Genomic DNA, 57671 nt, shown 5'->3' on the forward strand with positions numbered 1-57671 from the left:
AAATGGCCGGCCAGATCGCCGAACTCGCGCACCGCACCCTGGCCGGCGCGTTCCGGCGGATCGACCCTCGCGATGCCCGAGTGATCCTGGTCGACGGCGCGCCCGCGGTGCTGCCGGTGTACGGCGGCAAGCTCAGCCGCAAGGCCGCCGAGCGACTCGAGAAGCTCGGAGTGGAGATCCAGCTGAATGCGATGGTGACCAACGTCGACGTGAACGGGTTGGTCGTCAAGACCCAGGACGGTAGCCAGACGCGGATCGATGCACAGTGCAAGGTGTGGTCTGCCGGTGTGCAGGCGAGCCCTCTGGGCCGGCAGTTGGGTGAGCAGACGGGCGCGGAGGTCGACCGGGCCGGTCGCGTACACGTCAATCCGGACCTGACGTTGCCGGGCTATCCGAACGTGTTCGTGATCGGCGACATGATGTCGCTCGACAAACTGCCGGGGCTCGCGCAGGTCGCGATGCAGGGCGGGAAGTACGCGGCGAAGGAGATCCGCGCGGGCCTCGACGGCGCGCAGCCGGAAGATCGTCAGCCGTTCAAGTACTTCGACAAGGGCTCGATGGCGACGATCTCCCGACACAGCGCCGTCGCCAAGGTGGGCAAACTCGAAATCAGCGGCTTCATCGGCTGGATCATGTGGCTGGTGATCCATCTGATGTACCTGATCGGGTTCCGCAGCCGGTTGTCGACAGTGATCTCGTGGACGGTCAGCTTCCTCGGCCGTGGCCGAGCCCAGATGGCCTCGACGGAGCAGCAGGTGTTCGCGCGCAACGCGATCGACGTCCTGCAGGAGCAGAGCCGATCGCGCCACGCGGCCGATTCACGCGACGTGGGCTGAGCCCACCCCCCGTCACTTGTTGCCGAGCGCCGACGTCTCGGTGATGTTCTGCAGACGGACCTGTCCGCGCGCGGTGAGCCGGTCCTGATCGTCGGTGATGGTGACCACCCACAGTTGCTGAGTGCGGCCGCGGTGAATCGGCGTGGCCTCGGCGTGAAGGACGCCCTCGCGCGAGGCGCGCAGGAAGTCGGTGTTGTTGTTCACGCCGACCACGTGCCCCCGATCGCCGAGCCAGAGGCTCGCGGCGATGCTGGCGACGGATTCGATGACCGCGCAGTGCACACCGCCGTGCATGATCCCCCACGGCTGGTACAACGCCGGGGTCACCTTCCACTGGGCGCGGACCCAGTCCGCGGTCAGTTCGGTGAACTCGAGCCCGAGGGCCTCACCGAACCCCTTGTTGAGGAAGGCGTTGACCTCGGCGGGGTCCGCCCCGTCTTCCAGTGTCAGTGCCCGCTCTGCATCGCTCGCCATGACCTGCTCCATCGCTTCTCTCGGACGTCCGACACCGGGTGTGGATGTCGGCCTCCGACCGAATATGTACCTCGTCATAGTGATCCACGCCTTCCCGCGGCGCACGCTCGACCCACCGACACCAGGGAATCCCGCGTGGCGAACGGGCGTCCGAGAAAAAGAACCGGCGGGTTCCGCGCATCTGCGCGGAACCCGCCGTGGAAGGGACCGGGAGTCACTGCAGCCCTCAGGACTCCGGCACGGCCCAGCGTTTGGATGAGATAACTATAGGAAAGGCTGCCCTAATTTGGCAACCCCTTCAGCACGCCAGTGCCAGCGCCGTTCGCGTGCGGACCGGAACACCGACGGTCTCGAAGGCGTCGAGCAGACCCTGACCGCGGCGCGCGGCCACCCCCGCCGACATCCCGGTCGACAACGGGATGCGCGTCACCGCGCTCAGCACGGCGTCGGCGACCAGCATCGCGAACCGCGCCGGGTCGACCGGGGCGCACAGGTCGAGCGCGCGACGTACCGCGCCCAGCGAGGTGACACACCGGTGGGCGGTCCACACGTGCAGGGCGCGCTCGCACGGGAGTGTCACGACCCCTCGCCCGTAGGCGAGTTCGTCCTCGGGCAGAACGCGCAGCGTCGTGTCGACGACTCCCGCCCAGTCGATGCCGTTGTCGCTGTCCATGTGGATCCAGAGGTTGTCCACGCCGGGATCCCAGGCTCTCGCCTCCGTGACGACCAGGGCGGCGACCCGGCCCACGATCGCGTGCACGAGCGCGGCGGCCACCTGCATGACGGCAGCGTTCGGCGAGTGCAGATCCTCGAGCACTCGCGCGTACATCCGATCCACCCGGTCCGCGGGCATCTCGTCGGAATCCGCGGCGCACGCCGCGACCGGCCACCACCGCCGCTTACCCTGATGCGCCATCGTCGCGACCGCGTAGACGCGGGGGTAGTCCGGGGAGATCTCCCGCAAGCGACAACAGGAGGCGTCGAGAGCTGTCGTCTCGGAACTGAACTGGATATGCGCAGTCGCGGCCATCGTGCCTCCATCGAGAGTTCGGGTAGATCAGCAGAAGCGTAGGCTACCCTTACTTCGAATGCGACCGAGGGTCCCCGCGTGCCGTTGAGCGGATACCGCCCTCGCGCGTTCGGTTAGGCTTCCGTAACCTGACGCTCGATAGCGTTACCTCTCATAGGAGCACCCTCCACGTGTCGACGACCCGCCTCCCGGATGTGACTCCGGATGCGTCGAAGCCCCGTGTGCCGAGCGCATACGGCAAGGAAGTGATTCCGGATGCGTCGAAGCCCCGTGTGCCGAGCGCATACGGCAAGGAAGTGATTCCGGAAGGCCCCGCGCCCCGACCCCGACGGGCGCTGGCCGAGCTGCTCGACCTCGGCATCGTCGCGATCCCCGTCGTCATCGGCTGGTACCTCGTCGATTCCCTGGCCGACGCCAAGGGCGGCGGGCAGGCCGACCGCGTCGTGTTCGGCGGCGCCGCGCTGCTGATCGCCGTGGCCCTGCTCGTGTGGAATCGCGGATTCCGCGAAGGCAACGCCGGCACCACCGTCGGCAAGGGCTGGTGCGGTCTGGTCACCCGCGACGCGAGCACCGGCGCGCCGATCGGTGTGCGGCGCGCGCTACGCCGGGTGCCGTGGCGCCCGTCGGGCGTCGAGGTGGTCCACGAGGCAACCGCGCGGGCCGACGGCTTCACCCCGATCGTGCCCGACTCCTCACTCGCCGCGGTCCGCCGTCGCCGACTCCTCGGTCTGGCGGTGCTCGCGGCCCTGCTCGTGCTCGTGCTGTTCGCGAGCGTCGCCATCGGAGCCCGTCCCCTGTCGTTCGCCGAGGTGTTCCACGCGTTGTTCTCGTCGACGGGCAGCGAGACCGACATCATCGTGCACACTCTGCGCATTCCGCGGACCCTGCTCGGGCTCGTCGTCGGTATCGCGCTCGGCGTCGCCGGCGCCCTCATCCAGGGACACACCCGCAACCCGCTCGCGGACGCCGGACTGCTCGGCCTCAACGCCGGCGCGGCCTTCCTCGTGGTCATCGCGATCTACGCGCTGGGCCTGACCGCGCCGAGCCAGTACCTGTGGTTCGCGTTCGCAGGATCGGCGCTCGCGTCGATCACCGTGTTCGGACTGTCGTCGATCGGCAACGGCAAGGCCAGCCCGCTCAGCCTCGCGCTCGCCGGCGCCGCCGTCGCGTTCTTCCTGCAGGCCATGACGAACGCGGTGGTCATCCTCGACCAGACCACCCTCGACGGCTACCGGTTCTGGGTGGTCGGGTCGGTCGCCGGACGCGGCTTCGACATCTTCTGGCAGGTGCTGCCGTTCCTGGTCGTCGGTCTCGTCATCGCGATCGCCAGCACGCCCAGCCTCAACGTGATCAGCCTCGGCGAGGACGTAGCCCGATCGCTGGGCACCAACATCGCGATGTCCCGCACGATCGGCATCGTCGCGATCACCCTGCTGACCGGCGCCGCGACCGCCGCATGCGGCCCCATCGCGTTCGTCGGCCTGGTCGTCCCGCACGTGGCCCGCGCCATCACCGGCCCCGACTACCGCTGGCTCGTCCCGTACGCGGGGCTGCTGGGCGGCCTGATGCTGGTGATGTCCGACGTGATCGGCCGTGTCGTCGTCCGTCCGGGCGAACTACAGGTCGGCATCGTGCTGGCCGTGGTCGGTGCCCCGTTCTTCATCGCGTTGGTGCGGCGCAGGAAGCTGGCCAGCCTGTGAGCGTCCTCAACTCCCTGCCCGACTCCGCGCCCGACGACGTGGCGAAGGTGCCGTCCCGCCCGGCGCTGCGGATCGGACCGGTGTCGCTGGTGCTGCGGCCGTTCATGATCGTCGTGAACGTGGCACTGCTCGCCCTGCTCTTCCTGCTCGTGTGCGTCGGGATCGGCCGCGGCGACTTCCCGCTGTCGATCGCGGAGGTCACCAACGTCCTGTTCGGCGGTGGCTCCAAGGTGCAGCGGTTCATCGTCATGGACCTGAGGCTCCCCCGCGCCCTGGTCGCGATCCTGATCGGCATCGCACTCGGCATCTCCGGTGCCATCACGCAGTCGATCGCCCGCAACGCACTCGCCAGCCCCGACATCCTCGGTATCACCTCGGGCGCCAGCGCGGCGGCGGTCGCGCTCATCGTGCTCGGCGGCGGCGGCTCGTTCGTGGGCCTGCTCGCGACGCTCGGCATTCCGCTGGCGGCGCTGGCCGGCGGTCTCCTCACGGCCGCGGTGATCTATCTCCTGGCGTGGCGGAACGGTGTCGAGGGCTACCGGCTGATCCTCATCGGCATCGGTATCAACGCGATGCTCATCGCCGTCACCGGGTGGCTGCTCATCTCCGCCGACATCAACGACGTCTCCCGCGCCAAGGTGTGGCTCAACGGCTCCATCAACGGCGCCGGGTGGGGCCAGGTGTGGCCGGTCGCGATCGCGCTCGTGCTCATCGGCGGCTGGGCGATCATCGCGACGTTCACGCTCGGTGCGCTGCGCCTGGGCGACGACAACGCCCGCTCCCTCGGTGTGCGGCAGCAGTCCGAGCAGGCCAAGCTGCTGCTCGCGTCGGTGATCCTCGCCGCCGTCGCCACCGCCGCGGCCGGCCCGGTCGGCTTCGTCGCGCTCGCCGCCCCGCAGGTCGCGATGCGCCTCGTCCGGTCCCCCGGCCCGCCGATCATCGCGTCGGCCCTCACCGGTGCCGTGCTGGTCGTCGGCAGCGACATCATCGCCCGCACGATCCTCCCCGTCGAACTGCCCGTCGGCATCGTCACCTCCGCGCTCGGCGGCCCGTTCCTCCTGTACCTGCTCGTCCGCAACAACCGGAAGGTCTCGGCATGACCACCACGGCTCACTCCGCGCCCGCGCCGCGCCTCGTCGCCGAGAACCTCACGCTCGGCTACGGCGACCGCGTGATCGTCGAGGGACTCGACGTCGAGATCCCCACCGGCGTCATCACCACCGTCATCGGCCCCAACGGCTGTGGCAAGTCGACGATGCTGCGGGCGCTCGGCCGTCTCCTCAAGCCGCGCGCAGGCACGGTCCTGCTCGACGGCAAGGCGATCACCACGATGCGCACCAAGGACGTCGCCCGCACCCTCGGCATGCTGCCGCAGGCCCCCGTCGCCCCGGAGGGGCTCACCGTCGCCGACCTCGTCGCGCGCGGACGGCACCCGCACCAGTCGTGGATCCGCCAGTGGTCGTCCGACGACGAGACCGAGGTGGCGCACGCGCTCGCGCTCACCGGCGTCGCGGATCTCGCGGACCGTCCCGTCGACCAGCTGTCCGGCGGTCAGCGGCAGCGCGCCTGGATCTCGATGGCACTCGCGCAGGGCACCGACATCCTGCTGCTCGACGAGCCCACCACCTACCTGGACCTGTCGCACTCGGTGGAGGTGCTCGACCTCGTCGACCGGATGCACGAGGAGATGGGCCGCACCGTGATCATGGTGCTGCACGACCTCAACCTCGCCGTCCGCTACAGCGACCACCTGATCGTCATGTCGGAGGGACGGATCGTCGCGTCCGGCAAGCCGCAGGACGTCATCTCCGCCGAGCTCCTCGCGGACGTCTTCGGGCTCGAGGCGACCGTCATCGACGACCCGGTCTCGGACCGTCCGCTGATCGTCCCCATCGGCACCCGCCACGTGTACGGAGCGGTGGGCGGGCCGACGCGCGGTCGGTGAGCCCCGCTACGGCGTGACGATCGCGAAGTCCGGGTCCGGGGAGTCCAGGTAGCCGATCAGTTCGGTCACCTTGGCGGCGTCGCCGTCGACCCCGATCCGGCCGGCGCCGACCATGCCCGGCACGTCGCCGCCACCGACGACGGCCGCGATGAGGTCCTGGCGGGACAGCGTCAGCCGCACGTCGGGCTCGGACGCCTCGCCATCGAGATCGAAGTGCACGAGCAGTCCGTTCCTCAGGTGGGTGCGGTGGTCGATACCCTCGTCGGTGATGCGCCAGTCGATCGTGATGTCGGCGTCCCATGCGCGGGGCCCGTCGATGCGGAGCGCGATCGCGTCGAACACCTGCTCCACCGACAGCGCCGCGGCGATGTCCGGCGCGTCCGTCTGGGTCGGTGTGCCCACCGGCCCGTTCCTGAGTTCGTAGGCGCCCATGAGGAAGAAGTTCCGCCACGTCCCGTTCTCCGAGCCGAAGCCCAATTGTTCCAGCGTGTCCGCCTGCAGCGTTCGCGCCTCGACATTGTCGGGTTCGGCGAAGATCACGTAGTTGAGTACCTGCGCGACCCAGCGGAAGTCCCCCTCCGCGTACGACTTCCGCGCCTTCGCCACGACCTCGTCGGCCCCGCCCATGAACTCGACGTGACGTTTCGCGGCGTCGACCGGAGGGTGCTCCCACAGCGTGGCCGGGTTGCCGTCGAACCAGCCCATGTAGCGCTGGTAGATGGCCTTGACGTTGTGGCTGACCGATCCGTAGTAGCCGTGCGTGTGCCACGCCCGAGCCACCGCCGGTGGAAGCTCCAGGTTCTCGGCGATCTCGATGCCGGTCGTGCCCTGGTTGAGGGCCCGCAGCGTCTGGTCGTGCAGGTACCCGTACAGGTCGCGCTGCAGCGACAGGAACTCGGTCAGCCGTTCGGTGCCCCACGTCGGCCAGTGGTGCGACGCGAACAGCACGTCCGAGCGCGCGGCGTACCGGTTGATCGACTCGGTGAGGTACTTGGACCACACGTGCGGGTCACGCACCAGCGCGCCGCGCAACGTGAGCAGGTTGTGCAGCGTGTGGGTCGCGTTCTCCGCCATGCACAGTGCCCGACGGTCGGGGAAGTAGAAGTTCATCTCCGACGGCGCCTCGGTCCCGGGCGTCATCTGGAACTCGATGCGGACGCCGTCGATCGTCTCGGTCTGCCCGGTATGGTCGACGTCCACGGTCGGGTTGATGAGCGTGGGCGTCCCGGTCGAGGTGGTCGGGCCGAGACCCGCGCCGACCGCGCCCAGCGGCCCGCGCGGCAACGCCGCCCCGTACATGTACGCCGCCCGTCGCCCCATCGCCGTGCCCGCGTACACGTTCTCGGCCACCGCGTGCTCGACGAACCCGACCGGCGCCAGGATCGGACACCGCCCCGCCGCGACGTCCTCGGCAGTGGTGATGCCCTTGACACCACCGAAGTGGTCGATGTGGGAGTGCGAGAAGATCACACCGGCCACCGGACGGTTCCCGCGGTGCTCGCGGTACAGCGCCAGACCGGCGGCCGCCGTCTCCGCGGAGATCAGCGGATCGATCACGATCACCCCGGTGTCGCCTTCGACCAGCGTCATGTTCGACAGATCGAGGCCCCGGATCTGATAGATCCCGTCGGCGACCTCGTACAGGCCCTGCATGGCGCAGAGCCGCGATTGGCGCCACAGGCTCGGATGGACCGTCTCCGGGCAGTCCTCGTCGAGGAACGCGAACGATCCGCTGTCCCACACGATGTCGCCGTCGCCGTTCTTCACGACGCCCGGTTCCAGCGCGGCGACGAAGCCGCGTCGCGCGTCGGCGAAGTCCTGGTCCTCGTCGAACGGGAGCACCTCCAGGGCCTCCGCGTGCCGGGCCTGCACCGTGGCCGTGGCCTGTGACTGATCGGTCATGGATTCCCTCTCGCCGCATACTGCTGTCCCTGGACGCAGTCGCAGCGTGGCATCTGGCGCGGGGCGGACGCCTCACCCGGCGCGGGTGAACGGGGAGTTCGGGCGCGTGCGGGCGACACGTGCTGCCGGTCGGCAGAATCCAGCTATGACTGCCGCCGTCCGCCTCAGATCCTGATGTGCCGGATCCCGACCGCAGCCCGTCGCATTCGATAGCGGACGGGATGCAAACGCCGATGCTCGAGGGGCAGATCCAGCCGCTCCGCCAGGTACTCGACGATGTCGTCGACGGTTCGGGTGTCGGTGTCGACGTGTTCTGCGAATCGATCGGCGGCGAGTGCGGACACACACCGGTCGATCTGTTGCATGGCCCAGGTTTCGTCTCTCCCGACGGCGCGACCCAGCCAGTACCCGGTGCGGGCCCGAAGCCGACGCCGCAGCGTGTCGGGTGACGCGACCAGCGCGAAGTGTCTGACATCCACCCCTTCGGCGGCGAGACCGTTCATGATCTCGTCGAAGTAGTCGGCGTCGACCAACGTCATCGGGACGATCACCGGACCGTCGTGAGCAGCCACAGCGTCAGCGAGAGTGGCAACGACGGCCGACCGCCACTGGGCGCGGTCCTGGAAGTCGTTGCGCGCGGCCGCAGGCAACATCTTGTGGATCGCGAATCCGATGAGTTCGGGATCGGCCACGTGTGACGACCGGATCCGACGATGCAACTCGAACGCGGTCTGCGTCTTACCCGCGCCGAATGCTCCGTTGATCCACACCAGCATGGGGCCGAGCGTAGCGGTGGAGGCTGGGGTGGCCGTCCCCGCGACGCTGACCGCCGCGGGGGCGGCACCCGACTGTCGGCGATCGATGCGGGACGTGCCGCCCCCGGGATGGTCTGTCTGCGTTCAGTCGACCGGTGACGTCGCTGCCGCGGCGAGGATGCGGGCGAGGTCGCCGGGCCGGCTCCACATGGGCCAATGCCCGGTCGGAAGGTCGACGAGATCGACGTGGTCGAGTCTCGACACCTCGGCGAACATGGGGTGGCCCGCGTCGGCCCACTCCATCACCTGCGCGCTCGGAATCGAGCAGCACACCAGGGTGGTCGGGACCGCGAGACGCGCATCGTTGGTGAGCTTCGCTTGTTGACGAAGCACGGGACCGGGTTCCGGGACGGCCCTCGCGCGAAAGCGCTCGAGTGCCTCTGTGCTCAGGCCGTCGAGGCTGGCCTGCCGGCCGAGCTCGTCGAACGGCGGCAGTGGGAACTCCTCCAGGTCTTCGGGCGTGTCCGGGGCGAAGACAGTGCCATCGGCGACGGGGCCGCTGTCGACCCACACCACGCGTCGAACGAGCTCAGGATGCCGATCGAGGACGACACTCACCGGAGCGTTGGCTCCGCTGTGCGCCACGATGACCACCGGCCGCGCCTCGGAGGCCGCGGCCTGGGCCATGGTCTGCTCGATCGCCGCCGCCTGGTCGTCGAGCGTCCGGGATGCACGCTCGGGATCTCGCTCGTCGAGACCGGGAAGCGTCATCGGGATGGTTCGCCGTCCGTCGGCGGTCAGGTGTTCCAGCACCTCGTCCCATGCCCAGGCCCCCAGCCAATGGCCGGCGATCAGGATGATGGTCGGGCTACTCGCATTGTTCGTCACACCACGATGCTCTCGCGCCTCCAGGACAACGGTATGTCACCATTTCTGGCATGAATTTTCGGCGGGGTGGCTCATGAAGAGGGCGGAGCGGCTACACGCGCTGTCCGAGATGCTGCGGCGCAGCGGACCGCGTGGATGCACTGCCGAGCGACTGGCAACAGAGTTCGGTGTGTCCGTTCGGACGGTCAAGAGAGACCTCACCGCACTCGAGAACAGCGGCGCGCCGATCTGGTCGCGCCCGGGCCCGGGCGGTGGCTACGGCCTGGTCGCCCGAAGCACTCTGCCACCGGTCAGCCTCACCCCTGCGCAGGCAGTGGCGCTACTGACGGCCGTCTCTGCCGCACCCGACGCGCCCTACGCCGATCTCGCGTTGGCGGGCGTTCGGAAGATCATGGACGTACTCGATCCGCAGACCCGAACGAAGGCCGACGAGCTGGCCGGTCGCGTCTGGGTCGACGCGTCTCCCACTCCGCGCACGATCAAGTCAGCGTTGGAGGAAGCGATGTCCGAGCAGCGGGTGGTGCGTATCCGCTACACCTCGGGCGACGGCGACACGACGACCCGGGACGTCGAACCGGTGGTGTTCGCCTCCAGGAACGGGCTCTGGTATCTGATCGGGTGGTGCCGATTGCGCAGTGATATGCGGTGGTTTCTCGTGTCCCGGATCGAGCACGCCAGCGCAACACGAATGCCGTGCAGCGGCCACCGCATCGACGAGATCGGCGCCCCACCGGCGACAGCACGATCCGTGAACGGCCACGGTGCATGAAACGATCGACGTCGTCGGACGGAATTTCGGGAGCCCCGTGGCCGTCATGCGGGCTCGACCACCGCTCAGCTCGGTGGCTGGACGATCCGCACGGTCCGCGGCACCGAGCCGACGGTGAAGCCACAACGGCGCGCGGCGGCGGCGAACGGCTCCGGGGCCTCGTCGACGGCCCAGTCCTCCCGGACGCCGGCGGCGTCGAACAGCGCGGCCGCGTTCGCCGTCGTACCGGTGGTGAACCGGGACTGGTAGCGCAGGCCGTCGCACGACCCGGCGAGCGCGCTCGCCCACTGCTGCGGGATGTCGTACGGGGTGACGGTGCACAGCTCACGGGTGAGTCCGTAGTTCGCGGCCTCCTCCGTGCACGTGTCGGCCAGCGTGCGGCGAGCGGGAATCCGCAGGCGGGACAGCACGCGCTCGTCGGCGAAGTCGTGGGAGATCACCCCGGATCCGGCGAGCACCTCCCCCACCGTCTCCCGAATCGCGGTGCGCTCGTCGAACGCGACGTAGCAGGTGCCGCGCGGTTCGCTGAGATCGAAGCGGCCCCGCCCGGACGAGGCGAACCACCACGGCCCGTTGCCTGCCCTGTGCCCGCGCCACAGCTGCCGGCGGGTGGTCAACGACCAGGTGGGGAAGCCGGCGAGGGAACGATTGTCGGGCGAGCCGAGCGCGACGACCTCTCGGGTCATGCAGCCCACCGCTGCGCGTCGGCGCGGGCGGCGGTGCGGACCGGGTCGATCGTCCCGCCGCCGGTGAGCCAGTCCGCGGCGGTCCGGCCGCCCAATCCCTCCTGGGGGGTGCACAGCCACAGCGCGGCGGTCCACGGATCCGCGGCGGCGCGCAGGATCCGCCACACCTCGACGAGCGCCGGATGCACGGCGCCGCCGTCGGTGAACTGCCATGTCGGGTACACCCACTGGCCGTCGTCGAGTCGGCACGCGATGACCGCGTTGGTGGCGACCTTCTTGCTGACGGCCTGCCGGCTCACCCGCCACCACCGGGTAAGGCCCGCGGTGTCGTAGAACGGCCCGACCATCTGGTCGTACACGTGACTGGTGGGCAACGCCGCCGACATGGCGTCGGCGATGGCCTCGACGTCGGCGAACGTCTCGGCGGGCACGCCGGCCTCGGCGGCCGCTGCGAAGGTGTCGTGCACCCGCCGCTTCAGCAACGCCATCAGCTCGTTCTCCCGCTCGACCAGCGATGCCCGTGTGGTCATGACCCCGTCCTCTCACGCGTCAACCGTGTCAACCAACCCTGCCACCAGTCAGTCAACCACGTCAACCCCGGAACGGTCGCGCGTCAGCGCCGGATCAGCGTCCGCACCAGGCGCACACTCTGCCCGAGCGAGACGTCGGGAAGGTAGGCGCGGCCGATCGCATTGCCGATGCTCGGCAGCGCGACCGGATCGGGGAAACACATGTACATCGGCTCGTACCGGGGCTGGAACTTCGACTTGAACGCCAGCAGCGACCGGAACCCGTACACCGGTTCGAGGGTCTGCCCCAGGACGTCGAGCAGCGAGTCCATCGCCTCCGACAGTCCGGGGCGCACGTCGCTCGGCACGTCCGCCTGTTCACCGTCCTGCACGGTCGCCAGCGGCGCCCCGGACAGGCTCACGAACTCGGCGCCCTCCTGTTCGATCAGCAACGCCGCCGACGCGATCAGGAACTCCATCGCCGGGCGGAAGCCGTGTCCGGCACCGTCGGCGCGCCGGCGCATGAAGTCCAGTGTCCATCCGACCACCCGGCCGTCGCGGTACACCGGCAGCCACGACGTCACCCCGTGCACGGTGCGCTGTTCGTCGACCGCGATGAGGCACCGCACCTCCGGGTCGTCCATCTCCTGCAGACCGCCGAGCGTGAACCCCATCTCGGGCATGCCCTTGTCGGCCACCCACTCCTCGGAGATCGCGGTGATCTGATCGGTGATCGCCAGCGGCGCGGTCGGGAAACTGACCCACTCGGCCGTGATCCCCGACTTCGCCGCCTTGTTCAACGCCGAGCGCACGTCCTGGAACTTCTTGCCGGTGAAGGCGATCGAGCCGAGGTCGAGCACCGTCTCCTCGGCCACCTGCACACCCACCCAGCCCTGCGCCTCGGCCGCATCGCGCACGTCCCCGGTCACCGAGTAGAAGCACGGCACCCACCCGTTCGACGCCGCGAACTCCGCGAACCCGACGACGTCGTCGCGCACCCGGTCGGGTCGGCCCACCGGCCCCCCGGTCGTCAGCGCGACACCGCCGACGACCCGGTAGGCGACGTAGCTGTCACCGGCGGGGCCGAACCAGTACGAGTTGCCGCGCCACGTCGTCATCCAGGCCAGCGCGCTGCCCGTCCCGTGCACGAGGATCTCCCGGGCCCGTTCGGCGGCACCGGTGTCCGCACCCTGCGCGGGCCGCAGGAACGTGGCCGCCACCAGCACACACACCACGACCCAGAACACGACGCCGGTCCACTCGTAGAGCAGCGTCGATGCCCAGTCGTCCGGCAGCAGGCGCGGGTCGAGCATCTGCAGGTACACCGGCGGCACCAGGCGTTCCGGGAAGTCCGCGATCAGCGTCCAGACGGTGGGACGCCGGTCGAACCCGTTGCGCGCCCACAGCCCGCCGAGCACGTACAGCACGCCGAGCCCCGCCGTGAGCACCACGACGCGGGTCGCGAGACGGGTGTAGGTGCGCGGGGGCGCCGCGACGTCGAACAGTTTCCGCGTCGCCAGCAGCAGCACCACCAGTGCGAGCGGCGTCAGGAACGGCGTGAGCGTGCGGTACACGTTGGGGGCGTCGAGCCCGTAGAACAGTGACTCCTCGTCGGCGACGTCGATGTAGCGGACCACGAAGTTCAGCAGCGACAGCACCAGCAGCAGCGCCTGGGCGACGAGCGACGCCACCCACGCGAACCGGCGACCACGGCGCAGACCGTCGCACAGCACCAGCAGGAACACCGATGGCATCAGACTCAACAGGGTCGGCCCCAACCCGGACAGGCGCAGGTCGAGTTCGCCGCGCCGGCAGTCGAGGGAGGACGCGGACTCCGCGCAGATCTCGCGGACCTCGGCGGTGGTCCACGGCACCCCGCGGAACAGGTCGCGCAGCACCGACAGCGGTCCGACGGCGTGCGGAGACAGCGCCGCCAGCATCGTCCCGACCGAGGTGGCGGCCACGACGATCGCGACCAGCACCCGGCCCTCGCGCCGGGTCCCGGAGATCCGCGGACCGCGCGCGGACCGCCCGACGATCCACGGGCCCACACACAACCCCACCACGACGGCGCCGAGCCGGACGACGTCCTGCAACTGTCCGGCGAACAACACCAGGGTGATCGTGAGCGCAAGCAGACCCACCCGGATCCGTCTGCGCCACAGCGTGTCCATCGATGCGCTCGCCACCATCGCCACACCGGCGATCCACGTCGTCGGACCCACCGCTGTCCCGATGTGCAGGCGGAATCCCCAGTCGGCGTCGAGCAGTTTCACCACCGAAGCCACCGCCAGGCCCGCCAACGCGCCCGCCACCTGGGTGATCAGTGCCGAGAGCGCGAATCGACCGGAGCCCATCCGCCTTTCGAGCGGTGCGGCGACGAGGAAGACCAGCACGGTCGCGCCGAGGTAGCCGGCGAGCCCGGGCGCCCACAGTCCCGCACTGAGGCTGGTCCACAACCGCCAGTGTTCGAAGGGGCCGATCCCGACGGCGAGATGTCGGTCGACGAACTGTCCGGGCCCGTGGACGATCGAGTCGGTCGCGAAGCCGAGTACCCAGACGACGGCGAGCAGGGTGATGCTGACCGGCGCGCCGGCCGCCCCGTAGCGGAGCAGTTCGACCACCCGGCGTCCATACCGGCGGAGCGTTGTCACGAGATCAGTCCCATTCTCTCGGCCAGCCAATCCATCTCGTCCCGCAGGCCCGCCGACCACACCGCGAAACTGTGGCTGCCCGGCACCTCCACGTACTGCACGTCCATGCCCGCGTCGCGCGCCGCCGCGAAGACCTTCTGCGCGCCGCCGCGGTAGGCGTCGTCGCGGGTTCCCACGACGATGATCCCCGCGGTGTCCGGATAGCGTCGCGACTTCATCAGATCCAGCGGATTGACCGCGACGAACGCCGCCTCGTCACCGCCGAACGCCTGATCGACCGTCCGTTGCCGATCGCCGAGCGTGGGCTCCTCCTGACCGGACAGGTCGAGGAACGTCGGATACACCTCCGGATGGTTGGTCGCCAGCTGCAGCGAACACGTTCCGCCGTAGGACAGTCCGCCGACCGCCCACGCCCGCGGATCCGGGTCCACCTGTAGGTGCGTCCTGATCCACGCGGGCACGTCGACCGCGAGATAGGTGGCGACCTTCCCGAGTTTCGAGTCCAGGCACAGCGGATTGGCCAACTGCGAACCGGTGCCGTCGGGCACGACGACGATCGGGGCGAGGCCGTGGTGCTCGCGCGCGAACGCGTCCATCGTCATCGCGAGCTTGCCGCCGTTGAGCCAGTCCTCCGGCGACCCGGGCTGGCCGGCGAGCATCACGAGCACCGGCAGCAGCGGCCGCGGATCCGCGAAGTAGGCGGGCGGCAGGTAGACGACGGCGTCGCGCGCCGCGAATCCCGATGCGGGACCGGGCACGGGGGCCGTCGTGTACCGGCCGCTCGCCGGGAGATCGGGCGGGGCCTGCGGCGCCCACGCGTCCTCGAGCGGATTACCGGTGACGACGGGATCCGTCGGCGGCGGCACCTCGGCGAAATCGATCCGATCCGGATCCGGCAGTCCGAGCGCGGTTCCCACCGTCGGATAGGCGTAGAACACCAGATTGATCTGCACGGCGACCGCGAGCACGACGGCCAGCGCCGCGACAACCGTGACCGGCACGGTCCGCTTTCGCGCGGTGAACGCCCGCGGGACCACGAGCAGTACCGCCCACAGCCCGACGCCGATCCACACGTACACCGCCGTCTCGATCGGGTCCGGGAACGGCTTCCACGCCTTCTCCACGACCACCCACAGGATCAGCGTCGCGACAACCGCGCCGACGATCGACCCGGGCAGCGCCCAGCGCAGGAACCACCGACGCCGGCCTGCGAGCAACCAGCCCGCACCGGCGATTCCGCAGACCGCGACGACGACGGGCAATGGCCCCGAGACCAGCGAGAGTCGATCGAGCCACCCGAACATCGGACCTCCGCGCTGACGTTTCCCCCACCGGTATACCGCCCGGCGCGCCGGTGAGACCGATACCACACCGACCCGCCGAAGTTACTACTGGCAGTAGTAACCATTCCGGGAGGGCGGTCCGTAGACTCGGAGCATGGCTGGACTCGGCGAGCTCGAACGTGCGGTGATGGATCATCTGTGGTCGGTGACGGAGCCTCAGACCGTGCGACAGGTGCACGAGGCTCTCGCTACCCGGCGCGAACTCGCGTACACCACGGTGATGACGGTGCTCCAGCGACTTGCGAAGAAGCACCTCGTGATCCAGCAGCGCGACGACCGCGCGCACCGCTACCTGCCGATGCACGGACGCGACGAGCTGGTCGCGAGCCTCATGGTCGACGCGCTGCAGCAGGCCGACGCGTCCGGTGAGCGTGCCGCGGCACTGGTGCACTTCGTGGGCCAGGTCGGCGCCGACGAGGCTGCCGCGCTGCGCGAAGCGCTCGCCGCACTCGAGGCCGCCGAAGCCGCGAAGTCCGAGTCGGTGACGCCGGTCGGGGATCCCGTTCGCCCGACCGGACTGCGTCCCGGCACCGGACGAGCGAGCTGAGGCCCCGCTGCCATGACCTGTAAACGATGAACGCCCCCACGGCGCTGGCCTTCGGGCTGCTCGCGCTCGCGCTGACCGGCCCCGTGCCGGCGCTTCTCAGCCGTGCCCGGTGGCCGTTCCGGTCTCCCCGCGCCGCCCTGGTGCTGTGGCAGGCCATCGCTCTCGCCGCAGTGCTGTCCGCGTTCAGTTCGGGCCTTGCGATCGCCAGCCAGTTGCTGGTCCCCGGGCCCGACGGGCGTCCGACCACCGAGCCGACCGCCGAGATCGACGCGCTCGGGCTCCCGTTGTGGATCCTGTACGTCGTCGTGTTCGGCCTCACCCTGCTGATCGGCGCCAAACTGATCTTCTCGATGGTGCGGGTGGGGGTGCACACCCGCCGTCGGCGTGCCCGCCACCGGATGCTCGTCGATCTCCTCGACCGGGACGACATCTCGACGGCGCTGGGCACGTTCCCGGGCGTCCGGGTGCTCGACGCCGCGGAGCCCATCGCGTACTGCCTTCCCGGTCTCCGCCAGCGGGTGGTGCTCAGCGAGGGCACCCTGAACTCGCTCAACGACGCCGAGATCACCGCCATCCTCACGCACGAGCGGTCCCACCTGCGGGCCCGGCACGACCTGGTGCTCGAGGCGTTCACCGCCGTCCACCACGCCTTCCCGCGGGTGGTGCGATCGAAGTCCGCGCTCGGCTCGGTGCAGTTGCTCGTCGAACTCCTCGCCGACGACTCGGCCGTGAAGGTCACCGGCCCCGGCCCACTCGCCCGCGCACTGGTCACGTGCGCCGGTTCCACCGCGCCACGGGGCGCGATGGCAGCCGGCGGCCCCAGCACCCTCGTGCGGGTCCAGCGACTCACCGATTCCGTCGGTGACATCCGGATCGCCGCGGCCGCCTACGTCGGCGCCGCCGCGATCCTCGTGGTGCCGACCATCGCCGTCGCGGTGCCGTGGCTGGTGGAGCTGAGCCGCCTGTTCTCGCCCGCCCAGGCCTGACGCCGCGACGTAGCGCTGGTCACACCTGATGCCGTACGTCGTCGACCCTCGACCCCATCGCGTACACTCGATTGCGGTCGCCACTGCGGCCCGATCAATCAATGTGCGGCACACAGCCCCATCTCTCCCGCAAGAAGCGCACGGATGGCCAGGTGATATGTGCCCTGGCTCGTCTCTTCGTGCGGCTGCATGACAGCCCGCTCCGCGACGCGCCCTACGTCCGGAGAGGTAATTCCGCGTGACTACTGCTGCCCAAGATCCGTCGGTACAGGAGAGCCAGGACGACATCGTCGTCCCGGCACCCGCCGAAGTCGAGGTCCCCGAGTCCACCCAGACTCCCGAAAACACTGACGCCACCGAGGTTCTCGAGGCCACCGACACCGAGTCGGCCGACGCCGAAGACGCCGGCGAGCCCGAGATGACGTTCGCCGAGATCGGTCTGCCCGAACCCGTCGTCGCCGCGCTGGCCCGCAACTCGATCACCGTGCCGTCCCCGATCCAGGCGATGGCCATTCCGGACGCGATCGCCGGCAAGAACATCCTCGGTCGCGCGCAGACCGGTTCCGGCAAGACGCTCGCGTTCGGTCTGCCGATGCTGGCGCGCCTGGCCCGTCACGAGGACCGTCCGGCGCCCAAGCGTCCGCGCGCTCTGGTCCTCGTCCCCACCCGTGAACTTGCGTTCCAGGTCGTCGATTCGCTCACCCCGTACGCCGGCTCGCTCGGCCTCAACGTGCGCGCCGCCGTCGGTGGCACCCCGTTCACCAAGCAGGTCGACCAGTTGCGCCGGGGCGTCGACATCCTCGTCGCCACCCCCGGTCGTCTCGGCGACCACCTGCGGCAGAACACGTGTGTCCTCGGCGAGATCGAGATGACCGCGCTCGACGAGGCCGACCAGATGGCCGACATGGGCTTCCTGCCCGAGGTCCGCACGCTGCTCGCGGACACCCCGAACGACAGCCAGCGCCTGCTGTTCTCGGCGACGCTCGACAACGACGTGAAGACGCTCGTGCGCGAGTTCCTGCCCGAGCACGAACTGCACTCCACGCAGGACGGCCGCGCGTCGGTCACCACGATGGACCACTACGTGCTGCTCGTCGACCGCGGCGACAAGGACGCGGTCCTCGCAGAGATCGCCTCCCGCAAGGGCGGACGCACGATCATGTTCGCGCGCACCAAGCTGGGCGCCGAGGGCATCACCGAGCGCCTACGCGAGAAGGGCGTCGCGGCCGAGGCCCTGCACGGCGGCAAGGCTCAGAACCAGCGCACCCGGGTGCTCGAGCGCTTCAAGACCGGCCGCACCCCGGTGCTGGTGGCCACCGATGTCGCCGCGCGCGGCATCCATGTCGACGGCATCGACCTGGTCGTGCACGTCGATCCGCCGCAGGATCACAAGGACTACCTGCACCGTGCCGGCCGCACCGCCCGCGCTGGTGAGGCGGGCGTCGTCGCGGCGATCGTGCTCCCGAACCAGCGGCGCATGTTCCGTCGCCTGACGGGCATGGCCGGCGTGAACGCGACCGCCGTCCCGGTGTTCCCCGGTTCGGAGGAACTCGCGACCATCACGGGCGCGCAGGCGCCGAGCGGCGAACCGGTGCGCGACAGCTACTTCGGCAACGAGCGCGGCGATCGGCGTGAGCGTTCGTTCGGTGATCGTGGTCCGCGCCGCGAGGGCGGCTTCCGCGGCAACCGTGACGATCGCGGCCCGCGTCGCGACTTCGGTGACCGTGGCCCGCGTCGCGAGGGTGACGGGGGCGGTTTCCGCGGCAACCGTGACGACCGTGGCCCGCGCCGGGACTTCGGCGACCGCAACCAGGGTGCGCGTAGCTTCGGCGACCGCGACAACCGCTCCTTCGGCAACCGTGACGATCGCGGTCCGCGCCGCGACTTCGGTGACCGGGACAACCGCGCACCGCGCCGCGACGGCGAGAGTGGCGGATTCCGCGGCAACCGTGACGACCGCGGACCCCGCCGGGACTTCGGCGACCGCAACCAGGGTGAGCGCAGCTTCGGCGACCGCGGCCCGCGCCGCGACTTCGGCGACCGCGACAACCGCGCTCCCCGCCGCGACGGCGACGGTGGCGGATTCCGCGGCAACCGTGACGACCGCGGACCCCGCCGGGACTTCGGCGACCGCGACAACCGTTCGTTCGGGAACCGCGACGACCGCGGTCCCCGGCGGGACTTCGACAACCGGGACAACCGCGCACCGCGCCGCGACGGCGAGAGTGGCGGATTCCGCGGCAATCGTGACGACCGCGGCCCCCGTCGCGACTTCGGCGACCGTCGCAGCGAGGGCGGCTTCCGCGGAAACGATTCCCGTGGAGGCGATTCGCGCAGCAACGGGTTCCGCGGCGACCGCGACAACCGTTCCTTCGGCAACCGGGACAACCGTTCCTTCGGGAACCGTGACGACCGCGGCCCCCGGCGGGACTTCGACAACCGTGGCCCCCGCCGCGACGGTGACGGTGGCGGTTTCCGCGGCAACCGTGACGACCGCGGCCCGCGCCGGGACTTCGGCGATCGGGACAACCGGTCGTTCGGTGACCGTCGCAACTCCTCGGGTTCGTCCGAGCAGCGCAGCAACGGTTTCCGCAGCCGCACGGAGCGTCGCAGCTACGACGGCTTCGACGGTCCGCACCGCAACCGCAACGCATAGTCCACGGGTCGACGTGATCGACCGTCCGTGAACCACATTCGGCCCCGGCCGCCCTCGTCAGGGCGTCCGGGGCCGAATGCGTGTCCGGCGTCACGACTCCAACAGCGGGGCCGGTTCGCGTCACGGTGGGGTCTCGGGGGAAGCTGTAACCATGACCTCCGAGACTTCTGCCAGCACCGAGGCTGCCCGCGCCCAGATCGGCGTCACCGGGCTCGCCGTCATGGGCTCCAACATCGCCCGCAACTTCGCCCGCCACGGACACACGGTGGCCCTGCACAACCGCAGCATCGCGAAGACCGACGCGCTTCTGGCCGCACATGGCGACGATGGCGACTTCGTCCGCACCGAGACCATCGAGGAGTTCGTCGGCGCGCTGCAGAAGCCGCGACGCGTGCTCATCATGGTCAAGGCCGGCGACGCGACCGACGCGGTCATCGAGGAACTCGCCGACGCGATGGAGCCCGGCGACATCATCATCGACGGCGGCAACGCGCTGTACACCGACACCATCCGCCGCGAGGCTGCGCTGCGTGAGCGCGGCCTGCACTTCGTCGGCGCCGGCATCTCCGGCGGCGAGGAGGGCGCCCTCAACGGCCCGTCGATCATGCCGGGTGGACCCAAGGAGTCGTACGCGGCGCTCGGTCCGCTGCTCGAGTCGATCTCGGCGCACGTCGACGGCACCCCGTGCTGCACGCACATCGGCCCGGACGGCTCCGGCCACTTCGTGAAGATGGTGCACAACGGCATCGAGTACGCCGACATGCAGCTCATCGGCGAGGCGTACAACCTGTTCCGGGACGCTCTGGGCTTCGACGCTGATCAGGTCGCCGACGTGTTCACCGAGTGGAACGGCGGGGAGCTCGAGAGCTACCTGGTGGAGATCACCGCCGAGGTGCTGCGCCAGAAGGACGCCAAGACGGGCAAGGCGCTCGTCGACGTCGTCGTCGACGCCGCCGAGCAGAAGGGCACCGGCCGCTGGACCGTCAAGTCCGCGCTCGATCTGGGTGTGCCGGTCACCGGCATCGCCGAGGCCGTGTTCGCTCGCGCGCTGTCCGGTTCGCGCGAGCAGCGCAAGGCGGCGCAGGGTCTCGCGTCCGGTGCGCTGGGGGCCAAGCCGACCGATGTCGCGCAGTTCACCGAGGACATCCGCCGCGCGCTCTACGCGTCGAAGATCGTCGCGTACGCGCAGGGCTTCGACCAGATCCGCGCGGGCAGCGACGAGTACGGCTGGGATCTGACCCCCGGCGACATGGCCACGATCTGGCGCGGCGGCTGCATCATCCGCGCCCGCTTCCTCAACCGGATCAAGGAGGCGTACGACACCAACCCGGATCTGACGTCGCTGATCGTCGAGCCGTACTTCCGGGAAGCGATCGAGAACGCGATCGACAGCTGGCGTCGCGTCGTCGTCACGGCGACCACCCTCGGCATCCCGGTGCCGGCGTTCGCGTCGTCGCTGTCGTACTACGACGGTCTGCGCGCCGAGCGTCTGCCGGCCGCGCTGACCCAGGGCCAGCGCGACTTCTTCGGCGCCCACACCTACGAGCGCGTCGACATGCCGGGCAAGTTCCACACCCTCTGGAGCGGCGACCGCTCCGAGATCGAGGCCTGAGCCTCCCCGTCCGACGACACGGATCGGGGCGGACGCTGTCGGCGTCCGCCCCGATTCGCGTGTGCCGGTCAGGCCTCGTGCAGGCGGCGGTGCAGCAGGTGCACGTCCGGGGCGAGTTCCGGGATCGGCCCCACGACGGTCACCCAGGGTGCCACCTCCTGGACCGGCAGCGGGCGAACGGGCGCCGGCGGCACCCCCATCTCGTCCAGCCACGACACCAGCTGGGCGGTGGAGGCGACGTAGACGATGCGCCCCAGACCCACCCATGCGTGCGCGGCCGCACACATCGGGCAGTGCTCCCCCGACGTGAACACCGTCGCGCCGGCACGCTCGTCGACGGTCAGGTTCTCGGCGGCCCACCGGGCCAGTTCGAACTCGGGATGGCGCGTGCTGTCTCCGTCCGCGATCCGGTTACGGTCCTCCGCGACCGCGGTCCCGTCTGCCGTGGCCAGCACGGACCCGAACGGTTCGTCGCCCGCCAGCAGGGCCTCGGCGGCGAGCTCGACGCAGCGCTGCAGGTGCCGGAATTCGACCTCGGTGACCAGTTCGGAATGCCCCGATTCGGACACAGTTACCTCCTCATTCACACGGAACCGCGATTGTCCCACCCCGCGGTAGCCTGTGACTTCACGACCGGAAGGCCCGCGCCACCCATGTCCGACCGTTCCCTCCCCACGTTCGCGCAGCTCGGTCTGCCCACCACGCTGGTGCACGCCCTCGGCCGCGCGGGCATCTCGGCGCCCTTCCCGATCCAGGCAGCGACCATTCCGGACATCCTCGCCGGACGCGACGTCCTCGGCCGCGGCCCCACCGGGTCGGGCAAGACGCTGGCGTTCGGTCTCCCCCTGCTGGTGCGCCTCAAGGGCGGCGCGAGCCGGCCGTCGCGTCCGCGCGCGGTGGTGCTGGCCCCCACCCGTGAGCTGGCCGCCCAGATCGAGAAGGCCCTCGACGAACCGGCCCTCGCGCTGGGTCTGCGGACGGCCACGATCGTCGGTGGTGTCCCGTTCAAGGGGCAGGCCGTCAAGCTCTCGCGCACCGTCGACGTCGTGATAGCGACGCCGGGCCGGCTGGCCGACCATCTGGCGCAGGGCACGATCACTCTCGACGACGTCCGCGTCACCACCGTCGACGAGGCCGACCACATGGCGGAACTGGGATTCCTGCCGCAGGTCATCGAGATCCTGGACCGCACCCCCGAGGCGGCGCAGCGGCTGCTGTTCTCCGCGACCCTGGACGGCGAGGTGGACACGCTCGTCGCGCGCTACCTGCACGACCCGGTCACCCATGCGACCGCGGAGGCCGTCGCCGCCGTCGACTCGATGGAGCATCACGTGCTGCACGTGCCGCGAGAGATCAAGTACCCCACCGTCGCCCGTATCGCGGCCCGGACGGGCCGGACACTGCTGTTCGTCCGCACCAAGGCCGGCGTCGATCGGCTCACCGACGAGTTGCGCGCCGTCGGGATCGCGGCGGGCGGGCTGCACGGCGACAAGCCGCAGGGCCACCGCACCCGGGTGCTCGCCGAGTTCACCGACGGGACCCTGCCGGTGCTGGTCGCGACCGATGTCGCGGCGCGCGGGATCCACGTCGACGGCATCTCGCTCGTCGTGCACGTCGATCCGCCGACCGAATCCAAGGCGTACCTGCACCGCGCAGGACGCACCGCCCGCGCCGGGGAGTCGGGTGTCGTGGTGACGGTGGTGACCGAGGACGAGCGCGGTCCCGCCGCGAAGGTGATGCGTGCCGCCGGGGTGGACGTCGACCCGCTCACCGTCGGCGGCCGTGACCGCCGATGGGAGGCGGTGACCGGCGCCCGCGAGCCCAGCGGCACCCCGGTGCCCGAGCCGGAGACCGCGCCCGCGCCGCCGAAGAAGGAGACCCCCGCGGACCGGCGGAGCCCGGGGCCGCAGCGCGGGTTCCGTGGACGCGGCGGACCACGCCGCGACGGGACCGGCCGCCCCGCCTCCGGGCAGAGCCGCCGTCGGCGCGGAGGAAGCTGACCCATGTCCGGGCTGCCCGTCGCCTCGATCGTGTGCGCGCTGATTGCCGCGTTCCTGTTCGCGTGTGCGTCGGTGGCCCAGCAGACCGCGGCGGCGCAGGTTCCGGAGGACCGATCGCTCATCGCGGCCCTGATGCGCAGCCCACGCTGGTGGGCGGGCATCGTCGGGGACGGCGGCGGCTACCTGTTCCAGGTGATCGCGCTCGCACTCGGCTCGGTGCTGGTGGTGCAGCCGCTGCTGGTGTCGATGCTGCTGTTCGCGCTGCCCTTGTCCGCGCGGTTCTCGGGGCACCGGCTCACCCGCCACTCGTGGGCGCTGGCGATCGCACTGACGGCCGCGCTGGCGGTGTTCCTCGTCGTCGGAAATCCCACCGAGGGCGGCACCGACGCGCCGTGGGCCCAGTGGTCGGTGCCGCTGATCACGGTGGTGGTGCTCGTCGCCGGCGCGACCGCGTTCGGTTTGTCGCCGCGGATGGATCCGGGGTGGCGGGCGCTGCTGCTCGGCACGGCGAGCGGCGCGCTGTACGGCGTGGCGGTCGCGTTCACCAAGTACGTCACCGACCTCCTCGAGCACGGGGTGGGACACCTCCTCGGCGCGTGGCAGACCTACGCCCTCCTCGCGGCCGGGGTCATCGGGGTCTACCTACAGCAGCGCGCGTTCCAGGTGGGGCCGCTGTCGGCATCGCTGCCCGCCATGACGATCGGGGAACCGGTGGTGGCGATCTTCCTCGGCATGGCCGTGCTGGACGAACGCCTGCAGGTCTCCGGGATCGGTCTGGCCGTCGTCGTCGCCGCGATCGTCGTGATGCTGGCGACCACGGTGGCTCTCTCCCGCGAGCAGGCCACGCTGCAGCCCGATGCGGAGTCCGTCGCGAGCTAGACGGGAATGTCCGGCGGGCTCGGCGGTGTTGACCGGAGACAGAAGTACACTTTTCAACTACTTGTTCTCTGGAGGCATCGTGAGCACGTCCGCCCGCACGGCACAGGTCTTCCGTCTCGGCACCCCGTGGCCCGCGCTCGACCCGTTCCTGTTCGCCGTGCACCACGTCGACCACTACCCACAGGGCACCGCGGACCTCACGCCCGCCGTCGACGTCTCCGACCGCCCGCTCGGCCAGGACTTCGGGAACCCGTCGGGATGGAACATGTACCACGGCACCACGGTGCCCGGATTCCCCGCGCACCCGCACCGGGGTTTCGAGACCATCACCGTCGTCCGGCGCGGTGTCGTCGACCACGCCGACTCCACCGGCGCGTCCGCACGGTACGGCGGCGGCGACGTCCAGTGGGTCACCGCCGGCGGCGGAGTCAGCCACTCCGAGATGTTCCCGCTGCTGAACCAGGACGGCGACAACGACTTCGAGCTCTACCAGATCTGGCTGAACCTGCCCGCGCGCGGCAAGTCCGCCCCCGCCCAGTTCACGATGCTGTGGAACGAGGACATCCCCGACATCACGCTCGACGGCGCGCGTGTCCGGGTGATCGCCGGCCGCTTCGGCGACCACGAACCACCGGCACCGCCCACCAATTCGTGGGCGGCCGAAGCGGATTCGGATGTCGCGCTGTGGCTGGTGGACCTCGAACCGGGCGCGGTGATCGACCTCCCCGCGGCGGCGTCCCCGGACGCCCGCCGGGTGCTCTATGTCCACGGCGAGGGCGCGCGCGTCGACATCGACGGCACCGCGGTCGAATCCGGCTGGGGCTACGCCCCCGGCGACGGCGCCGCGTCGACCGTGCGCGCCGAGACGGCCGCGACGGTGCTGGTGTTGCAGGGCGTCCCGATCGGGGAACCGGTCGCGGCCCGCGGTCCGTTCGTCATGAACACCGAACGCGAAATTCTCGAGGCGTACGACGACTACCGCCGGACCGGCTTCGGCGGCTGGCCGTGGCCCACCGAGGCGCCGGTCCACGACCGGGACGCCGGACGCTTCGCCCGCTACGGCGACGGACGGGTCGAGCGGCCGGAGCCGACACTCGACCGATAGCAGGCGCACTCCCGGTCTGCGCAGTACGCTCGGCGACTGTGCAGTTCCTCGAAGGGCAGCGCCCGCCGTACGACCTCACCTACGACGACGTGTTCCTGGTCCCGAACCGGACCGACGTGGCGTCACGCTTCGACGTGAACCTCGCGACGTCGGACGGATCGGGCACCACCATCCCGATCGTCGTCGCCAACATGACCGCGGTCGCGGGACGGCGGATGGCCGAGACCGTCGCCCGGCGCGGCGGTCTCGTCGTCATCCCGCAGGACGTGCCGTCGTCCGCGGTCGCCGAGACCGTCGAATTCGTCAAGAGCCGACATCTGGTCGCTGACACCCCGATCACGCTGGACCCCGAGGACGCGGTCTCCGACGCGTTGACGCTGCTGCACAAGCGGGCGCACCGCGCGGCGGTCGTCGTCGACGGCGGCAAGCCGATCGGGGTGCTCACCGAGTCGTCGTGCGCGGACGTCGACCGGTTCACCCGCGTCGGCGCGGTCGCGGTGCGCGACTTCGCGACGGCCCCGGCCACCGCGACCCCGCGTGAGGTGTTCGGGCTGCTCGAGTCGCGGCACGATCCGCTGGCGGTGATCGTCGACGACGACGGCCTGCTCACCGGTGTCCTCACCCGTACCGGCGCGATCCGGGCCGGGATCTACACGCCCGCCGTCGACGCGCACGGCCGGTTGCGGATCGCGGCGGCCGTCGGGGTCAACGGCGACGTGGCCGCCAAGGCGAAGGCCCTCGCCGATGCCGGCGCCGATCTGCTGGTGCTCGACACCGCGCACGGCCACCAGCAGCGCATGCTCGACGCCCTGCGTGCGGTCGCCGCCCTGGGCCTCGGCGTGCCGCTCGCGGCCGGCAACGTGGTCTCCGCGCAGGGCACCCGCGACCTGATCGACGCCGGCGCGAACATCGTCAAGGTCGGGGTCGGACCGGGCGCGATGTGCACCACCCGGATGATGACCGGGGTGGGCCGTCCCCAGTTCTCGGCAGTCGCGGAGTGCGCGGCCGCGGCACGCGAGCTCGGCGCGCACGTCTGGGCGGACGGCGGGGTCCGGCATCCACGCGACGTCGCACTCGCGCTCGCGGCGGGTGCCTCCAACGTCATGGTCGGGTCGTGGTTCGCCGGCACGTACGAGTCGCCGGGCGAGCTCCGCATCGACCGGGACGGAAACCGGTACAAGGAGAGCTTCGGCATGGCGTCGAAGCGGGCGGTGGCGGCCCGGACCGTCGACGACACGGCGTTCGACCGCGCCCGCAAGGGCCTGTTCGAGGAGGGCATCTCGAGTTCCCGGATGCGCCTGGACCCGCACCGTCCCGGCGTCGAGGATCTGCTCGACCACATCTGTTCGGGTGTGCGGAGCACGTGCACGTACGCGGGCGCCCGCACGCTCGCCGAGCTGCACGACAAGGCAGTCGTCGGGGTGCAGTCGGCGGCCGGTTTCGCGGAGGGACGCCCGCTGCCGTCCGGGTGGTGACGACGCACGATCGCGTGTCCGTTTCATCCCGTTCACATGGCGCACGGCACCGCGCCCGATATAGTGGTGGCTTCGTTTCCGGAAATATCGTCGGCGCGACTTCGGTTGGAACCGACGATATGCGCCGCCCGACAGAGAGGACGCAGGTGCCCGAGGCACCCATACACACGCCCCCCGACGCTCAGCCCGTCGCGACCGCATCGGTCCCGGACGCGGAGTCCGAGGGCTCCTCTACCGAGCCGGGTGACAAACCCGGCGGACCCCGTTACTCCCACTCTCCCGGGCGGGTGGTGCTGACGTGAACGTCGCACTGACCGTCCTCAGCCTGGTCGGCTTCATCGCCCTGACCGCCGGCACCGCCCTCTTCGTGGCAGCCGAATTCTCCCTGACCGCGCTCGAGCGCAGCACCGTCGACGCCCACGCGCGCGGCGGCGATCGTCGGTCGCGCCAGGTCCAGCACGCACATCGCACGCTGTCCTTCCAGCTCTCCGGCGCCCAGCTCGGCATCACGATCACCACGCTGATCACCGGCTATCTGGCCGAGCCCGTGCTCGCCCGCTTCATCACCCCGCTGCTGTCCGCCATCGGGGTCTCCGATTCGGCGGCGAGCGGCATCTCGCTCGCGCTCGCGCTGATCATCGCGACGTCGTTCTCGATGATCTTCGGCGAGCTGGTCCCCAAGAACCTGGCGATCTCGAAGCCGCTGCCGACCGCCCGCGCCACCGCGGGCCTGCAGGCAGGCTTCTCGCTGATCTTCAGGTGGGCCATCAACGGCCTCAACGGCACTGCCAACTGGGTGGTCCGCCGCCTCGGCATCGAGCCCGCCGAGGAACTGCGGTCGGCCCGGTCCCCGCAGGAACTCGGCTCGCTCGTCCGAACCTCCGCCGAGCGCGGATCCCTCGACGCCGGCACCGCGCTGCTGGTCAACCGGTCGCTGCGCTTCGGCGATCTCAGCGCCGAGGAACTGATGACCCCGCGCGTGAAGATCGAGACACTCGACACCGACGCCACCGTCACCGATCTGCTGGAGGCGGCGTCGCGCACCGGGTTCTCCCGGTTCCCGATCGTCGACGGCGACCTGGACAACACGGTCGGCGTGGTACACATCAAGCACGCCTTCGCCGTGCCCGCGGCGCGCCGCTCCACCACCCGGCTCGACTCGCTCGCTCAGGCCGTGCCGGTGGTGCCGTCGACCCTCGACGGTGACGCGGTGATGGAACAGGTCCGCGCCGACGGCATGCAGGTCGCCCTCGTCGTCGACGAGTACGGCGGCACCGCCGGCGTGGTGACGATGGAGGACCTGATCGAGGAAATCCTCGGCGACGTCCGCGACGAGCACGACGAACCGGAGATCGATGTCCAACGGGTGGGTCACAGCTGGGCCTGCTCGGGTCTGTTGCGCACCGACGAGGTCGGCCGCGCCACCGGCTACATCGCGCCCGAGGGCGAGTACGACACACTCGGCGGTCTGGTGCTCACCTCCCTCGGCCGGATCCCGGCGGAGGGCGACGAGGTGGCGCTGCCCGACGCGAACGGTCTACCGATCGGGCCCGACGGCCGCGGCTGGATCGCGCGGGTCCTCACGATGGACGGGCGGCGCATCGACCGGGTGTTGTTGACCCCGGTGCCGGCGATCGAGACGAGCCGGGAGGTGGCGCACCATGGGTGATCTGTTCGGTGTTCTGCTCACCGTCGTGCTGCTGGCCGGCAACGCGTTCTTCGTGGGCGCGGAGTTCGCGCTGATCACCGCCCGTCGCGACCGGCTCGAGGCGCTGCACGCGCAGGGCAAGAAGCGCGCGGCCACGGTGATCCGGGCGGGCGAGAACCTGTCGCTGATGCTCGCCGGCGCCCAGTTGGGCATCACGATCTGCTCGATCCTGCTCGGTAAGGTCGGCGAGCCGGCCATCGCGCATCTCATCGAGGCGCCGATGGATGCGCTCGGCGTACCGGACGGCCTGCTCCACCCGATCGCCTTCACGATCGCGTTGGGCCTGGTCGTGGTGCTGCACATCCTGCTCGGCGAGATGGTTCCGAAGAACATCGCGATCGCCGGACCGGAGAAGACCGCGATGCTGCTCGTGCCGGCACACCTGGCGTTCATCAAACTCGCCAGGCCGCTGATCGCGTTCTACAACATCAGCGCCAACGGCATCCTGCGGATGCTGCGCGTCGAACCGAAGGACGAACTCGACGCGACGGTGTCGGCACTGGAGTTGTCCGAGATGATCGGCGAATCCCACACGGAGGGCCTGATCGACGAGGAGGAGCACCGACGGCTCACTCAGGCACTCGAGACCGAGGGCCGCACCGTTGCCGACGTCATGATCCCGTCGGCGAAGATGCGCACCGTCCCGTTCGCGAACGGCGGCACCACACTGGGGGCGGTGGAGGAAGCGGTCGTCCAGACCGGCTACTCGCGTTACCCGGTGCGTGGGGTCGACGGTGCGCTGATCGGCTACCTCCACCTCAAGGACGTGCTGGACCGGATCGCCGACGAGGCCGCCGGACCCGAGACGGTGATCCCGCGGACCGACATCCGCCGGCTGCCGCTGATCTCGGTGTCGTTGCCCCTCGACGACGCTCTCGCCCGCCTGCGCCGCACCAACTCGCACCTCGGTGCAGTGGTCGACGCGTCGGGCGCGGTGATCGGTATCGTCGCGCTCGAGGATCTCGTCGAGGAGTTCGTCGGCACCGTGCGTGACGGCACCCACCGGATCGTCGACGTCGTACCCGGTCAGAAGGCGGTCTGAGAGTAGTGAGTTCGGCAGTTCTGCCGGAACAGGTGTGGGCTGCCCGACGGGACCGCCACCGCGAGGTGGTGGCGGATCTCGTCGGGCCGCACCTGCAACGTAAGGCCGCAGGCGTCAAGCACCCGGTGCACGACTTCCTGTTCACGTACTACAGCGTCAAGCCGAATCAGCTGCGCCGCTGGCACCCGGGTTTCGGGTACGCGCTCGCGGGCCGCTCGGCGCGCGACTACCTCATCTACTCCGGTTACGAGGCCTCCGACGACCTGGTCTCGCTCTCCCCCGACGTTCTGGCGCGGCGCCGCGAGACCGTCGAGTTCGTCGCCGCACTGCTGTCCGCCACCGCCGCCCGGCGCCCGCAGCTGAGCTGCTTCGGCCTGCACGAGTGGGCGATGGTGTACCGGGGCGGCGAGGAGGCCGTGCGGCACTCGCAGGTCCCGCTGCGCCTGGGACACACCGGCACCGACGAGGTGGTCGAATCGATGCAGTTGCGCTGCACCCACTTCGACGCGTTCCGGTTCTTCACCCCTGACGCCGTCCCCCGCAACGAGATCTCCCTCTCGCGCGATGCGCAGGTCGCCCGCGAGCAGCCGGGATGCCTGCACGCCGGCATGGACCTGTACAAGTGGGCGTCCAAACTCGGACCGCTGATCGAATCCGAAGTCGTCATCGACTGTTTCCGCCTGGCAACGGATGCGCGGGAGCTGGACATGAAGGCCAGCCCGTACGACCTGACGGAGTACGGCTACGAGCCGGTCCGCATCGAGACCCCGCAGGGCCGCGCCGACTACGTCCGCGAGCAGGTGGCGTTGTCGGAGCGGGCCGCGCAACTGCGGGCGCACCTGGTCGACCGCTGTCGAGCACTGCTCACCGACACTCCCGATTAGCTGCGCGGTTTCGGCGCTTCACCGACTCGCTGCAGCGCTCCCGCTACCGAATTGACCTCCCGCACGCTCGATCGCGCGTGCGGGAGGTCAATTCGTACGCGGCGCCTGCACCCGCGCGCGGCGAGTAGCCTCGGAGGTGTTGATCTCGCGAAACATGGGTGGCGGAATGGTCGACGTCGACACGCGCGGACCGCACCGAGGCTCCGGTCCGTCTGCCGGTGACGGCCGACTGCCGGCGGATCTCACCAGTTTCGTCGGTCGGCGCCACGAACTGACCGCCGTACGCAACGCGCTCGGAGAAGGCCGTCTCGTGACGTTGACCGGCATCGGCGGGGTCGGCAAGACCCGGCTCGCGCTGCGCGTCGCGACCTCGATCCGGCGGAACTTCCCCGACGGCGTGTGGCTGATCGAGCTCGCCGACGTCCACGATCCGGCGTTCGTCGTCGATGTCGTCGCCACCACGCTGGGTGTGCGCGACTACACCGGACGGCCACCGCGGGAGGCGCTCGTCGAGGCACTGGCGCAGGGGTCGCGGCTACTCGTTCTCGACAACTGCGAGCAGGTGATCGATGCGGTGGCCGAGCTGGTCCAGGCGTTGTTGGAGCGGTGTCCCGGGCTGCATGTCCTGACCACCAGCCGGGAGCGCCTCGGACTCGGCTGCGAAGCCGTCATTGCGGTGTCGCCACTGACCACGCCGAGCCGCGGCCGGTCCCAGCCGGTCATCAAGGTGTCCCGGTTCGACGCGGTCGCGCTGTTCGCCGAACGCGCCGCCTCCGCGGTACCGGGGTTCGCGCTGACCGACGACAACACCGCCACCATCGCGAAGATCTGCGCTCGCCTCGACGGGCTGCCGCTCGCCATCGAATTGGCGGCGGCGCGCACCCGAGCGCTGTCGCCCGAGCAGATCCTGCAACGCCTGACCGATCGCCGCGGCGTGCTGACGTGGAGCAGTCGCGGGGTGCCGCCCCGGCAGCAGACGCTGCGGTGGAGTATCGGGTGGAGCTACGACCTGTGCACTCCCGAGGAACAGAAACTGTGGCGACGGCTGTCGCTGTTCACCGGGAGCTTCGACATCGACGACGCCGAGCACGTGTGCGGCGACGACTGCGGCGGCGATCTGCTCGACATCCTCGCCTCACTGGTGGACAAGTCGATCATCGTGCGCGACGACGCCCCCGATCGGGCCCGGTACCGGATGCTCGACACGGTCCGCGGCTACGGCCGCGAGCAGCTGGACGACAGCTCGTCGGACGCGGATCTGCGGTTGCGCTTCCGCGACTGGTACACCCGGATGGCGCTCGACGCCGAGGCCGACTGGATCAGTCCCCGGCAACTCGAGTGGAGCGACCGGCTGCGCGCGGAACTGCCGAACCTGCGGGAGGGCTTCGAGTTCGCGCTCGACGAGGCCGACGGCAGCGCACTGCAACTCGCGGCGTCGCTCTACCCCGTCTGGATCGCACGGGGCCTTTTCGCCGAGGGTCGCCGGTGGCTCGACCGCGCACTCGACCAGCCCCACCCGCAGCCGGCGATCCTCCGCGCCAAGGCGCTGTTCGCGGCCGCGATCCTGGCGGCGTTCCAGGGAGACCTCACGGCTGCGGGTGCCCGCGCCGAGGAAGCCTCCGAGCTCGATTCGCCGACGGCCGATCCGATCACACGGGCCTACGTCGCGATGGCGGACGGCATCACGGCGTTCTGCAGCGGTGACCTGGACCGCGCGCGGGTGCGGCTGCGGTTCGCCGTGGACACTCCCGGGGTCGCCGACCATCCGCAGCTTCAGCTCGAGGCGCTGAGCCTGCTCGGCTGGGCGCACGTGGGCGACAACACCGCACGCGCGCTCACCTTCCAGGGGCGTGCGCTCGCCATTGCACAGGAGCACGGCGAGTTCGTTCACCGTGGGTATTCCCTGTGGGCCAACGGTGTCGACACCTGGCGATCCGGGGATCGCGCACACGCCACCGAACTGCTCGAGGCGGGGCTGCGACTGACCCGGCAGACCGACGATCCGCTGATGGTCTTCACGTGTCTGCAGGCGTTGGCCTGGCTCACCGCGGAGACCGCACAGGTGCGACGCGCCGCGGTCATCATGGGCGCCGCCGACGCCCACCGGCGGCTGGTCGGAAGCAACCCGGTCTTCTTCCCCAACCTGCTCGTCCACCAACTCGACTTCGAGAAGACGGTCCGGGCGGCGCTGGACGACGCGACGCAGGGCGCCGCCCACCGCGAGGGGGCGTCGATGACCACCGCGGAGGCGATCGCCTACACGCTCGGTGAACAGGGCCGAGAGGCGAAGCCGACGGCTCCCGGCCAGGACCGGACCGTGCTGACCAAACGGGAGCACGAGGTCGCCGAACTCGTCGCGGTGGGCCTGACCAACAAGGAGATCGCGACCCGGTTGACGATCTCCCGACGCACCGTCGACGGCCACGTCGACCACATCCTGACGAAACTCGGCTTCACCTCACGCGTCCAGGTCGCCACCTGGATCGCCGAGTCCGCCCATGCGGACTGACGCCACCGTCACGGCACGCGATACGTCCACTCCGGGGTCGCGAACTTCGTCTGCACCAGCTCGCGCGCGGCGTCCAACTCGGCGTCGGTGTACGCGCTGGTGCGGGTGTCGTAGCGGGCGCGGAAGTGCGCCAGGAAGGCGGCGATGATCGCGTCGCGGGCCATGCCGGTCTGCGAGCGCATCGGGTCGACCCGCTTGCCGGAGCTGGTGATGCCCTTGTCGGAGATCTTCTCCCGCCCGATGCGCAGGACGTCGGTCATCTTGTCGGCGTCGATGTCGTAGGCCATCGTCACGTGGTGGACGACCGCGCCGGCCGCGAACCGCTTCTGCGCGGCGCCGCCGATCTTGCCCTGCTCGGACGCGATGTCGTTGAGCGGCACGTACCGCGCCTTGATGCCGACGTCGCCGAGAGCCCCCATCACCCACTGGTCGAGGAACTCGTAGGACCGCTCGAAGCTCAGCCCGTCGACCAGCGATGTGGGAACCGACAGCGAGTAGGTGATGCAGTTGCCGGGCTCCATGAACATCGCGCCGCCACCCGAGATGCGTCGCACGATGCCGATGCCGTGCCGGGCCGCGGCCTCCTCGTCGACCTCGTTGCGGACCGACTGGAACGACCCCAGCACCACCAGCGGCGAATCCCAGTCCCAGAACCGCAGCGTCGGACGACGCTCGCCGGACGCCACCTCGCGGGTGATCACCTCGTCGAGCGCGACGTGCATCGCCGGGTCGAGCACCACCGGTTCGATGACGTCGAAGGTGTGGTCGTGCCAGCTGGTCGCGTGGCCGAGCGCACGGCGGATCGCGATGCCGACCGATTCGGGAGTGAATCCGATCAGGGCCACGTCGTCGCCGATCTTCCCGGCGATCGCCTGACCGATTCGGGTGGCGTCGGCGGTGGTCGGCAGCCCGGTCACCGCGGCGACGATGTCCTCGAGTGCGTCGTCCGGCTCGAGAAAGAAGTCGCCGGACAGCGCAACCCGGGACAGCTGCCCGTCCTCCACATCGACGTCGACGATCACGAGCTTGCCACCGGGAACCTTGTATTCACCACGCACGGAAAGAAGCGTATCGGTGAGTGCGACAGGGCGGTGGCGCGGGAACCGGCGACACCTACTGTGTGAGCGACGGCGCAGGCGCCGCGCCCACGGGACGAGAGGATTGCGATGACCGACATCACGAAGCAGGAGGCGGCCGTCGAGGTGCAGGCGACGATGTTCGATCTGCTCGGACGCATCGCGGGGCTCGAGCGGGACGTGTTCCGCACCGTCGGCCAGGGCGGCCCCGAATTCGAGGCCGCGCACAAGGCTGTCGTCGACTTCGCCGAGTTCACGCTGCGCCCGTGGCATCGGGCCGCCGAAGGGTCGCTGTACCCGGCGGCCGCGTCCGTCGTCCGAGCGCAGTTGTTGGTCGAGGGTCTGCTGGGCGAATGGCAGACGGTGGAACAGGCGTACTCACGGCTGTCGTGCGTGAGCACCGACCGGGTCCGTGTCGCCGCCGACATCAGTGCCCTGCGTGTGCTGCTCGTGGTGATGCTGGGCAAGTGCATGGACCTGCTGGTGCCGGCGCTCGAGGAGGACGGGATCGATCTGTCGGACGCGGCCGAGAAGCTGGCGGCCGCCGCTGCCGGGTCGCAGGGCTGACACGGCGACGGCCCGCCGCGACACGCGCGGCGGGCCGTCCGCCAGTCACTTGCGCGCGAGCGGGCTGTAGAACACCAGGCCGTTGCCGCTGTTGTCGTAGACCACCGCGCGACGCTCGTGGGCGTCGTCGTACGGGCCTTTCACGATGGCCCCGCCACCGTCCTCGACGGCCTTCGCCGCGGCATCGACATCGGCGGTCTTGATGCCGACGACGACCTTCCCCGGAATCGGATGATCGACGGCGGTCGCGAGCGCGATCGTCACCGATCCCCCGTCGAGGGCCGCGAAGTGCGCGCCGTCCCGGAACTTGAGAGTCATCCCGAGGGTCCCGGTGTAGAACTCGAGAGCCTCGTCCAGGTTCTCCACCGACAGCATGATCATCTTGGCGTCGTAATCGCTCACATGTACCTCCGTATCTGATCGAACTCGGCTGCGCGGGGCGTGCGTGCGACGAACGGACACCGCGGCGTGCGTGCCCGATGATCGTCACCCACAGCCGGGCCCCGCACGCCCCGACCCGCCGGAGCCGCTGCACAGACGGGACCTGGGGCCCTTCCGCAACGGGGCTTTCGTAACCGCCCGCGCAGCGTGTCGCAGCGAGGGGCGCTGCGGATCCGCGTGCACGATCCGGCGCCGGCGTCCGCTCACCGCGCAGCGCAGACCGCTCGTCGCGCCTCGCTCCCCCGGCCACGCCCCGTCGCGCGACGAACGTGACCGGCCAGTATCATCTGTGCTCGACCGGCCAACTCGCCGTTCTTGATCGAGTCTGCATCCGGACGCGAACCGTTCGTCCGACCGCAGTCGGCGCCCACCTCACGCGCCTCAGCTCTTCAGCTGTATTCGTCGATGCCCTGGCCGCCGCACCGGACTGATCTACTCCGGAAGCTACCGCCGGGTAACATTGTTGTCGTCCCGTTCGGCGTCCCCGCAGCAGCCCTGACCGTGGCTGCGGCTCCGGACGCTGCTGGTACCGGAAAAGTGAGGCAGTTCCATGACTGAACGCGTGCAGGTCGGTGGTCTTCAGGTCGCCAAGGTTCTCTACGACTTCGTGAACGATGAGGCTCTTCCGGGCACCGGCGTTTCCGCCGAGGCGTTCTGGGAGGGTGCGGGCAAGATGTTCGCCGACCTGGCCCCCAAGAACAAGGCCCTGCTCGCCAAGCGCGACGACCTGCAGGCGCAGATCGACGCGTGGCACCGCGAGCGGGCGGGTAAGCCGCTCGATGGCGCCGAGTACAAGGCGTTCCTGCAGGAGATCGGCTACCTGCTGCCCGAGCCCGAGCCGTTCCAGGTCGCGACCGAGAACGTCGACGCCGAGATCGCCACCACCGCCGGCCCGCAGCTGGTCGTCCCGGTCCTCAATGCCCGCTTCGCGCTGAACGCGTCCAACGCCCGCTGGGGTTCGCTGTACGACGCGCTCTACGGCACCGACGCGATCCCCGAGGACGGTGGCGCGGAGAAGGGTCAGGGCTACAACAAGGTTCGCGGCGACAAGGTCATCGCGTGGGCCCGGAACTTCCTGGACACCGCCGCGCCCCTGGCGAAGGGCTCGCACACCGAGGCCACCCGCTACTTCGTGGTCGACGGCAAGCTGGCCGTCGAACTGGGCGGCGAGGTCGTGACGACGCTGGCCGAGCCGGAGAAGTTCGTCGGCTACCTCGGCGACGGCGATCACCCCACGTCGGTGCTGCTGCGCAACAACGGCCTGCACGTCGAGATCGAGATCGACCCGACCTCCCCGATCGGTAAGACCGACGGCGCCGGCGTCAAGGACGTCGTGCTCGAGTCGGCGATCACCACGATCATGGACTTCGAGGATTCGGTGGCCGCGGTCGACGCCGACGACAAGGTCGTCGGGTACCGGAACTGGCTGGGGCTCAACCGCGGCGACCTGTCGGAGTCGTTCGACAAGGGCGGCAAGACCGTCACCCGCACGCTCAACGGCGACCGCACCTACACCACGCCGGACGGCGAGGAGTTGACCCTGCACGGCCGCTCGCTGCTGTTCGTGCGCAACGTCGGTCACCTGATGACGAACCCGGCGATCCTCGACGCCGACGGCAACGAGCTGCCCGAGGGAATCCTCGACGCGCTGATCACCGGCGCATGCGCGGTCCACGGCCTGAGCATCGACGACGACCACGGCCCGCTCAACAACTCGCGCACCGGCTCGATCTACATCGTCAAGCCCAAGCAGCACGGCCCCGAGGAAGTCGCGTTCACGACCGAGCTGTTCGGCCGGGTCGAGGAGATCCTCGGTCTACCGGAGAACACCCTCAAGGTCGGCATCATGGACGAGGAGCGGCGCACCACGGTCAACCTCGCGGCCTGCATCAAGGAAGCGGACCAGCGGGTGGTGTTCATCAACACCGGCTTCCTCGACCGCACCGGCGACGAGATCCACACCTCGATGGAGGCCGGCGCGATGGTGCGCAAGGCCGACATGAAGAAGCAGACGTGGATCACCGCGTACGAGGACTGGAACGTCGACACCGGTCTCGCGACGGGTCTGCAGAGCAAGGCTCAGATCGGTAAGGGCATGTGGGCCATGACCGATCTGATGGCCGACATGCTCGAGCAGAAGATCGGCCACCCCAGGTCGGGTGCCAACACCGCGTGGGTGCCGTCGCCGACGGGCGCGACCCTGCATGCGACGCACTACCACCAGGTGGACGTGTTCGCGGTCCAGGACCAGCTGAAGGGCAAGCCGCGCGCGACGGTCGACGAGATCCTCACGATCCCGCTCGCCCCGTCCACCGACTGGTCGGACGCCGAAAAGCAGCAGGAGCTCGACAACAACTGCCAGTCGATCCTCGGCTACGTGGTGCGCTGGATCGACGCGGGCGTCGGTTGCTCCAAGGTGCCCGACATCCACGACGTCGCACTCATGGAGGACCGGGCGACGCTGCGCATCTCGAGCCAGCTGCTGGCCAACTGGCTGCGGCACGGCATCGTCACCGAGGCCGACGTCGTGGCGAGCCTCGAGCGGATGGCGCCGGTCGTCGACCGCCAGAACGAGGGTGACGCGTCGTACCGGCCGATGGCCCCGAACTTCGACTCCAACATCGCCTTCCAGGCGGCCAAGGAGCTGATCCTCGAGGGCGGCAAGCAGCCCAGCGGCTACACCGAGCCGATCCTGCACCGGCGTCGCCGCGAGTACAAGGCCGCCAACGCCTGATCCTCGCGCTGCGCCGCGGCCCCGACACCGTCACAGGTGTCGGGGCCGCGGCGCGTTCGGGCTGTCCGTATTGCTCACTAGACTGCCATGGTCAGGGCCGGTCGGGCGCCGGCCCGACGCGGTAGAGAGCAAGGCGGTTTTCCACGTGGGGCAGCATCGCAGTGATCGGCGCACCCGCGGCGTCAGCAAGGGACCGGTCATCGCGTTGGTGTCGGTGATCGTGCTCGTGTTCGGCGTCGTCGGCTGGTTCCAGCTCAGGGACCGCGCGAGCAGTCAGGGCACGGCGGCGGCCGGTGCGTGTGTCGAGGGCGATATCCGGCTCGACGTCGCGGCCGATCCGGATATCGCCGGGCCGGTTCGCGACCTCGCCGCCCGGTACACCGACACCCTTCCGGTGGTCCGCGACCACTGCGTGTCGGTGCAGGTGCACGACGCCACGACAACTGCGGTCACCGAGGCGCTCGCCGCGGCACCCGACGGACCCTGGAACGACGAGATCGGCCCCGCGCCCGCGCTGTGGATTCCGGCGAGCGCCACCGCGATCGACCGCCTCGCAGGGTCCGGCGTGGTGGACGGCACCCCCAAACCGCTCGCGTCGAGTCCGGTGGTCGTCGCCGCCCCCGAGGAACTCGCACTCGCCCTGACGGCGGCCGGCACCGGGTGGCAGAACCTGCCGGGGCTGCAGACCGGCAACGACTCGCTCGACCGGATCGGCCTCCGCGGCTGGGGCAGCCTGAAGCTCGCTCTGCCTGCGGGACCGGCTTCCGCCGCCGCGCTCGACGCCGTGGCCGCCGCGACGGCGAACGTCGGCGCGGGCCCCCTCGACGAGTCGCAGGCCGGGTCCCCGCAGGTGAGCACCGCGATCGGTGCACTCGCGAACGGCAGCACGGCCATCCACGACGCCCCCGCGAGCACCACGGACGCCGTTTCGCTCCTCGCCGGCCAGTCCGCTCCGGCGTCGGCCGCCGTCCACGCGGTGCCCGTCACCGAACAGCAGCTGTACGCCGCCGGCGACGACGCGCGCGGCCTCGTCGCCGTCGCACCGGCCGGCGCCACCCCGGTCCTCGATCACCCTGCCGCGATCCTCGCCGCGCCGTGGGTCGACGAGACCCTCGGGCGCGCGGCCGCGCAGTTCGTCGACTTCCTGCGTCGACCGGAACAGGCGCAACATTTCGTGGACGCGGGTTTCCGGGTCGGGGACCGCACACCCGCGGCCACCGACCGCACCCCGATGCCCCCGCTGGGCCAGGTGCTCGCCCCCCCGACCGGCCCCGCCGCGGCGCGACTCGCGCAGACGTTCGCGAACCCGACCGTCCCGCAAGCGACGACGATCCTGCTCGACGTCTCCGGATCCATGGGGTACACCGACGGCGACGGGACGCGGCTGAGCAACACCGTCGACGCGCTGAGCGCCCGGATCGCGGCGCTGCCCGCGTCCTCGGACGTCGGCCTGTGGGTGTACAGCCGCGGTCTCGACGGCAGCAAGCCGTACCTGGTGAAGGTGCCGACCGGGCCGCTGTCGGACGGCGACCGCAAGCAGCGCATCGAGACTGCGCTGCGCTCGCTGCGCCCGGCCACCGCGACGTCGACGTACGCGTCGGTGATCGCCGCCCACGCCAGCGCCGTGGACGGTTTCGTCGACGGTCGACCCAACTCGGTGCTGCTGGTCACCGACGGCCCCAACGACGACACGTCGACCGGGACGCAGAAACTCACGCAGGCCCTCACCGGCGCCGCGCATCCCGTGCGGATCGATGTGATCTCGATCGGCGAGAACACTGACCAGGACACGTTGCGGTCGATGGCGGACCGCACCGGCGGCACACTGATCGCCGTGCCGTCCACGCAGGGCCCCGCCCTCGGGGACGCGTTCGCGAAGACGCTGTCGTAGCCGTGATCCGCATCGCGATCTTCGGCGCCTTCCTCGCGCTGGTCAGCTACTGGGTGCACCGCCGCCTGGTCCGCGCGACCGGGCTGACGGGGCGACCGGCCCACGCGGTCGACATCGCTCTCGTCGTCCTGTGGCTCCTGGCACTGGTCGGCATCGGCAGTGGTGAGGTGTTCGACCCGGCATGGGCGCGGATTCCCGGATTCGTCGGCTGGGTGTGGCTGGCAGCCCTCCTCTACCTCGTGCTCGGGCTGGTACTGGTCGCCGCCGGTTCGGGCATCGCCCGCATCGCCGGACGCCCGCAGCCCACCGACCCGTCCCGTCGCCGGGTGCTGCGCGGCGCGACGGCCGCGGTGACGGTCGCCGCGGTCGGAGCCGCGGGCTACGGCGTCGTCGAGGCACACACTCCCCGAATCCAGCGGGTCCGGGTGCCGTTGCGGCGCCTGCCGAGCCAGTTCGCCGGCATGCGAATCGCGCTCGTGACCGATCTCCACGTCGGCCCGTCCCGCGGAATCGGCTTCACCCGCAAAGTCGTCGACCTCGTCAATGCGCAGAAGCCCGAACTCGTTCTGCTGGGCGGTGATCTGGTCGACGGCACCGTCGCGAAGGTCGGCCGCGACCTGGAGCCGTTGCGGGATCTGCGCGCCCCGCTCGGCGTGTTCGGGGTGAGCGGCAACCACGAGTTCTATGCGGGTGACGGCGGCCGCTGGCTTGACCTGTGGGACACGCTCGGCATCCGCACGCTGCGCAACGAACGCGTCGAGATCCACCGCGGGGGCGGGGTCATCGACCTGGCCGGCATCCACGACCGCACCTCCCCCGCGCCGTTCGAGCCGGATCTTCCGGCCGCGCTCGCCGGACGGGATCCCGACCGTTTCGTGCTGCTCCTCGCGCATCAGCCGAAGCAGGCGCTCGAGGCGTCGGAGCTCGGCGTGGACCTGCAACTGTCGGGTCACACGCACGGCGGCCAGATGTGGCCGTTGGGCTACCTCGTCCCCCTGCAGCAGCCGTCGGTGACGGGGCTCGACCGGGTGGGCGACACCGTGCTGTACACGTCGCGTGGCGCGGGCGCCTGGGGGCCACCTGTCCGGGTGGGCGCACCACCCGAGATCACCATCCTCGAACTGGCGAGCCGGCCCGACCCGCACGGATGAAGTTGCGGGTGACAAATTCGACAACCTCTGGTTGCTCGGCCCGGGTTTGTGCGTTGATGGAGGTTCTGTCGATCGCAGAGAAGTCCACCCACACCGCGGACGCCATCGGTCGCCGTGCCGATCCCGAAGGACGTCCATGACCCAGCAGCGCATCGACACGAGCGACAACGCCGCCTGCTGGGCACCGACCAGATCGGTGCACCTGCTGCGACGGAACTCGGGCCTCACCGTCCTGCAGGCGCCCCGTGGATTCGGCAAGTCGAGCCTGGTGTCGGCCTGGCTGGCGGCGTCCCGCGACGCCGACCACCTCACGGTCCACATCCCTCCCCCCGAGCCGACGCTCACCGCGGACGACTATTGGATTCGCGTCACAGCTGGTCTGACGGACGTCGGCACTGCGACCGACATCGCCCTCGAACGCGTCGACCTACTCCGCGATCGGACCGTCGAGGAACGGATCTTCGAGCTGGTCGACGCCCGGCCCGAGGTGAACGTCGTGGCGACGGTGGTCGGCCGGTCGCTGTTCGAGGATCCGCTGTCCTTCGCCCCGAGCCTCGACACCGTCCGGGCCGACGACCTGCTCTACACGGTCGACGACGTGCAGGCGTTGTTCCGGTCCGCGGGTCTCGACCCGGCCGACGCCGACCTCAGCGATCTCCATCGCCGGACCGGAGGACTGCCCGCACTCTGCAGGGCAGTGCTCACGGCGGCGAAACCGCTGCGCCCCTTGACGCCCGAGACCCTCGAACAGGCCTTCTCCGACGCCGTCCCGCGGTACGTGCGCGACGACGTCCTCGCGGCGGTCGACGCCGAACTCCGTCGCTTTCTCGTCCGCACCGCGACGGCACACGCACTCACGGTCGATCTCGCGCAGTATCTCGGGGGCGGCCTCGACTCCGCCCGGCACCTGCTCGACCTCGAGGCGGCGGGACTCCTGGCCCATCTGGACACCGTCGACGGCGACGCCTGGCGGTTGCCGCCGGCGGTGCGGACCGAGCTGATCGCCGTGCAACGCGCCGAGGGTCTCGACCCGGCCGCGCGATCGACACTGCTGGCGCTTCACCATCGCGAGCGGGGCGATCATGCCGCCGCACTGCGGTGTGCCGCCGACGCCGAGGACTGGGATCTCGCCGTCGAGATACTGGACCAGCATGCGGCAGCGCTGGTGAACTCTCACGTGGAAGTTCTCCGCGACGTGCTCCTGGCCATTCCCGAGGCCGAGGTGGACGCCCATCCCGGCATCACCGCCCTGCGCGAACTGGTGCGGCAACTGTCGGGCGATCCTTCGGGCGACGTCTCCCCCTACGACACAGCAGGGCTCCTCGACCTCACCGTGGTCGAGGACCCCCGCGAGTCGCTGACCGTCGTGGGTAATCGGATTCTCCTGCAGCGACTCGGCGGCGACTACGAGACCGCCGCCGACCAGACGCGGCGGCTCCACGTCTCGGTTCGAAGACTGCTCGACGCCGAGCCCGATGCGATCACCGATTTCCTTCCTTTCCTGCGGATGCAGAGCGGTCTCACCTATCAGTTGTCGGGTGACTTCGCGGAGTCCACCGTCGAACTGCGCCTCGCGCATCGGCTCGGGGCCGCGCGGCGCATGGACTACATCTCGCGCAACGCCGCCGGAAACTCGGCCCTCAACTGGGCCTTCGCAGGCGAACTTCAGCGTGCGCACGAGTGGCTGGCAGTCGAGAACCAGATCGCACCCGCGGACGAATGGATCGAAGCCCTGGTGCGAATCGGCGGTGCGGTGGCCCGAGTACTCACCTCCGTCGACGAGCTGGACCTCGACACCGCCGGCCACGCCGTCGCCGGTCTGAGGGAGCTACCGGACGTGGCGGAGCTGTGGCCGTTCGTCACCTTCGCGCGTTGCCGATACGCCGTCGCGACCGGCGACCCGTCTCTCGGCCTCGCGGCGCTCACCGAGTACGCGGAGGCACGGACACGCGCGAACGGGCTTTTCGTCCAGTCACTCCTCGACGCCACCGAGATCGAGGTGCGCCTCGCGCTCGGCGATGTCGCCCCGGCGAAGGCGCTCGCGGATTCGCTGCCGTCCGACACACCGTGGGGCGTCGTCGCCGTCGCACGGACTCGCCTCCTCACCGGCGACCACCAGTCCGCGGTCACCACGTGCCGCCGGTACGACTGGCTGGGGACTCCCTACGCACGCGCGCATCTCGAAGCGCTCGTCATCGAGGCCGTCGCGACCCGCCGTCTGGGCCGGGACGAGGACGCCGACCGCGCCTGGTCCCATGCGTGCTCCATCGCCGACCGCACCGGCATCCGGAGCGCATTCGCGTCCGTCGAGCGCCCCGCTGTCGTCGCCCTCGTCGAACGTGCAACTCGCCCGTCACCATCCGTCTCCCAGTTCCTGGCGACGCCGTCGCCCGAGCATTACCCCGCGACCCTCGCCTTCCCCCAGCTCACCGATCGCGAGAGGACGGTGCTCGACGGCGTGGCTCGAGGTCTGACCGTCGGACAGATCGCGGCACTGATGTTTCTGTCGACGTCGACCATCAAGACACACAAGCGCACCCTCTACCGAAAACTGTCCGCGCACACGCGCACCGAGGCGATCGACCGTGCCCGGACCTTCGGATTCCTGAAGCCCTGACTGCACACCGTCGCTCCGGTCTTCGATGCTTCTCGAGAACGCTGCAGGAGTGACGGACTAGGCCCCCGGGAATTCGGTTTTCCTGACACTTCCGTCATGCACAGAGTTCTGATGAGCGTCGCCTACACGGCGGACGCCGGTGCGAATACCGAAAATCTAACCGGCCGGGCAGAGAACCCGCCGCGCCTGATCCCAGAACGGAAACAGCTGCGCCGTGCTCGCGTCGGGGTGGTCGGCCCGCGCTACCCGCTCGAACTCGAGATACGTCTGCCCCGGCATCGAGGACAGGTTGCACGCCTGCAACCCCAGCTTTGCGGCCGGCTCCACGGGCAACCCCCTACCCCACGGACCCAGATCGGACGCGACGTAGGCGTTCAGCTGGTCGCCCCACCGATCGAATGCGAACTGCAGGTCGAACGAACAGCCGTCCGGCAGCAGCTCGGCGCAGGTCACCGTCCGTCCGCGGACCGTCACGACGTCGTTGGCGAGCGGGCGGTCTGTCGACGTCTGCGTGACTCCCGACAACGCGTGATAGAACGCGAAACCCGTACCGAGCAGCGCCGCGACGACGAGCACGGCTACGACCACTCTCGACACCCTCTCCCCCTCTCCTCGGTCCACGACGACCGGGCGTCAGGGACGTTCCGCGAGCGTCAACCTGATCTTGTGTCGCGTGACCACCCGTCCGCTCCCCTCCCGCCAACCCTCCACCCGTTCGAGTGCCGCATCCCGGACCTGGTCGCGTTCCGCCTCCGGGATCGAATCCCAGAGCATGCGCTGCCCGTGGGAGCGGGTCCACGAATACCACTGACCCGGATCGTCGAAGGCCAGATCGAGATCGAACGCTGTCGTGCGCTCGTGAACGAGACCCGCTGTCCGCATCAGCGACTCGACCGCGGCATCGGTCCCGAACGGTCCGTCCGGGTCACGCGGGTCGACCGGGAAGAAGCGTGCATCGCGATACGGCGCGAACAGATCATCCAACTCTTCCCAGCGCGGGTCCCACCCCCCGAACGTCGAAACGCCCACCGTTCCGTGCGGAACGAGCAGCGACCGCCACGCGGTCAGCGCCGCCGCCGGATCCGGCAGGAAGAAGAGCATGAACGACGCAGTGACGACGTCGTAGTGGCCGCAGGGAAGCGACGGCCGCATCGCGTCCATCACCTGTAGATGGACGTTGGTCAGGCCTCGGGCGCGCGCCTCGTGGGCGGTGACGGCCACCATCCGCGGCGCGAGATCGATTCCGGTGACCTCGCCGGACGAGCCGACAGCCTCCGCCAGGCGGAACAGCACCGCTCCCCGGCCGCAGCCGATGTCGAGCGCTCGGGCGCCGGGCTGCGGCTCCACCGCGTCCACGAGACGCTCGGCTATGGGACCGAAGAACGGCACGCCCAGGTTGTCGTAGCTGTCCGCGACCAGGTCGAACAGATCCGCGACTCGCGCAGTATGCACCTCGTCCGGCACCTCGACCATCTCTCGATCATGTGCCCGCCGCCCCTTGAGGTCAACGACGTTTCGGTATCGGCCGGCCAGCCCGTCGAGGCGTGCGGGTCCGGACCACCGCGAAACGGGACGGTCGGGACAAACCCAGTCGAACTTCGGTATTTCCAGTCCTTCCGTCCGATGCGGATTTCGGCTCGGGGCGGGGCGGCCCGGAAAGCTGAAAGGGGCAGGGCGCGGCGACCCTGCCCCTCACGCGGACGTCAGTCGGAGTACGCCTCGATCGGCGGGCACGAGCACACGAGATTGCGGTCGCCGTGCGCGCCGTCGATCCGCCGCACCGCCGGCCACACCTTCGGCCGCGCCGTCCCCCGCGGGTAGACCGCGATCTCTCGCGAGTACGGGTGATTCCATTCGGAAACAAGGCATTCCGCAGTGTGGGGCGCGCCGCGCAGCGGGTTGTCGTCGACCGGCCACTCCCCCGCCCCGACCCGGTCGATCTCGCCGCGGATCGAGATCATCGCGTCGCAGAACTCGTCGATCTCGGCCAGGTTCTCGCTCTCCGTCGGCTCCACCATGAGCGTGCCGGCCACCGGGAAGCTCATCGTCGGCGCGTGGAAGCCGTAGTCGGCCAGACGCTTTGCGACGTCGTCGACCGTCACACCGGTCTCCTTGGTGAGCGGGCGCAGGTCGAGGATGCACTCGTGCGCCACCATGCCGTTCTCGCCCGTGTAGAGGACCGGGAAGTACTCGTCGAGGCGACGGGCGATGTAGTTGGCCGACGCGATCGCGGTGAGCGAGGCCCGGCGCAGACCCTGTGCCCCCATCATCTTGATGTAGGTCCAGGTGATCGGCAGGATCGACGCGCTGCCGTACGGCGCCGCCGACACCGGACCGCACTCCCCCAGTTCGGGAGCCATCGGGTGTCCGGGCAGGAACGGGGCGAGGTGCGAACGGACGCCGATCGGCCCCACGCCCGGGCCGCCGCCGCCGTGCGGGATGCAGAACGTCTTGTGCAGGTTCAGGTGGCTGACGTCGCCGCCGAACCTGCCCGGACGCGCCAGCCCGACCAGGGCGTTCAGGTTCGCACCGTCGACGTACACCTGGCCGCCGGCGTCGTGGACGGCCGCGCAGATCTCACCGATCTCTTCCTCGTAGACACCGTGCGTCGACGGGTAGGTGATCATGATGGCGGCAAGACGCTCCGCATGGTCGGCGATCTTCGCCCGCAGGTCGTCGAGGTCGACGTCTCCGTTCTCGCGGCATGCCACGACCTCGACCCGCATGCCGACCATGACGGCGGACGCCGCATTGGTGCCGTGCGCACTCGACGGGGTCAAGCACGTGTCGCGGTGATCGTCTCCGCGGCTGAGGTGGTAGTTGCGGATCGCGAGCAGGCCCGCGTACTCGCCCTGGCTACCGGCATTCGGTTGCAGGCTCACCGCGTCGTAGCCGGTGATCGCGACCAGCCAGTCCTGCAAGTCCTCGATGACCTTCAGCATCCCGGGTGCGTCCTCGGCCGCGAACGGGTGCAGCTTCGAGAACCCGGGCCACGTGATGGGCTCCATCTCGGCGGTCGCATTGAGCTTCATGGTGCACGAGCCGAGCGGAATCATGCTCCGATCGAGCGCGATGTCCTTGTCCGACAGTGCCCGCAGGTAGCGCAGCATCGCGGTCTCGGTGCGGTACTTCGTGAACGACTCGTGCTGCAGGTACACGGACGCACGGTCGCCGAACGGAGCCGGGGCGTACCCGATCTCGGTGTCGGCGGGCATGCCGAACGCTGCGAGCACGGACTGGACGTGCGCCTCGGTGGTCGCCTCGTCGCACGCGATGCCCACGTGGTCGGCGTCGACCAGGCGCAGGTTCACGCCCCATGCCTTGGCGTTCGCGACGATCTCGTCGGCGCGGCCCGGAACGCGGGCGAGGACGGTGTCGAAGAACCGCTCGTGGACCACCTCGACACCGCCGGTCTGCAGGCCCGCGGCGAGGAACTCGGCGCGCTGATGGACCCGCTGCGCGATTGCCTTGAGGCCCTCCGCACCGTGATAGCTGGCGTACATCGCCGCAATGATCGCGAGCAGCACCTGCGCGGTGCAGATGTTACTGGTCGCCTTCTCCCGGCGGATGTGCTGCTCACGCGTCTGCAGCGCAAGTCGGTATGCCTTGTTGCCGTCGGCGTCCACCGAGATGCCGACCAGACGTCCCGGAAGCTGGCGGGCGTGCTTGCTGTGAACCGCGAGGTAGCCGGCGTGCGGACCGCCGAAGCCCATCGGCACGCCGAAGCGCTGGGTGGTGCCGAAGCACGCATCGGCACCCTGCTCACCGGGAGGGGTCAGCAGCGTCATCGCAAGCAGATCCGCACCGACCGCCACCAGGGCTCCGCGCTCGTGGGCTTCCGCGATCATCGCAGCATGGTCCACGACCCGGCCCGACGCGCCCGGAAGCTGGGCGAGGACACCGAAGAACTCGCCTTCCGGCAGCCCCTGCGTCAGGTCCGCCTCGACGATCTCGATACCGAGCGGCTCCGCGCGGGTGATCACCACGGCGCGGGTCTGCGGGAACAGATCGGTGTCGAGGACGAACCTCGGCGACTTGCTGCGCGACGCCCGTCGCAGCAGCGTCATGGCCTCCGCGGCGGCGGTGCCCTCGTCGAGCATCGACGAGTTCGCGATCTCCATACCCGTCAGGTCGCCGACCATCGTCTGGAAGTTCAGGAGTGCCTCGAGCCGGCCCTGGCTGATCTCGGGCTGGTACGGGGTGTACGCCGTGTACCAGGCGGGGTTCTCGAGGATGTTCCGCACCAGCACGGGCGGGGTGAGGGTGTCGTAGTAGCCGAGACCGATCATCGAGGTGGCCACCGTGTTGCGGGACGCCTGCTCGGCGAGGGCCGCGAGCGCCTCGTGCTCGGAGAGCGGCGCGTCGAGTGCGCCCAGACCCGCCGCGACACCGCCGGGTGCCGGATCGAGAATGCTGTCCGGAACGGCCCGCGCTGCGAGTTCGTCGAGAGTGTCGACGCCGACGACGTCGAGGATGCGTGCCAGTTCGGCCGAATCGGGACCGACGTGACGGTCGGCGAACGAATGGCTACGAGCGTCGATCAAGTGAACTCCCAGGCGGTTCGACGGGTACAGGATGCGTTCCACGAGTGGAACGGTCCTCCCCCTCTGTCGCCTGCTCGATCTTCCGAGCGCCTGAGAGATTCGGCTGCCACACCATCCGGCCTCAGGCTCGGTCGGCGTACGCCTTTCCCCGTGGGCGGGTGGGTACTCCCACCGCTTTCCAGAGGCGTCGGAGCCCGCACGGTCCTGGGTGCCTGAGAGATTGACGGGGAGGTGCTGCTCCTTCGGCGCCCGGGCAGCACATACAACTCTGTCCGGAACTCTCCCGCGCGACGGCGACGCACCGTCAGTCTATGCCACGACCGCACGCCCGCCGAACAGGCCGAACGACCGTAACCGTCTAACCGGTCTTGCGAGCTCCGCGGTTCTTGCGGCGCGACGCCAACTCGTCCTCGGGGCTCTGGGTGGCCTCGCCGCCGTCGGCACGCTCGGCCGGGAAATCGGCGATCGTTCCGGTGAGTTCCCGCATCGCACCACTGACCGCGATGCCGAACACACCCTGCCCGCCCTGAAGCAGGTCGACGACCTCCTCGGGCGACGTGCACTCGTAGACAGTGGTGCCGTCGGAGAACAACGTGATGCGTGCGAGATCGCCGACGCCGCGCTGCCGCAGGTGATCCACTGCGACCCGGATGTTCTGCAACGAGATACCGGTGTCGAGCAGTCGCTTGACGATCTTCAGGACGAGAATGTCCTTGAAGGAATACAGCCGCTGGCTTCCGGAGCCCGCGGCCCCGCGAATCGACGGGACCACGAGGTTGGTGCGGGCCCAGTAGTCGAGCTGGCGGTAGGTGATGCCGGCGATCTGACAGGCGGTGGGCACCCGGTAGCCGACGAGTTCGTCGGGAACGGTGTCGTCGGGAAAGAGTCCGGGCTGCACGTCGTCGACGGCCGACATCTCGATCGATGCCTGGCCAGTTGCCTCGTCAGCGAGGTCCAACTGCTGCTCCTGCGGCCGATCTCCCACGGACTACTCCCTCTCGCGTGTTCAGTGGCGGTAACGGTCGTTGCCGAATTTTCGCAACCCGTCGATCACACACTCGTGACATCGAGTAAACCCGAACTGTGGATCCACTCAGCGTACGCCCCGGAATCACAGCGTGGCGCGCGTTCGCATGCAAGACGCTAGGGATCCACGCGGGCCGGGTCAACGCGACGCGCCCAAGAGTCTCAACCTTAACTTGAGGTTGAGAAAATCAGCCGTCGGTGGCCTTGAAATCGTCCGGCGACACCGACTCGAGAAACTCCTTGAACTTCTCGACCTCGTCCTCGCGTTCGTCCGGCATCACCAGCCCGGCCTCGGTGAGAACCGCCTCCTCGACGAAGATCGGCACACCGATCCGCAGCGCGATGGCCACGGAGTCCGACGGCCGCGCCGAGACACGCACGTCGTCGTCGAACACGAGATCCGCATAGAACGTGCCGGCCTGCAGATCCACGATCCGGACCTCGCGCAGCGCGTGCCCGAACGCCTCGAGCAGGTCTTTGATGAGGTCGTGCGTGAGCGGCCGTGCAGGCTCGACCCCCTGCTGCTCCAGCGCGATCGCCGTCGCCTCCGTCTGACCGATCCAGATCGGCAGATAGCGATCACCGTCGCTCTCACGCAGCAACAGCACCGGCTGGTTCTGCGGCTGCTCGACACGGATCCCGATCACACGCATCTCACTCATCGCGTCCTCCACCTCGTACCGGTGACCGGATCCACCGCGGACGGCGGACGAGCCCCGCTTGACGTACTGCTCCGATTCTATTCGAACCTGCTGTAGCCGTCAGCGATCGAGAGCCCCACGGACGGCAGCCTTGACCAGACACGTGTGCAGGGTCAGCGACAGTGCCGCGAGTTCGCGGACCATCTCCTCCGCGCGATCGCGTGCACCGGCGTCACGGCCCTTCGCAACCGGGCCGGCGATCTGCGCGACCAGGCCCGCCTCACGGTCGGCAGCGAGCTTGAACGCCCGCAGGTGCCGCACCTCCAGACCGAACTCCGACATCGACTTCGCGGTGCGGGCGAGGATGACCGCATCCTCGTCGAAGAAGCCTGCGGCACCGGGCGCGACCAGACCGCTGCGCAGCAGTTCGCTCAGGAACTTTCCGTCGATACCCGCACGTTCGATCAGGTCGTCCCTGCTGATCCGGACCTCGCGATCCGACCGGAACTCCTCCGGCGACACCTCACCGGGCGCCACCGCAAGCGTGCGGGGGCGCCGTGGAGCCGAGTCCACGGCGCCCACCGTCGCGGCGCCCTTGTCGATCGCTTCGAGCTGTTCCTTGATGACCTTGAGCGGCAGGTACTGGTCCCGCTGCGCCGTGAGCACGAATCGTAGGCGCTCACAGTCCGCAATCGAGAACCGCCGATAACCCGACGGTGTCCGCTCGGGGCTGATGAGCCCCTCCGCCTCCAGGAAACGAATCTTGGAGATCGTGACGTCCGGGAAATCCGGACGCAGGCGATCGAGCACTGTGCCGATCGACATGCCCGTGGCGGCGTCCTGCCGAACGGCGGTCATCAGCTACCTGCACCCGCCGCGGATTCGCCGATCTGCGGGCCGCCGCTGTTGCCGCGCGGTCCGGTGAGGAAGACCAGTCGGAACTTGCCGATTTGGACCTCGTCACCGTTCGCCAGCACCGCCGAATCGACGGGCTCGCGGTTGACGTACGTCCCGTTCAGGCTGCCCACATCGACCACCTGGAACTCGTCGTCGTCCTGCCGGAACTCGGCGTGCCGACGACTGACGGTCACATCGTCGAGGAAGATGTCGCTGTCGGGGTGACGGCCGGCCGACGTGGTCGGCTGATCGAGCAGGAATCGCGATCCTGCGTTGGGGCCCCTCTTCACGACGAGCAGCGCGGACCCGGCAGGCAGACCCTCGACGCCGGAGACCGGAGCCTCGGCAGTCTGCGACGACTGGGTGTCCATCTCGTTGAGAAAATCCGCACGGAAAACCGATGTGGTCTCGGCCGGCGTCTCTCCGTAAACCGCATCGTTGCCGTTCTCGCTCACCGTTTCTCCTCCTCAATCCGTCGAACCGGGAGCGCCCGCGGCGCTCCCGGATTCACGCGGTACAACTCGGCCTCGGCACCGTCTGTCGACGATGCCTCGGCCACGATCACTTCCGACGCGGATATGCGCACCGCAACGGCCTTGCGCTCACCTCGACCGTACCCTGAGAGTGCCGGTGCGTGTAGGTGGACAGGCCGGGTGGTGACGCGTGAAATCAGCTACCGGACAGGGCCAGGTACGCCTCGGCGTCCAGGGTTCCCGCGAGCACCGCGTCCAGGCTCGCCTCGTCCGCGACCTCGAGGTCGACCAGCCAGCCGTTGCCGTACGGCTCGGAGTTGACCAGCTCGGGGCTGGCGTCCAGATCCTCGTTGACGGCAACCACTTTCGCCGTCAACGGTGCGTAGATGTCGGAGACACTCTTCGTCGACTCCACCTCGCCGAACGAGTCGCCGGAGGTCACGTCCTCGCCGACCGCGGGCAGCTGGACGAACACGACGTCGCCGAGCTGCGACTGCGCGAAGTCGGTGATGCCCACGCGCACCGTCGTCGGCCCCGTCCGCCGCACCCATTCGTGCTCTGCTGTGTAGCGCAGATCGGCGGGGGTAGAGAGCTCACTCACGGTGGCTTCCTTTCGAGGAGGTCCGCCGAGCGGACCGAAGAAGATCAGTTTCCGGGACGAGCGTATTGGCGCGGTGAGATTTCCCGCAAGGCGGCCACGGTGACCTGCGGCGATTGCTCGATACGCAACTGCCCGCCGCTGCGTGCGACGGTGTCGACCACGCCGCCGGGAATGTTCAGGGCCGCGGCCAGCGTCGGGGGGTCGCCGATCGCGACGACACGGAACGGCGCGGACACCTTGCGTCCGTCGATCGTGACGTTGCCCCCGCCGCCACTGACCCAGGAATCGACACCGATCCGGAGCGGATCCGTGTCCGCGCCCTGAACCTCGATCGCCTCGGCCCCGGCGGCCCGTAGTTCCTGCAGTAGGTCGAGGATGACCTCGGACCCGACCGACTTGCCGGGATCCTGCACGGTGAGGACCACCCCGGGGCCGGTCGCGGCGACCGTCCCGACCTGGATCGACAGTGCGGACAGGCGGGCCTTCGCCTCGTCGAGCGCGGCGCCGGATCCGCCCCCGCCGGCCTCGAGTTTCGTCAGCGTCTGTTCGAGGCCGGCGATCTCCTGCCGGAGCGCCGCCTCCCGCTGGTTCAGGTTGCCGAGCACCACGAGCAGGTCGGCGGGCCGGGCGGAATCGAGGTTGTCGCCCGAGCCGGTGCTGCTCACCTGGGTCGCGATCGCCACGCCCAGCGCCGCCATGAGCAGGACGGCCAGCAGACCGAAACCGAACCGTGCCCGGGACCGGGCCGGCCCTTTCGCCGGCATCTCGTGCCGCCCGTCGGTGCGCGGTCCGGTGGGAGTTCCGTTGTCCTGCATACCGATCACGCTCCGAACAGCCGACGCCGCAGCGCGGCCGCGTTTCCGAAGATACGGATGCCGAGGACGACGATGATCGCGGTCGACAGCTGGGTGCCCACGCCGAGCTGGTCGCCGAGCCAGACGATCAGCGCGGCGACGAGAACGTTGAACACGAAGGACACGACGAACACCTTCGAGTCGAAGATCTCGTCGAGGTACGCGCGTAGGCCGCCGAAGACCGCGTCGAGTGCCGCGACGACGGCGATCGGCAGATAGGGCTGGACGGCGTCGGGCACCTGCGGGCTGAACACGACCCCGACGACGATGCCGACGACCAGCGCGATCACTCCGTAGAGCGCGTATCCACCTTTCACGGTGCCCCCGTTTCCTTTGCGTACCTCACTTCACGACCCGCGGCAGCGGGTAGCTGCAGGTCGCCTGACTCGGCGATGGTGAATCCCACGCCGTAGAAATCCCGAACAGCCGCCATCCGCAGGTAGGCGTCGCTGACGACGAAGCTGGTCTGCAGTTTGGCGGGCGAACCGATGGCCGAGACCCGGTAGGGCGACGGCACGGGCTGATTGTCGACGAGCATCGCACCGCCCGCCTGCCGGATCGTGACACCGGGACCGATCCGGACGTCGCCGATGGCGACCGCTTCCGCGCCGCTGGCCCACAGCGCGTTGACCACGGACTGCAGATCGCGGTCGAGGACCCCGGATTGCGGTGAGCCCGGTACCCGCTGCGACGAATCGGACAGATCCGGGCGTGCCGACGGGTCCGTCAACGTCACGACCATCCCGGGGCCGTGCGCCGGTTCCGCGGCCGCGGCGGACTCGAGGGTCCGCAACTGCTCGAGGACCTGCGCGCCCTCGGCGTCACCGGCCAGCACCTTGGCGCGCAGATCGTCGACGCGCACCGTCAGATCGTCCCGGGTGCCGGCGAGGCTGCGACTGCGATCCTCGGCATCGCGCACCTTCGTCAGCATCTCGGTGCGGGTCACGTCCGCGTCGGACGCCGACGACGACTCCTGCGCGTACGCGATCCCGAACACGAGTCCCACCAGGAGTGTCCCGAGCGCGATCCACGCGCCGGCCGCGATCCGCGGAGGCTTCGAGTGCCCCTGTTCGCGATCCGCGGCCGCCCCGGCATACCCAGGGTCGAGGTGATCGTTCATGAGGGACTTCAGCAGCGACGGGACCGGGTTCCGTCGCACCGACCGGGGCGCATCGCTCACGGACCGCTCCGGGGCACCGCGCGCGCCACTGCGACAGCCTTCGCGATGTAGATGCCCGCAGTCCAGACGTAGAGCCCCGTTCCCCACACGAGCAGCGCGTATCCCCAGGCGTTCGCGATCGACGCTCCCGCCCAGTCGCTCTGGGCGGCCAGCACGATCGGCAGCGCGAACATCAATGCGAACGTCGCGGCCTTGCCGAGGTAGACGACCTCCGGAGGCGGCAGTCCCCGACGCCGGTAGACGGGCAGGGTGAGCGCGAGGATCAGGTCACGTCCGATGAGGATCGCCGCCAGCCACCACGGGATGATGTCGCGAACGACGAACGCGACGAGCGTCGAGATCACGTACAGCCGATCCACGAACGGATCGAGCAGCGCTCCGAGGCGCGACATCTGGTTCAGCAGGCGCGCGAGCTTGCCGTCCGCCCAGTCGGTGAAGCCGCTGAGCATGAGAACGGCCAGCGCCCACCCGTCGGCCTGCGGACCCAGCAACAGGTACAGGAACAGCGGCACGCCGGCCAGTCGGATCAGGCTCAGGAGGTTGGGGATCGTGACGATGCGGTCGGCGCTCACGTCCTGCTGTCCTACCGCGTCCACCGACATTCCTCTCCGGTCCCCTGCCTTGTCGGTACGCCAGCCTTCCACATCCGGTGTCGCATTTCAGCGACCGACCGGTCGGGGCCCCGCGACTCAGAGGGCGACGACGCTGCGCGGTATGCGGGCCACCGACCCGGCGGTGAGGCTGCCGAGATAGAACCAGTCCGGGGTTTCGCGGACACCGGTCACCGGCGAGTAACTGCCCTTGCCGCCCTGGAGGCTGTGAACGATGTGCCCCTCGGCGTCGAGACCCAGGACCCAAGCGCGGTGTTCCGGGTCGGGCTGGACGAATCCCGGCAGGTTGGCGGTGAGGATGCGCAGGGTGGGATAGGGCGCCACCGTGTCGAGCAGCCGCATCCGGGGACTGTAGAGCGCCACCCAGAAGATGCCGTCGGCGGTCTGCGACGTGACGTTGTCGGGGATGCCCGGAAGATTGTCCGCCCACACGGAGATGTTTCCCGTCTGCGGCCCGGTCAACTCGACGCGTCGGATCCGATAGGAGCCGGTTTCGGCGACGACCACGAACGACTCGTCGCGCGCGAGCCCCACCCCGTTGGCGAACTGCAGACCACTGGCCAGCAGGTCGATCTCGCCGGTGCTCGGATCGAACCGCAGGAGACGGCCGGTGCCCGAGTGCTCGAACAGGTCCAATCGGTGGTCCGGCACCGTGAACCGCGACGACGAGTCCGTGAAGTAGACGACGCCGTCCCGCGCGACGGCGGAGTTGTTGCACGCGAGCAGCGGGGTGCCGAGCGCGGCGTCCGCGAGCACCTCCACGCGACCGGTCTCGTCGACGCGCAGTAGTCCACGTTCGCTGTCGCACACCAGGTATCGGCCGTCGTCGAGGATCTCGACCCCGAGCGGACGCCCGCCGGTGCGGGCAAGTTCGGTGGGACGCCCGGCAGCGTCGAAGCGCCACAACCGCCCGTCGTCGCCGCCGGTGATCACCCGTCCGTCACCGTCGACCGCGACGTCCTCGGGGCCCCGGCCGGTAGGAAGTTTCCACTGCTCGGCCCCGTCCAGTTGACGTCCGGGCGCGAGCACGCCGGTGAGAGCGGGTGGGGCCGGCGGATGCCACGCCACCGGTTCGATGCCGGTGCGGTCGAGTGCGCGCAGGGCCGATCGCAGGAGGGTCACCGCGCCGACGCTAGTCCGACGGGCCGTCGCTCACGCCGGTTTCAGCGCCACGCGAAGCTCGGCTGCGCGAACGCGGACACCCGGGTGGGCCTGCCGTGCAGCACCACTTCGCAGAACTGGTGGATCACCGCCCCGGTCGGAGCGTGGATGTGTTCGCCCCGGAACGGCCAGCACGCGACCGGATCGGGCGACCCGGGAATCTCGGTGAACTGCGTCGGAACGTCGAGTTCGTCGAGCGGGACGGAGAACACGTGCGCCACCTCGTCCGGACTGGGCACCACCGAGTCCACGGACCTCTCCGACCACACGACGAACGGGGTCATGACGTACCCCGACCGCGTGACGTAGTCGTCGAGCCGGCCGAGCACGTCCTCCGGTCCGACCTCGACGCCGAGTTCCTCGCCCAGTTCGCGCAACGCCGCGTCACGCGCGGTCTCTCCGGGATCGAGGCGCCCGCCGGGCAGCGCGAACTGCCCCGCGTGGGCACGCATCTTCGCCGGACGCAATGTCAGGGGGAACATCGGCACGCCGTCCGCGCCCTGCATCACCGCGATCACGACCGCCGCGGCACGCCGGTCGCCCAGCGGCACGGTCACCGCGTCGAAGGCCTCGAGGGCCGCCCGGATCTCGTGCCTCGACAACCGCGCTGCCTCCGCCATCTTCGCCTCCCGCACACCGCACCGCTGTTCGCCCGATCATGCCCCATCCCGGTCTGCCCCTCGTTATCGTGAGGGACAGCGATTGGGGTTCGGATGAACGAGTCGTCGCGATCTCTGTCCCGCCATTGCCTGTGCGGCGGGGCCCAGTTCACCTACCAGCCGGGCCGAGTCGTCGTGGTGCGCGACAAGGCCCCGACGTGGGATCCTCCCGCGAACCTCGATCCTGAGACGTCGATGGGGGCCTACTACCCCACCGCCGCCGACTGCTCGACGAGCGTTCTTGCCGCCGACGGCTACGCCGGCTGTCTGCGCGGAGGCGAATCATGAGCTACGACATCCGACTCGAGGACCGGGTCGCGCGGCCCGCGGCCGTCATGGGCGGTGACGTCTCGGTCGACGACATCGCAGGCTTCGTCGGGACCGCCTTGCGCGAGGTCGCCACGGCTGCTCGACGTGCGGGTATCGACCTGGCGGGCCCGCCGTTCGCGCGGTACCGCCCGCTTCCGGGTGGCGCGTGGAATGTCGAGGCGGGCTTCCCGCTCGCCCGGGCGATCGCTCCGGCCGGCCGGGTGGAGCCCACGTCGTTGCCGGCGGGTCCGGTCGTGGCCACCGTCCACGTGGGCAGCTACGACACCGTCGAACCCGCGTACATCGCGTTGACGTCGTGGGTCACCGAACACGGCTACGGCACCGTCGGCGAGGCGTGGGAGTGCTATCTCGACGATCCGAACGTACCGGAGCCGCGCACCGAGATCGTCATGCCCGTCACCCGCCCCGACGTCCGGCTGAACTGACGGTTCCGCCCCCGGCATCGCGTCTGTCGGGGACGTAGGGAACAATCGCGCATCGTGATTCGCTCGGCTCGGCTCGGCCTCTTCTCCGCCCTCTCCACCTCGGTCTTGTTCCTCGCGGGGTGCAGCAGCACGCCGACCGACGGCGAACCGGTCGTCATCTCACGCGCAGCGCCGCAGCCGGCCGCGGCGACGACACCCGTCAGCGCCCCGCCCAGGGTTCTGCCGACCTCGTCCGAAACCTCGTCCCCGGCGCCCGGCACGACCTCGTGGTCTCCTGTGCCCGAAGCCGATTCGGCGCCGCCCCACACGCTCGAACCGGCCACTGAGCTGAGCGCCGAGGATCTGCTGTTCCTGTCCTACATCACCGAGTTCACGTTGATGGAGAAGTCGGAGAGCGACCAGATCCGTCTCGGTCTGTCGATGTGCAATGCGCTCTACCGCGGCCAGAGCAAGCCCGACGTGACCACCGACTACCAGGGCGACGGCCGCTACACGGCGGCCGAGGTCACGAATGTCCTGGGGGCCGCGACGGTCTCGTACTGCCCCGAGTTCGCCTGAGTTCCCGGTGACCGAACCGATCCCCTATGACGAGATGCGCCGCATTCTCGGTCTTCCCCTTCCCGTCCGGCGCAGTCGGATTGCCGCGCCGTGGGCGGTCCGCAAGATAGCTGCCGGTGCCCTCGCCGGACGCTGGGGTGTCTGGAAGCGGACTGGCGGCGCCGCCGAGCTGGCCGCGGCGCACGACGACTGGTCCGGCGCGATCAGCGATGCGTGCACCCGTTCGGACGACAGCTAGCGGCCCACATCGAGCGCCTCCGCGGGCCTCGCCGACGCGGCAGCCACTCGACGGAACGAAAAAAGTCCCAGGTGAACAATCACCTGGGACTTTCTCGGTCGG

General features: G+C 69.8%; 52 protein-coding genes, 1 tRNA gene and 1 riboswitch (2 of these 54 running past the window's edge). Of the genes, 26 read left to right on the plus strand and 27 right to left on the minus strand.

Going from position 1 to position 57671, the window contains the following annotated elements; genetic code table 11:
* Positions 1 to 836 carry the 3' portion of an NAD(P)/FAD-dependent oxidoreductase gene (locus tag ABEU20_RS23075; protein ID WP_420166708.1) on the plus strand. It extends 538 nt beyond the left edge of the window, so 836 of the gene's 1374 nt are visible here — the last part of the coding sequence; its start codon lies beyond the left edge, outside the window; the stop codon is at positions 834 to 836.
* Between the two features lie 12 nt (positions 837 to 848).
* On the opposite strand, the gene ABEU20_RS23080 is transcribed toward ABEU20_RS23075, so the two are convergent.
* Together ABEU20_RS23080 and ABEU20_RS23085 are read right to left on the minus strand one after the other, a co-directional pair.
* Positions 849 to 1310, minus strand: coding sequence for a PaaI family thioesterase (locus tag ABEU20_RS23080; protein WP_420166709.1), 462 nt, complete (start codon positions 1308 to 1310; stop codon positions 849 to 851).
* Positions 1311 to 1608: 298 nt separating this feature from the next.
* Positions 1609 to 2340 carry a hypothetical protein gene (locus ABEU20_RS23085; protein ID WP_420166710.1) on the minus strand — a complete coding sequence of 244 codons (732 nt, stop codon included), beginning with the start codon at positions 2338 to 2340 and terminating at the stop codon, positions 1609 to 1611.
* Between the two features lie 272 nt (positions 2341 to 2612).
* Here ABEU20_RS23085 and ABEU20_RS23090 point away from each other — a divergent pair, with 272 nt between their 5' ends.
* From ABEU20_RS23090 to ABEU20_RS23100, 3 genes are all read left to right on the plus strand, one after another.
* Positions 2613 to 4040, plus strand: coding sequence for a FecCD family ABC transporter permease (locus ABEU20_RS23090; protein WP_420166775.1), 1428 nt, complete (start codon positions 2613 to 2615; stop codon positions 4038 to 4040).
* 104 nt (positions 4041 to 4144) lie between these two features.
* Positions 4145 to 5140, plus strand: a complete 996-nt coding sequence (locus ABEU20_RS23095; protein WP_420166776.1) for a FecCD family ABC transporter permease — start codon at positions 4145 to 4147, stop codon at positions 5138 to 5140.
* Complete coding sequence (locus ABEU20_RS23100) at positions 5137 to 5985, plus strand: ABC transporter ATP-binding protein (protein ID WP_420166711.1); 849 nt, start codon at positions 5137 to 5139, stop codon at positions 5983 to 5985. The genes ABEU20_RS23095 and ABEU20_RS23100 overlap by 4 nt, the downstream gene beginning before the upstream one ends.
* A 6-nt stretch (positions 5986 to 5991) precedes the next feature.
* Here ABEU20_RS23100 and ABEU20_RS23105 read toward each other — a convergent pair whose 3' ends face one another.
* From ABEU20_RS23105 to ABEU20_RS23115, 3 genes are all read right to left on the minus strand, one after another.
* Positions 5992 to 7887 carry an alkyl/aryl-sulfatase gene (locus tag ABEU20_RS23105; protein ID WP_420166712.1) on the minus strand — a complete coding sequence of 632 codons (1896 nt, stop codon included), beginning with the start codon at positions 7885 to 7887 and terminating at the stop codon, positions 5992 to 5994.
* A gap of 164 nt (positions 7888 to 8051) precedes the next feature.
* Complete coding sequence (locus tag ABEU20_RS23110; protein WP_420166713.1) at positions 8052 to 8663, minus strand: AAA family ATPase; 612 nt, start codon at positions 8661 to 8663, stop codon at positions 8052 to 8054.
* Between the two features lie 123 nt (positions 8664 to 8786).
* Positions 8787 to 9530, minus strand: a complete 744-nt coding sequence (locus ABEU20_RS23115; protein WP_420166714.1) for an alpha/beta fold hydrolase — start codon at positions 9528 to 9530, stop codon at positions 8787 to 8789.
* A gap of 73 nt (positions 9531 to 9603) precedes the next feature.
* Between ABEU20_RS23115 and ABEU20_RS23120 the strand changes: the two genes are divergently transcribed.
* The gene (locus tag ABEU20_RS23120) at positions 9604 to 10299 is read left to right on the plus strand and encodes a helix-turn-helix transcriptional regulator (protein ID WP_420166715.1); all 696 of its coding nucleotides are present in this window, start codon (positions 9604 to 9606) and stop codon (positions 10297 to 10299) included.
* Between the two features lie 65 nt (positions 10300 to 10364).
* Here the strand turns inward: ABEU20_RS23120 and ABEU20_RS23125 are convergent, their stop codons facing one another.
* From ABEU20_RS23125 to ABEU20_RS23140, 4 genes are all read right to left on the minus strand, one after another.
* Positions 10365 to 10985: an RES family NAD+ phosphorylase gene (locus ABEU20_RS23125; RefSeq protein WP_420166716.1), complete on the minus strand. Its 621-nt coding sequence runs from the start codon at positions 10983 to 10985 to the stop codon at positions 10365 to 10367.
* Positions 10982 to 11515, minus strand: a complete 534-nt coding sequence (locus ABEU20_RS23130; protein WP_420166717.1) for a hypothetical protein — start codon at positions 11513 to 11515, stop codon at positions 10982 to 10984. Before ABEU20_RS23130 ends, ABEU20_RS23125 begins: the two co-directional genes overlap by 4 nt.
* A gap of 83 nt (positions 11516 to 11598) precedes the next feature.
* The gene (locus ABEU20_RS23135) at positions 11599 to 14148 is read right to left on the minus strand and encodes a phosphatidylglycerol lysyltransferase domain-containing protein (protein ID WP_420166718.1); all 2550 of its coding nucleotides are present in this window, start codon (positions 14146 to 14148) and stop codon (positions 11599 to 11601) included.
* A complete protein-coding gene (locus ABEU20_RS23140; RefSeq protein ID WP_420166719.1) occupies positions 14145 to 15452 on the minus strand; it encodes an alpha/beta hydrolase in 1308 nt (435 codons plus the stop codon). The genes ABEU20_RS23135 and ABEU20_RS23140 overlap by 4 nt, the downstream gene beginning before the upstream one ends.
* 133 nt (positions 15453 to 15585) lie before the next feature.
* Between ABEU20_RS23140 and ABEU20_RS23145 the strand changes: the two genes are divergently transcribed.
* The 4 genes from ABEU20_RS23145 (at position 15586) to gndA (ending at position 21292) form a co-directional block, all read left to right on the plus strand.
* Complete coding sequence (locus tag ABEU20_RS23145) at positions 15586 to 16038, plus strand: BlaI/MecI/CopY family transcriptional regulator (protein WP_420166720.1); 453 nt, start codon at positions 15586 to 15588, stop codon at positions 16036 to 16038.
* A gap of 26 nt (positions 16039 to 16064) precedes the next feature.
* Positions 16065 to 17024, plus strand: coding sequence for a M56 family metallopeptidase (locus ABEU20_RS23150; RefSeq protein ID WP_420166721.1), 960 nt, complete (start codon positions 16065 to 16067; stop codon positions 17022 to 17024).
* A 418-nt stretch (positions 17025 to 17442) separates the two neighbouring features.
* Complete coding sequence (locus ABEU20_RS23155; RefSeq protein ID WP_420166777.1) at positions 17443 to 19680, plus strand: DEAD/DEAH box helicase; 2238 nt, start codon at positions 17443 to 17445, stop codon at positions 19678 to 19680.
* A 151-nt stretch (positions 19681 to 19831) separates the two neighbouring features.
* Positions 19832 to 21292: an NADP-dependent phosphogluconate dehydrogenase gene (gene gndA, locus ABEU20_RS23160; RefSeq protein WP_420166722.1), complete on the plus strand. Its 1461-nt coding sequence runs from the start codon at positions 19832 to 19834 to the stop codon at positions 21290 to 21292.
* A gap of 68 nt (positions 21293 to 21360) precedes the next feature.
* On the opposite strand, the gene ABEU20_RS23165 is transcribed toward gndA, so the two are convergent.
* Complete coding sequence (locus tag ABEU20_RS23165; protein WP_420166723.1) at positions 21361 to 21861, minus strand: nucleoside deaminase; 501 nt, start codon at positions 21859 to 21861, stop codon at positions 21361 to 21363.
* An 84-nt stretch (positions 21862 to 21945) separates the two neighbouring features.
* Between ABEU20_RS23165 and ABEU20_RS23170 the strand changes: the two genes are divergently transcribed.
* The 8 genes from ABEU20_RS23170 to ABEU20_RS23205 all read left to right on the plus strand — a co-directional run bounded on the left by ABEU20_RS23170 (position 21946) and on the right by ABEU20_RS23205 (position 32894).
* On the plus strand, positions 21946 to 23292 hold the full coding sequence (locus ABEU20_RS23170) for a DEAD/DEAH box helicase (protein WP_420166724.1): 1347 nt from the start codon (positions 21946 to 21948) through the stop codon (positions 23290 to 23292).
* 3 nt (positions 23293 to 23295) lie between these two features.
* Complete coding sequence (locus ABEU20_RS23175) at positions 23296 to 24171, plus strand: DMT family transporter (RefSeq protein ID WP_420166725.1); 876 nt, start codon at positions 23296 to 23298, stop codon at positions 24169 to 24171.
* 79 nt (positions 24172 to 24250) lie between these two features.
* Positions 24251 to 25276, plus strand: a complete 1026-nt coding sequence (locus tag ABEU20_RS23180) for a pirin family protein (RefSeq protein WP_420166726.1) — start codon at positions 24251 to 24253, stop codon at positions 25274 to 25276.
* Between the two features lie 38 nt (positions 25277 to 25314).
* Entirely contained in the window at positions 25315 to 26751 is a 1437-nt protein-coding gene (locus tag ABEU20_RS23185) for a GuaB1 family IMP dehydrogenase-related protein (protein WP_420166727.1), read from the plus strand.
* Between the two features lie 298 nt (positions 26752 to 27049).
* Positions 27050 to 28420 carry a hemolysin family protein gene (locus tag ABEU20_RS23190; RefSeq protein WP_420166728.1) on the plus strand — a complete coding sequence of 457 codons (1371 nt, stop codon included), beginning with the start codon at positions 27050 to 27052 and terminating at the stop codon, positions 28418 to 28420.
* Positions 28413 to 29501: a hemolysin family protein gene (locus ABEU20_RS23195; RefSeq protein WP_420166729.1), complete on the plus strand. Its 1089-nt coding sequence runs from the start codon at positions 28413 to 28415 to the stop codon at positions 29499 to 29501. Before ABEU20_RS23190 ends, ABEU20_RS23195 begins: the two co-directional genes overlap by 8 nt.
* 5 nt (positions 29502 to 29506) lie before the next feature.
* Positions 29507 to 30385: a 3-methyladenine DNA glycosylase gene (locus ABEU20_RS23200; protein WP_420166730.1), complete on the plus strand. Its 879-nt coding sequence runs from the start codon at positions 29507 to 29509 to the stop codon at positions 30383 to 30385.
* Between the two features lie 139 nt (positions 30386 to 30524).
* The gene (locus ABEU20_RS23205; RefSeq protein ID WP_420166731.1) at positions 30525 to 32894 is read left to right on the plus strand and encodes a LuxR C-terminal-related transcriptional regulator; all 2370 of its coding nucleotides are present in this window, start codon (positions 30525 to 30527) and stop codon (positions 32892 to 32894) included.
* An 8-nt stretch (positions 32895 to 32902) separates the two neighbouring features.
* On the opposite strand, the gene ABEU20_RS23210 is transcribed toward ABEU20_RS23205, so the two are convergent.
* Entirely contained in the window at positions 32903 to 33952 is a 1050-nt protein-coding gene (locus ABEU20_RS23210; RefSeq protein ID WP_420166732.1) for a lipoyl protein ligase domain-containing protein, read from the minus strand.
* A gap of 108 nt (positions 33953 to 34060) precedes the next feature.
* Here ABEU20_RS23210 and ABEU20_RS23215 point away from each other — a divergent pair, with 108 nt between their 5' ends.
* Positions 34061 to 34537: a hypothetical protein gene (locus ABEU20_RS23215; RefSeq protein ID WP_420166733.1), complete on the plus strand. Its 477-nt coding sequence runs from the start codon at positions 34061 to 34063 to the stop codon at positions 34535 to 34537.
* Between the two features lie 45 nt (positions 34538 to 34582).
* Here ABEU20_RS23215 and ABEU20_RS23220 read toward each other — a convergent pair whose 3' ends face one another.
* Positions 34583 to 34939 carry a VOC family protein gene (locus ABEU20_RS23220; RefSeq protein ID WP_420166734.1) on the minus strand — a complete coding sequence of 119 codons (357 nt, stop codon included), beginning with the start codon at positions 34937 to 34939 and terminating at the stop codon, positions 34583 to 34585.
* Positions 34940 to 35528: 589 nt separating this feature from the next.
* Here ABEU20_RS23220 and ABEU20_RS23225 point away from each other — a divergent pair.
* The 4 genes from ABEU20_RS23225 (at position 35529) to ABEU20_RS23240 (ending at position 43371) form a co-directional block, all read left to right on the plus strand.
* A complete protein-coding gene (locus ABEU20_RS23225; RefSeq protein WP_420166735.1) occupies positions 35529 to 37712 on the plus strand; it encodes a malate synthase G in 2184 nt (727 codons plus the stop codon).
* Positions 37713 to 37857: 145 nt separating this feature from the next.
* A complete protein-coding gene (locus ABEU20_RS23230; RefSeq protein WP_420166736.1) occupies positions 37858 to 39603 on the plus strand; it encodes a substrate-binding domain-containing protein in 1746 nt (581 codons plus the stop codon).
* 2 nt (positions 39604 to 39605) lie between these two features.
* Positions 39606 to 40754: a metallophosphoesterase gene (locus ABEU20_RS23235; RefSeq protein ID WP_420166737.1), complete on the plus strand. Its 1149-nt coding sequence runs from the start codon at positions 39606 to 39608 to the stop codon at positions 40752 to 40754.
* A 136-nt stretch (positions 40755 to 40890) separates the two neighbouring features.
* Positions 40891 to 43371 (plus strand): LuxR C-terminal-related transcriptional regulator, encoded by a 2481-nt coding sequence (locus ABEU20_RS23240; protein WP_420166738.1) that lies wholly within the window; start codon positions 40891 to 40893, stop codon positions 43369 to 43371.
* A 156-nt stretch (positions 43372 to 43527) separates the two neighbouring features.
* On the opposite strand, the gene ABEU20_RS23245 is transcribed toward ABEU20_RS23240, so the two are convergent.
* The 14 genes from ABEU20_RS23245 to ABEU20_RS23310 form a co-directional block, all read right to left on the minus strand.
* Positions 43528 to 43959, minus strand: a complete 432-nt coding sequence (locus tag ABEU20_RS23245; RefSeq protein ID WP_420166739.1) for a hypothetical protein — start codon at positions 43957 to 43959, stop codon at positions 43528 to 43530.
* A 45-nt stretch (positions 43960 to 44004) separates the two neighbouring features.
* Complete coding sequence (locus tag ABEU20_RS23250; RefSeq protein ID WP_420166740.1) at positions 44005 to 44844, minus strand: class I SAM-dependent methyltransferase; 840 nt, start codon at positions 44842 to 44844, stop codon at positions 44005 to 44007.
* A 230-nt stretch (positions 44845 to 45074) separates the two neighbouring features.
* Positions 45075 to 47915: an aminomethyl-transferring glycine dehydrogenase gene (gene gcvP, locus ABEU20_RS23255; RefSeq protein WP_420166778.1), complete on the minus strand. Its 2841-nt coding sequence runs from the start codon at positions 47913 to 47915 to the stop codon at positions 45075 to 45077.
* 189 nt (positions 47916 to 48104) lie between these two features.
* Positions 48105 to 48211, minus strand: a riboswitch (glycine riboswitch).
* A gap of 62 nt (positions 48212 to 48273) precedes the next feature.
* The gene (locus ABEU20_RS23260; protein ID WP_420166741.1) at positions 48274 to 48900 is read right to left on the minus strand and encodes a MerR family transcriptional regulator; all 627 of its coding nucleotides are present in this window, start codon (positions 48898 to 48900) and stop codon (positions 48274 to 48276) included.
* 229 nt (positions 48901 to 49129) lie between these two features.
* Positions 49130 to 49603 (minus strand): bifunctional nuclease family protein, encoded by a 474-nt coding sequence (locus tag ABEU20_RS23265; RefSeq protein ID WP_420166742.1) that lies wholly within the window; start codon positions 49601 to 49603, stop codon positions 49130 to 49132.
* Positions 49604 to 49702: 99 nt separating this feature from the next.
* Positions 49703 to 50440 carry a transcriptional regulator FtsR gene (gene ftsR / locus ABEU20_RS23270; RefSeq protein WP_420166743.1) on the minus strand — a complete coding sequence of 246 codons (738 nt, stop codon included), beginning with the start codon at positions 50438 to 50440 and terminating at the stop codon, positions 49703 to 49705.
* Positions 50440 to 50934, minus strand: coding sequence for a glycogen accumulation regulator GarA (gene garA / locus ABEU20_RS23275; RefSeq protein ID WP_107984850.1), 495 nt, complete (start codon positions 50932 to 50934; stop codon positions 50440 to 50442). The genes ftsR and garA overlap by 1 nt, the downstream gene beginning before the upstream one ends.
* A 214-nt stretch (positions 50935 to 51148) precedes the next feature.
* Positions 51149 to 51553, minus strand: a complete 405-nt coding sequence (gene gcvH, locus ABEU20_RS23280; protein WP_420166744.1) for a glycine cleavage system protein GcvH — start codon at positions 51551 to 51553, stop codon at positions 51149 to 51151.
* A 44-nt stretch (positions 51554 to 51597) separates the two neighbouring features.
* Positions 51598 to 52368, minus strand: a complete 771-nt coding sequence (locus ABEU20_RS23285; RefSeq protein ID WP_420166745.1) for a DUF881 domain-containing protein — start codon at positions 52366 to 52368, stop codon at positions 51598 to 51600.
* A gap of 5 nt (positions 52369 to 52373) precedes the next feature.
* A complete protein-coding gene (locus ABEU20_RS23290; protein ID WP_420166746.1) occupies positions 52374 to 52724 on the minus strand; it encodes a small basic family protein in 351 nt (116 codons plus the stop codon).
* Positions 52721 to 53527, minus strand: coding sequence for a DUF881 domain-containing protein (locus ABEU20_RS23295; protein ID WP_420166779.1), 807 nt, complete (start codon positions 53525 to 53527; stop codon positions 52721 to 52723). The genes ABEU20_RS23290 and ABEU20_RS23295 overlap by 4 nt, the downstream gene beginning before the upstream one ends.
* A 56-nt stretch (positions 53528 to 53583) precedes the next feature.
* Positions 53584 to 54183: a CDP-alcohol phosphatidyltransferase family protein gene (locus tag ABEU20_RS23300; RefSeq protein ID WP_420166747.1), complete on the minus strand. Its 600-nt coding sequence runs from the start codon at positions 54181 to 54183 to the stop codon at positions 53584 to 53586.
* Between the two features lie 93 nt (positions 54184 to 54276).
* Positions 54277 to 55320 (minus strand): SMP-30/gluconolactonase/LRE family protein, encoded by a 1044-nt coding sequence (locus ABEU20_RS23305; protein ID WP_420166748.1) that lies wholly within the window; start codon positions 55318 to 55320, stop codon positions 54277 to 54279.
* Between the two features lie 41 nt (positions 55321 to 55361).
* Positions 55362 to 55979, minus strand: coding sequence for an NUDIX hydrolase (locus tag ABEU20_RS23310; RefSeq protein ID WP_420166749.1), 618 nt, complete (start codon positions 55977 to 55979; stop codon positions 55362 to 55364).
* Between the two features lie 93 nt (positions 55980 to 56072).
* Here ABEU20_RS23310 and ABEU20_RS23315 point away from each other — a divergent pair, with 93 nt between their 5' ends.
* The 4 genes from ABEU20_RS23315 to ABEU20_RS23330 all read left to right on the plus strand — a co-directional run bounded on the left by ABEU20_RS23315 (position 56073) and on the right by ABEU20_RS23330 (position 57569).
* Positions 56073 to 56306 (plus strand): hypothetical protein, encoded by a 234-nt coding sequence (locus ABEU20_RS23315; protein ID WP_420166750.1) that lies wholly within the window; start codon positions 56073 to 56075, stop codon positions 56304 to 56306.
* Positions 56303 to 56773, plus strand: a complete 471-nt coding sequence (locus ABEU20_RS23320) for a GyrI-like domain-containing protein (RefSeq protein WP_420166751.1) — start codon at positions 56303 to 56305, stop codon at positions 56771 to 56773. Before ABEU20_RS23315 ends, ABEU20_RS23320 begins: the two co-directional genes overlap by 4 nt.
* 276 nt (positions 56774 to 57049) lie before the next feature.
* Positions 57050 to 57331, plus strand: a complete 282-nt coding sequence (locus ABEU20_RS23325) for a DUF732 domain-containing protein (RefSeq protein WP_420166752.1) — start codon at positions 57050 to 57052, stop codon at positions 57329 to 57331.
* Positions 57332 to 57338: 7 nt separating this feature from the next.
* The gene (locus ABEU20_RS23330) at positions 57339 to 57569 is read left to right on the plus strand and encodes a hypothetical protein (RefSeq protein WP_420166753.1); all 231 of its coding nucleotides are present in this window, start codon (positions 57339 to 57341) and stop codon (positions 57567 to 57569) included.
* A 98-nt stretch (positions 57570 to 57667) separates the two neighbouring features.
* On the opposite strand, the gene ABEU20_RS23335 is transcribed toward ABEU20_RS23330, so the two are convergent.
* Positions 57668 to 57671, minus strand: a tRNA-Pro gene (locus ABEU20_RS23335); it runs 70 nt beyond the window's last position.

Origin of the sequence: Rhodococcus parequi (assembly GCF_046042785.1) — a bacterium.
Lineage (GTDB): Bacteria > Actinomycetota > Actinomycetes > Mycobacteriales > Mycobacteriaceae > Prescottella > Prescottella parequi.

Excerpts from the sequence above, each read along its gene's own strand:
- ABEU20_RS23080 (WP_420166709.1), bottom strand. The coding sequence starts at position 1,310 with ATGGCGAGCGATGCAGAGCGGGCACTGACACTGGAAGACGGGGCGGAC.
- ABEU20_RS23085 (WP_420166710.1), bottom strand. The coding sequence starts at position 2,340 with ATGGCCGCGACTGCGCATATCCAGTTCAGTTCCGAGACGACAGCTCTC.
- ABEU20_RS23095 (WP_420166776.1), top strand. The coding sequence starts at position 4,145 with ATGATCGTCGTGAACGTGGCACTGCTCGCCCTGCTCTTCCTGCTCGTG.
- ABEU20_RS23100 (WP_420166711.1), top strand. The coding sequence starts at position 5,137 with ATGACCACCACGGCTCACTCCGCGCCCGCGCCGCGCCTCGTCGCCGAG.
- ABEU20_RS23105 (WP_420166712.1), bottom strand. The coding sequence starts at position 7,887 with ATGACCGATCAGTCACAGGCCACGGCCACGGTGCAGGCCCGGCACGCG.
- ABEU20_RS23110 (WP_420166713.1), bottom strand. The coding sequence starts at position 8,663 with ATGCTGGTGTGGATCAACGGAGCATTCGGCGCGGGTAAGACGCAGACC.
- ABEU20_RS23120 (WP_420166715.1), top strand. The coding sequence starts at position 9,604 with ATGAAGAGGGCGGAGCGGCTACACGCGCTGTCCGAGATGCTGCGGCGC.
- ABEU20_RS23125 (WP_420166716.1), bottom strand. The coding sequence starts at position 10,985 with ATGACCCGAGAGGTCGTCGCGCTCGGCTCGCCCGACAATCGTTCCCTC.
- ABEU20_RS23130 (WP_420166717.1), bottom strand. The coding sequence starts at position 11,515 with ATGACCACACGGGCATCGCTGGTCGAGCGGGAGAACGAGCTGATGGCG.
- ABEU20_RS23140 (WP_420166719.1), bottom strand. The coding sequence starts at position 15,452 with ATGTTCGGGTGGCTCGATCGACTCTCGCTGGTCTCGGGGCCATTGCCC.
- ABEU20_RS23145 (WP_420166720.1), top strand. The coding sequence starts at position 15,586 with ATGGCTGGACTCGGCGAGCTCGAACGTGCGGTGATGGATCATCTGTGG.
- ABEU20_RS23150 (WP_420166721.1), top strand. The coding sequence starts at position 16,065 with ATGAACGCCCCCACGGCGCTGGCCTTCGGGCTGCTCGCGCTCGCGCTG.
- ABEU20_RS23155 (WP_420166777.1), top strand. The coding sequence starts at position 17,443 with ATGACGTTCGCCGAGATCGGTCTGCCCGAACCCGTCGTCGCCGCGCTG.
- gndA (WP_420166722.1), top strand. The coding sequence starts at position 19,832 with ATGACCTCCGAGACTTCTGCCAGCACCGAGGCTGCCCGCGCCCAGATC.
- ABEU20_RS23170 (WP_420166724.1), top strand. The coding sequence starts at position 21,946 with ATGTCCGACCGTTCCCTCCCCACGTTCGCGCAGCTCGGTCTGCCCACC.
- ABEU20_RS23175 (WP_420166725.1), top strand. The coding sequence starts at position 23,296 with ATGTCCGGGCTGCCCGTCGCCTCGATCGTGTGCGCGCTGATTGCCGCG.
- ABEU20_RS23195 (WP_420166729.1), top strand. The coding sequence starts at position 28,413 with ATGGGTGATCTGTTCGGTGTTCTGCTCACCGTCGTGCTGCTGGCCGGC.
- ABEU20_RS23215 (WP_420166733.1), top strand. The coding sequence starts at position 34,061 with ATGACCGACATCACGAAGCAGGAGGCGGCCGTCGAGGTGCAGGCGACG.
- ABEU20_RS23225 (WP_420166735.1), top strand. The coding sequence starts at position 35,529 with ATGACTGAACGCGTGCAGGTCGGTGGTCTTCAGGTCGCCAAGGTTCTC.
- ABEU20_RS23240 (WP_420166738.1), top strand. The coding sequence starts at position 40,891 with ATGACCCAGCAGCGCATCGACACGAGCGACAACGCCGCCTGCTGGGCA.
- ABEU20_RS23250 (WP_420166740.1), bottom strand. The coding sequence starts at position 44,844 with ATGGTCGAGGTGCCGGACGAGGTGCATACTGCGCGAGTCGCGGATCTG.
- ABEU20_RS23265 (WP_420166742.1), bottom strand. The coding sequence starts at position 49,603 with ATGAGTGAGATGCGTGTGATCGGGATCCGTGTCGAGCAGCCGCAGAAC.
- ftsR (WP_420166743.1), bottom strand. The coding sequence starts at position 50,440 with ATGACCGCCGTTCGGCAGGACGCCGCCACGGGCATGTCGATCGGCACA.
- ABEU20_RS23285 (WP_420166745.1), bottom strand. The coding sequence starts at position 52,368 with ATGCAGGACAACGGAACTCCCACCGGACCGCGCACCGACGGGCGGCAC.
- ABEU20_RS23295 (WP_420166779.1), bottom strand. The coding sequence starts at position 53,527 with ATGAACGATCACCTCGACCCTGGGTATGCCGGGGCGGCCGCGGATCGC.
- ABEU20_RS23310 (WP_420166749.1), bottom strand. The coding sequence starts at position 55,979 with ATGGCGGAGGCAGCGCGGTTGTCGAGGCACGAGATCCGGGCGGCCCTC.
- ABEU20_RS23315 (WP_420166750.1), top strand. The coding sequence starts at position 56,073 with ATGAACGAGTCGTCGCGATCTCTGTCCCGCCATTGCCTGTGCGGCGGG.
- ABEU20_RS23320 (WP_420166751.1), top strand. The coding sequence starts at position 56,303 with ATGAGCTACGACATCCGACTCGAGGACCGGGTCGCGCGGCCCGCGGCC.